This window comes from Streptomyces sp. ICBB 8177, from assembly GCF_003144095.1.
Classification (GTDB): Bacteria; Actinomycetota; Actinomycetes; order Streptomycetales; family Streptomycetaceae; genus Streptantibioticus_D.
In genome coordinates, this window is sequence record NZ_NSKH01000024.1 from 302,828 (window position 1) to 358,443 (window position 55,616).

Sequence of the window (55,616 nt, forward strand, 5' to 3'; positions counted from 1 at the left end):
GCCAACGAGGAGATGCGGCTGACCAACCGCTTCCTCGACCTGCGCCGCCAGCGGATGCACCGCAACATCATGCTGCGCTCGGCCGTGATCGCCTCGATCCGGCGGCGGATGACGGACCTGGGCTTCAACGAGATGGCCACCCCGATCCTGTCGGCCACCTCGCCGGAGGGCGCCCGCGACTTCCTGGTGCCCTCGCGCGTCCACCCGGGCACCTTCTACGCGCTGCCGCAGGCCCCGCAGCAGTTCAAGCAGCTGCTGATGATCGCGGGCTTCGACCGCTACTTCCAGATCGCGCCGTGCTTCCGTGACGAGGACAGCCGCGCGGACCGCTCGCCGGGCGAGTTCTACCAGCTCGACGTCGAGATGTCCTTCGTCGAGCAGGAGGACGTCTTCCAGGTCATCGAGAAGGTGATGACCGACCTGTTCGAGGAGTTCGGCGGCGGGCGGCACGTCACCTCCCCGTTCCCGCGCATCCCGTTCCGCGAGTCGATGCTCAAGTACGGCAACGACAAGCCGGACCTGCGCACCTCGCTTGAGCTGGTCGACGTCTCCGCGGTCTTCGCCGACTCCGGTTTCAAGGCGTTCGCCGGCAAGCACGTGCGGGCGCTGGCGGTGCCGGACACCGCCGGGCAGCCGCGCAAGTTCTTCGACTCCCTCGGTGAGTACGCGGTCTCGCAGGGCGCCAAGGGCCTGGCCTGGGTCCGGGTCGGCGAGGGCGGCGAACTGACCGGCCCGATCGCGAAGTTCCTCACCGAGGACGACGTCAAGAAGCTCACCGACGCCCTCGGCCTCGCGCCCGGGCACGCCGTCTTCTTCGGCGCGGGCGAGTTCGACGAGGTCTCGAAGATCATGGGCGCGGTCCGGGTCGAGGCGGCGAAGCGCGCCGGGCAGTTCGAGGAGAACGTCTTCCGCTTCTGCTGGATCGTCGACTTCCCGATGTTCGAGCGGGACGAGGAGACCGGGAAGATCGAGTTCAGCCACAACCCGTTCTCCATGCCGCAGGGCGGTCTCGAGGCGCTGGAGACCAAGGACCCGCTGGACATCCTCGCCTGGCAGTACGACATCGTGTGCAACGGCGTCGAGCTGTCCTCCGGCGCGATCCGCAACCACGAACCGGACGTGATGTACAAGGCGTTCGAGATCGCGGGCTACTCGCGCGAGACGGTGGAGCAGGAGTTCGGCGGCATGCTGCGCGCCTTCCACTTCGGCGCCCCGCCGCACGGTGGCATCGCCCCGGGCGTCGACCGCATGGTGATGCTGCTGGCCGACGAGCCCAACATCCGCGAGACGATCGCCTTCCCGCTCAACCAGACCGCGCAGGACCTGCTGATGGGCGCGCCCAGCGCGGTCGGCGAGGAGCGCCTGCGGGAGCTGCACCTGAGCCTGCGCAAGCCGCCGGCGAAGGACGAGAAGAAGAAGTAGCCGCCTGGCGCGGCGGGCAGCGGGCCCCGGGATCGTGCTGATCCCGGGGCCCGCTTCTCGCGGGTTCGGGCGTTCGCGTTCGGGCCTGGGGGCGGGGTCACGCGCTCCCCGCCAGGAAGCGGCTCACCACCTCGTCGAGCGCGGCCGGGGCGTGGTGCGGGAGGCTGTGGTGGGTGGCGTCGGGGAGGGTGACCACCTCGGCGTGCGGCAGCGCGCGGGTCACGCCGGCCGCCGCGCGCACCGCCTCCTGGGCCCTGCCCCGCCCGGCCAGCACCACCAGCGTCGGTGCCCCGAACCCTTCCGCCTTCGGGCGCGGGCCGGTCGCCGGGCGGGCGGCCGGGAAGCCCGCCGCCGCCTCCTGGAGCCGCAGCCAGCCGGGGTCGAGCGCGGCGCCGCGCGTCTCCCAGGTCAGGAAGGACCGCACGCGGCGCGGGGTCGGCCGCAGCAGCATCGGCAGGGCGTGGGCGAGGTAGCCGGGGCGGAAGCCCGCGAAGCACTGGGTGGGGTCGATCAGCACCAGCCGCTCCACCCGTTCGCGCGGCGCCCGCAGCGCGTGGTGCAGCGCGATCCAGCCCCCGTAGGAGTGGCCGCCCAGCGTCAGGGACCGCAGGCCGAGCCCTTCGGTGAGGGCGTCCAGCCAGCCGGTGAGGTCGTCGACGCCGCGCACGGGCCGCTCGCCGCGCACGCTGCGGCCCGGGGCGCCCACCAGGTCGGGGGCGAGCACCCGGTGGGTACGGGCCCACACCGGCGCGTTCGCGAACCACGACGCCGAGGTCGCGCCGTTCCCGCCGGGCAGCAGGAGCAGCGGCGGCGCGTCGGGTGCGCCCAGCGCGTTGACCCGGGTCGTCCCGTACGGCGGCGTCGGGACGTCGATCGCCTCCACGCCGTCGCCCCATCCGGCCAGCACCTCGTCGTACGCCGCGAGGAACCGTCGTTGCGCTGCCGCGTCTGCCATGGTCCGCCGCACCCCCTTCGTCGGACTCGTAAGGCGGAAAGCTCGATCAGCGATAATCTCGTTGAACGAGAGAATACGCGGGAACGCGGGCCCATGGGAGGGGCGGACGATGGGTGTGGCGAACGACGGCGGGCATGGCGGCGGGCGGGACGCGGACCTGGAGACCGTTCACCTGCTGCGCCGCGTGACGGTCGAACTGGTGCTGGCGCAGGCGGAGTTCGCGCGGCGCAACGGCATGCACGGCACCGACGTGCGCGCCCTGATCTGCCTGCTCGACGCGGAACGCGCGGGCACGCCCGCGACACCGGGGCGGCTCGGCGCAGAACTCGGCCTCAACTCCGCCGGCACCACCGCCGTCATCGACCGCCTGGAGCGGCTCGGCCACGTCGAGCGGCTACGGGACCAGACCGACCGGCGGCGGGTGCGGTTGCGGGTGAGCCGGGCGGCGGTCGCGCTCGGGGAGTCGTTCTTCGGCCCGTTGATCGGCGGGACGGTGGAGTTGCTGCGCGGCATGGACGACACGGAGGCGGCCGCGGTGCGCCGATTCCTGTCCGGCGTGAGCGAGTTGGCCCGGCGCCCCGCGCCCTGAACGCGTCTCCGAGGGGTCCAGCCCGGGCCCCGGCCGGTGGCTTCAGGTCGGCCGGGACGCCAGAAGACCGGCCGAGGGGTCCGCCTCCCCGCCCCACATCAGCCGCCCGTCCACCTCCAGCCCCACCCCGGCCAGGGCGCCGGCCACCCGCTCGGGCGCGAAGCGGTGGAACTCGTAGGACACCGGCAGCCCGTAGGCTCGCCGGGGGCTGCGCGGGCCGCTCCCGACGCGGAATCCCACGACCACGTGGCCGCCCGGCACGAGCACCCGCCTGAACTCCGCGAAGACGGCAGCCAGTTCCTCCGGTGGCGTGTGGACGAGGGACCACCAGGCCACCACGCCCGCGAGGGACGCGTCACCGGCGTCCAGCGCGGTCATCGAGCCGACCTCGAACCGCAGCCCGGCATGGGCCCGCCGGGCGGTCTCCACCATGCGCGGCGACAGGTCGACGCCGTGGACCGGCAGTCCGAGCCCGGCCAGGTGGGCGGTGACGTGCCCGGGCCCGCACCCCGCGTCGACCACCGGCAGGCCACCGCCGTCGCGCTTCACCAGTTCGGCGAAGCCCGACAGCAGCGCGCGCCCCAGCACGTCCCCCGCGAACCGCTGCGGCACCCGGTCCGCGTACTCCTGGGCGACGGTGTCGTACGACGCCCTGACCGCCGCCTCACGCGCGGACAACCGAGGAAGCTCCGTCATCCCGCAGACCCTACCGAGACCTCCTCCCCGCACGGTCGGCGAATCGTTCAGTCGTCGATCACCTGGTAGAGCGTGGTCCAGAAGTCCTGGATGAGTTGTGCCGGGGCCGGTACGGACAGCCCGACCTGGGTGAGCAGGATGCCGACGAGGTCGTGCCGCGGGTCGGCGTAGGCGGTGGTGCCGGTGCCGCCGTCCCAGCCGAACTGGCCGACGGGCGCGTAGTCGCCGCGATACGTGCGTACCGCCATGCCGTAGCCCCAGCCGCCGTGCTGTCCCTGACCGAAGGAGATGTGGACGTTGTCACGGGCGAGGGCGCTGCGGGCGGCCTGCTGCTCGGCGGTGAGGCAGTTGGTGGTCATCAGTTCCACGGCGGGCCTGGACAGGATGCGTTCGCCTTCGTGTGTCCCATGGTTCAGCAGCATCCGGAAGTAGGCGTGGTAGTCGTCGACGGTGGAGACGAGACCGCCGCCGCCTGACGGGAATGCCGGAGGAGCGCTGTACTGTCCGCCCTCCGCCTCGTCCCAGACGGTGAACTCCCCGGTCCCCGGGTCCGGGGTGTAGCAGGGCGGCAGCCGGTCGATCTTGTCGGCGGGCACGTGGAAACCGGTGTCCCGCATGCCCAGAGGGCCGAAGATCCTCTCGCTCAGGAACGACTCGAAGGACTGCCCGGTGACCCGGGCGACCAGGACACCGAGTACGTCGTTGCTGATCTGGTACTGCCAGTGCTCTCCGGGCTGGTGCATCAGCGGCAGTGTGCCCAGGCGGCGCATCCACTCGTCCGGCGCCGCCAGGTCCGTCGCACTCTGGCTGAAGATGCCCCGCTCGAAGACCGCGTCCATGATCGGCGTGCCCAGCGCCGTCAGATCCATGCCCAGCCCGAAGGTGGACGTCAGCAGGTCCCGCACCGTGATCGGGCGCCGGGCCGGCACGGTCTCCTCCAGCGGGCCGTCGACCCGCTTGAGCACCTGGCGGTCGGCGAGTTCCGGCAGCCACTGCTCCACCAGGTCGTCGAGGCGCAACCTGCACTCGTCCACCAGGACCATCGCCGCTGCCATGGTGACCGGTTTGGAGGTCGAGGCCATACGGAAGACCGTCTCCCGGCGCATCGGCCCGCCGCCGTCGTGGCGCATCGTCCCGAGCGCTTCGACGTGGGTCTGCCCGCCCCGGCCGACCAGCGCGACGAGTCCCGGGATCCGTCCGGACTCGACATACCGTGCCAGGACCTCGCGCACCGCGCGCACGCCCTTCGCGGAAAGCCCGTCGCTGATGTGTTGTTCCATCTCACTCCCCCTGCGGTTGATCGTTCGCCTCACTCTCACCGCCCAACCGCCGTGCGATCAACGTACGATGCGTGCACGTACCGATAACCCGGACGTTATGAGGGGAGGTCCGGCCCCGTGGAACTGCGGGACATCGAGATCTTCCTCACGCTCGCGGAGGAACTGCACTTCGGCCGGACGGCCGACCGTCTGCACGTCTCCCAGGCGCGGGTGAGCCAGGCCGTCGCGACGCAGGAACGGCGGCTCGGCGGAGCGCTGTTCGACCGCTCGAACCGCCGCCAGGTCCGGCTGACCGCTCTGGGACGGCAGTTGGCGGGCGATCTGCGGCCGGCGTACGCGGACCTGCTGGCCGGCCTGGAGCGCGCCCGGCAGGCCGCCCGAGGGGTGACGGCGACGCTGCGGGTCGGCCTGCTGCCCTTCAACGTCTCCGAACTGCACGGCTACTGGCGCGAGTTCCGCTCCCGTCACCCGCAATGGGACTTGCGGATCCTGCGCGCCCCCTTCGTCGATCCGTTCGCCAGCCTGCGCGCCGGTGACCTGGACGTCCTGGTCGTCTGGCTCCCTGTCGAGTACCCCGGTCTCACCGTCGGCCCTGTCCTCCTCACCGACTCCCGTCTCCTCGCTGTCTGCGCCGAGGACCCCCTGGCACTGCGCTCCCGCGTGACCGCGGAGGCGCTCGCCGACCGCCGGCACGCCACGGCCCCCGCGATGCCGGACTACTGGGAAGACCGCTACCTGCCGTTCCAGACCCCGCGCGGTCGCCCCATCGAACGCAGCAGGACCATCACCAACAGCGACGACCTGATCCACCTCGTCGGCACCGGCGAGATCGTCCACGTCTTCCCCTCCCACGTCACCCACCACTGGTCGCCGGCCCATATCCGCTGGCTGCCCGTCGATGACATGCCGCCTCTCGCGTATGCCCTGGTCTGGCGCGCCGAAGAGGAGACCGGCCCGGTCCGCGCCCTCGCCGACACCGTGCGCGACCTCGGGCCGCTCTCCTTCGACCTGGGCTGAGCCGCGAGCACCCCGTCCGGCCGGTTCACCCGCCGGCGGTCGCCGCCATCGCCAGTACGGCCGGAGTCGGCCCGGCACCCTCGGCGAAGCGCTCGAACGTCAGCCCCGCGTCCACGAACGCCTGGAGGAGCGCGGGCAGCGGCCGGTGACTGGCGCCGACCTTGTCCCGCAGGCCCGCGTCCGTCCATGACCGCTTGGTCCAGTGCCCGTCCAGGTAGCCGGGGCGGATGACGACGGCGTCCGGGTCGGCGCGGTCGGCGAACCCGCCGCAGAAGCAGGGGTGCACGCCGATGTGCACGAACCGGCCACCAGGCCGCAGCACGCGGGCCGCCTCCCGGAGCACGGCCGGGTAGTCCGGCATGTCGGTGTGGACCATCACCGCGATCACGGCCGGGACTGAGGCGTCGCGCACGGGAAGCCGCGCGGCGTCGCCCACCGCGACCGGCAGTCGGCCGTCCGCGTACCGCAGCATCCGCGCGGACAGGTCGACGCCCACGGGCGTCCACCCCAACTCCCTTACGGCTCGCGCGTGGACGCCGGTGCCGCAGCCGATCTCCAGGCAGGTGCCGCCGCCCTCGCCCAGCAGCCCGCGCAGCAACGGCCCGAGCCCCAGCGGATGCCCGTCCCCCTCGCCCGAGGGCCCGCGCCCCAGGAAGTCGTTCTCGTACCAGTCCGCGATCCCGTCGTACGCCGCCATGCGCCTCCGTCCACCGCCCTGCCTCCATGCCTGCCCACCGGTGCGCCGGATCCCGCCCGCACCGGATCGCCCTAGGCGGTGGTGAACGCGCCCGCGGCGGCCGCCAGGACGGCCGCCTGCGCGGCTCGTTCCGGCAGGTGCGGGTCCGGATCGGCACGCAGCAGCACCAGTTGGTGGTACAGCGGCGCGGTGGCGGCGATCAGCAGGCTCCGCGCGTCCGTACCCCCTGCCGGGAGTTCACCGCGTTCGGCGGCGCGCTCGACGAGGATCTCGCACTGGGCGTACCGGTCCCGCCACAGCCGCGTCTGGGCCCGCGCGGCCTGTTCGGAGTGGAACGAGGCGGCCATCAGGGCGACGGCGAACGACGGCTGTACGACCAGGGACTCCTGGATCTCCTGGTTGAGGGCGGTCAGATCGCCGCGCAGCGAGCCGGTGTCCGGCGGCTGCCAGTCGATCTCGCCGGCGGCGTCGATGACGTCGACGAGCAGACCGCCGACGTCGCGCCACCGCCGGTAGACCGTGGCGCGGTGCACTCCGGCCCGCGTCGCGACGCCCTCCATCGTGAGTCCTTCGTGCCCGCGTTCGGCGAGTTCGGCGCGCACCGCGTCGAGGACCTGGGCGCGGACGCGGGCGGTGCGACCGCCCGGGCGGCGGTCCGGTGTCGTCTCCAGTGGGTCTGTCATCGGCAATCAGTATCCGGTTGATCAAAGTGGGAAGGCCATGCGAGCATCTTAACGCGACAGTTGTCGCTCTAAGTCCACGGGAGAGGAACCGCCTCCGCAATGCCGCTCGTTCCCGCCGACCCCACCGTGCTCCACCCGATGCCCGAGCACCCGCGCGTGGTGCTGCTCAAGCCGTTGGTGACCTCGCCGCTGATCGAGGTCGGCGACTTCTCCTACTACGACGACCCCGACGACCCGACCGCGTTCGAGACGCGCAACGTCCTGTACCACTACGGTCCCGAGCGGCTCGTCATCGGCAAGTACTGCGCACTGGGGACCGGCACCCGGTTCATCATGAACGGCGCCAACCACCGCATGGACGGCCCTTCCACCTTCCCGTTCCCCACCATGGGCGGCTCCTGGGCCGAGCACTTCGACCTGATCACCGGCCTGCCCGGCCGGGGCGACACGGTCGTCGGCAACGACGTGTGGTTCGGCCACGGCGCGACGGTCATGCCCGGTGTACGCATCGGTCACGGCGCGATCGTCGCCGCCGGGGCCGTGGTCACCGGCGACGTCCCCGACTACGGCGTCGTCGGCGGCAACCCCGCCCGGCTCATCCGCACCCGCTACGACGCCGCGGACGTCGCCCGGCTCCTCGCCGTCGCGTGGTGGGACTGGCCCGTGCGGCACGTCACCAGGCACGTACGGACGATCATGTCCGGCACCATCGCCGACCTGGAGGAGGCCGCCGCGCAGGCCGACCGGGCCTGACGCCGCGTCCTGGCCACCGGGCCTGGCGCCGCGCCCTGGTCACCGGGCCTGGCGCCTGGCACCGCGTCCTGGTCACCGGGCCTGACGCCTGACGCCGCGTCCAGGCCACCGGGCCTGACGCCTGGCACCGCGTCCAGGCCACCGGGCCTGACGCCTGGCACCGCGTCCAGGCCACCACACCGCCCGCACCCGCCCCACGCAGGAAACGAGTGATCGCCCATGTCCCCTCGCCGCGCCCACATCGCCATGGTCGGCATCCCCATCGTCAGCCACGTCCTGCCCAGCCTCGCGCTCATCCGTGAACTGGTGGCCCGCGGGCACCGGGTCACCTACGCCAACGACCCGGTCGTGGCCGACCGGATCGAGTCCGCCGGCGCGGAACTGGTGCCGTGCGCCTCGACGTTGCCCGTCGCGGACAACAACTGGCCCGCGGATCCCATCGCCACGGCGAGCCTCTTCCTCGACGACGCCGTCCAGGCGCTCCCACGACTGCGTGCCGCCTACGACGACGACCCGGCCGACCTGTACCTCTACGACATCGGCGCCTATGCCGCGCGCGCCCTCGCCGAAGCGCAGGGCCGTCCCCTCGTACAGCTGTCCCCGACGTTCGTCGCCTGGGACGGCTTCCAGGAGGAAGTCGCGGCGCCGCTGCGGAAGTTGCCCGGCGCCGACGCGTACCGGGACAGATTCGCGCGGTGGCTCGCCGAGTGCGGGGCCTCCACCACGGACGTGGACGCGTTCTGCGGACCGCCCGCCCGGGCGCTCGCCCTGATCCCGCGAGCGATGCAACCGCACGCCGACCGGGTCGACACCGACACGGTGACCTTCGTCGGCCCCTGCTTCGACACCCGGGCGGACCCGGACGGCTGGACCCGCCCGGCGACCGCGGACCGCGTGCTGCTGGTCTCGCTCGGCTCGGCGTACACACGCCAGCCCGAGTTCTACCGCCAGTGCGTCGCCGCCTTCGGCGGCCTGCCCGGCTGGCACGTCGTCCTCCAGATCGGCAAGTACACCGACCCCGGCGAACTCGGCGCCGTCCCGCCCAACGTCGAGGTCCACTCCTGGGTCCCGCAGCGGGCGATCCTGGAACAGGCCGACGCCTTCGTCACCCACGCCGGCATGGGCGGCTGCGGCGAAGGACTCCTCGCCGGGGTTCCCATGATCGCCGTCCCGCAGGGAGCCGAGCAGTTCATGAACGCCGACCAGCTCGTACGACTCGGCGTCGCCCGACGCGTGGACACCGCCGACGCCACCGCCGAGACCCTCCGCGCCGCGCTGGACGACCTGGTCACGGACTCCGAACGTGCCGACCGCTCCCGGCAGTTGCAGGCCGCCGCCCGGGCGGAGGGTGGCACGCGGCGTGCCGCCGACCTCATCGAGGACATCCTGCCCACGCCCGGGGGCCCCACGCGCTGAACACGGCGGCTTCGCCCGAACCCTTGTCACCGGCAACAACCCACGTTGACGAAATCGTTGCCGGAAGCGAAGAGGAGACAAGTGATTCGGGGGGCACGGTCCGTCGGCACCCAGAGACCGCGCCCGTGCCCAACAGCCTGAGGCTGCGGCCTGAGGTCCCTCCTGGCGGTAGTCCATAAGAGGGAGAAAGCCTGCTCAACTCCCGCCATAGACAGATACGTTACCTAATATTCGATCCATGAAGACTCTGTCCGCCATCGGACAACTCTGCCTGTCGGCCGCGGTGAGTGCCACGCTGGTCGCGATGCCGGCCCCCTCCGCGTCGGCCTCCGTGAAGGCCACCACGGCCGCACCCCCGGACGCCTGTCGCACGGTGAAGAAGTACAGCAAGTACAAGCGGCGGTGGATGAAGGCGGAATCCTGCCTGCGGGTCAAGGACGGCAAGCCCACGATGTACTTCTGGGGCGAGTGCCAGATCCAGGGCAAGAACAGCGCCCATTCGTGGCACTACGAGTCCTGCACGGTCAAAGTGATCTACACGCTGAGCAAGGACGGGAAGGAGCTGACCAAAGGGTCGCTCTCGTACGCGTCCATCCCGGACCGCGCGCACGACGCCTACGAGCCTTACGCCTGCCAGGGCCCCGGCACCTACACCCTGCACGCCGAGCAGAACTCCTACGGCACCAACGCCTTCGGCCAGGACGACCCGGCGTACACCGAGGTCACCGTCTCCGCCAACGGCTGCTGACCCGCACCGGTACGACACCACCGCTGTTGCTGGCGACTTCTCCGCAGTTGTTGCTGCCGCTCCCGACGCCGCGCGTCGACAGATGACTCCGCTGAGTTCGTCCTCGACCCGCACGGCTGCAACCCTCTTCTTCCGAATACGTCGCTTGCTTCTACGACACCTAAGGTCGGCGATGGGGGCGGAACGCGGCGGGGGCGGTGGCTACGGCTCACCACTTGGCCGGATGCGCCGACGGCGCGACCACGCGTGCCGTCAGCCGAGTTCGCCCTGCTTCACCGCCGCAATGAACGACGCCCACCCTGCGGGACGGAACGACAACGCCGGCCCGTCAGGGTCCTTACTGTCCCGCACCGGCACCACACCGGAGGCATTGACGGCGACCTCCACGCAGTTGTCGTTGGTGCCGCCGCTGTAGGTCGACTTGCGCCAACGGACAAGCGGTGGCACGCCATCAGCCATTCTTTCGGTACTCCTTTGCCAGCGTTCGGATGAGGGCAAGCGACTCCTCCGGACACATCGCCGCTGCCCTGGCGAAGTCGAACACCGCCTGGCATCGCCGCACCTGATGCGGGTGGTCCAGCAGCTGCCCGTTGAAAACGCCCTCAGCGTACGCCACCGGCGGCGCGTCATCGAAGGTCATCAGCATGAGCGCACCCGACTGAAGCGCGTGGGCGCGGGCTGAGAAGGGGATGACCTGCACGACGACCTTGCGCGCCTCGATCAGGGCGACGAGGTGGTCGAGCTGTTCCGCCATGTCCAGGTCGGAGCCGACCGGCCTGCGCAGCGCGCTTTCGTCAAGGATCTCCCACAACTCCGGTGGTGTTGGCTGCTCGAAGATCTGCCTCCGGGCCATGCGGTTCTGGACGAACTCATCCTCTTCACGTTCTGACTGGAACGGCTGACACGCCCTGAACAGTCCGCGCGCGTAACCCTCCGTCTGCAACAAGCCCGGGATGAGCTGGGCACCGTACTCGCAGATCGTCGTCGCGAGCCCCTGCAGTTCAGCGACGCCGGTGAAGTAGTTCTCCCACGGCTCCCGGTCGATCAGCCGTTTGCACATGCGCTCGAAGATGCCGCCCGCGCCGAGTTCCGTATCGAACCTTCGCGCCAGGTCCAACTGGGGCTTGCGGATCGCTGCTTCGAACTGGCCGATGTACGAACCTGAGCAGAAGACCCGCTGGCCCAGGTCCTGCTGGGTCAGGCCGGCCGTCTCCCGCAGGCGCTTCAGCTCCTCCCCGAAGAAGTCCCATCCGAACTTCGGCTGTCCGGGGCGCCCGTTGGCGGGCGGGTTCGTGCTCATCGGTGAAGTCGCCTCCTCCACAACCTCGTTGTAACGCTCCGTCACCTTCCGCAGCGTAGCGCCGGACAGTCACGCTTTGCGTACGGACAGTGAAAGTCGCAGCGGATTGGGAGCGCGGTCGTGAACGGACAGGGCGAAGGCGGGTACGCGGTGGGGGCCGTCGTGGTCGACACCGTGCGGGAGCGGGTGGGCGTGGTGGTCGGTGAGGACGGGCCGGGGCTGGTGTGCCTGCGGGCGCCGGGCGGTGGGGCCCGGTGGAAGGCGCGGAGCGCCGACGTGTGCGCGGCCGGGCCGATGGACGAGTCGCGGGCCCGGGTGGCCGAGGTCAACGCGTTCCGGACGTGGCGGCGGTGAAGGGAACGCGGATGACGTTGCGGGTCTACCGGGTGACGCGGGACGGCACGCGGATCGAGGTGTCCTCGCGGAGCGTCCGGGTGAGCGATCCGCCCAGCGGCTTCGACTCCCTCCGCTACCCACCCTGCCGCTGCCCCCTCCACCGCTGAATCGCTTGTCACCCCCTTGCCTCCGGCAACAACCCACGTTGACGCAAACGTTGTCGGAAGCAAGGGGGTGACAACTAATTCGCGGAGGGTCGGCTCCCAGGGAGTCGGCCCGGGCGCAGGGCCGCCCAACAGAGGGAGTCGAACGACGGCCGCCGGCCCAGCAACCGGTGCGTGCCGTCCGAGCGGGTGCGCGCGCCCCCCGGTTCGCGAGGCGATCGGAGTGTCCGCCACGCGGTGGAACCCGGCTACGAGCAGGCGGATCGCCGTCGCCGGTGCCCAGGTTGATCGCGGTCGAGGTGACGTCGCCGGTGAGAATGGCGTCGAAGCGTTCGAGCGCCCGCGACGCGGGCCGCCGCCAGGCCCCAGACGTGAACGTACTCGCGGATGCCGGTGCCGTCCGGCGTCGGGTAGTCGTCCCCGGTGATCAGGAACGGCACGCCCTCCTCGTACGCCTCGATCACCCTGCCCAACGCGTGGGTCGGACGCGGCGGTTGCGGGCCGGTGCGCGTCTTCGGGCGGCGAACATCTCCTCGCGGGCCGCCCTGGCGCTGGCGTACGCGCAGTAGCCGACCGGGTCGGGGACGACGATCAGTGCCGCGCAGCGCACGACCGCCGAGGTCCCGGGGCGTGCGGACCACCTGGCGCGACCCGGCGGCGTACGGAGCGACGCCGCCGGGCGGGCGGGCGATCCGGCTCGCGCGGGTGCGGTCAGGCCGCCGGGGGCTCCTCCGCTCCGCCGAAGCGCTCCCGGTAGGACTCCAGGTCCTCCTCCGTGATCTTGGCGAAGAGCACCGGCGGCACCGTGAACGCCGTGCCCGCCGGGACCGCGTCCAGCGCGCGGGCCTGGTCGGCGGTCACCCAGGTCGCGGTGTCGCCGTCCAGCGCGAACGCCGAGCGCATCGCCTTCGCCGAGGCGGGGATGAACGGCTCGGAGACGACCGCGTACAGGTGGATGAGGTTCATCGCGGTGCGCAGGGTGAGCGCCGCCGCGTCCTGGTCGGTCTTGATCTCCAGCCAGGGCGCCTTCTCCTCCAGGTAGGCGTTGCCCGCGCTCCACAGCGCGCGCAGCGACTGCGCGGCCTTGCGGAACTGGAGGGAGTCCATGTGCTCCTCGTACTCCCCGAGCAGCCGGGCGACCTCGTCGCCGAGGCGGCGCTCGGCGTCGCCCGCCGCGTGGCCGGCCGGGACGTCGTCGCCGAAGCGCTTGCGGGAGAAGGAGAGGACGCGGTTGACGAAGTTGCCGAGGGTGTCGGCGAGGTCCTTGTTGACCGAGGAGGAGAACAACTCCCAGGTGAAGCTGGTGTCGTCGGACTCCGGCGCGTTGGCCATCAGGAAGTAGCGCCAGTAGTCGGCGGGCAGCAGTTCCAGCGCGGCGTCGGTGAAGATGCCGCGGCGCTGCGAGGTGGAGAACTTGCCGCCGTAGTAGTTCAGCCAGTTGAAGGCCTTGACGTAGTCGACCTTCTTCCACGGCGCCCGGGTGCCCAGCTGGGTCGCGGGGAACATCACGGTGTGGAACGGGACGTTGTCCTTGGCCATGAACTCGGTGTAGCGCACGGACTCGTCGGCCTCGTACCACCACGACCGCCAGTCGCGGGAAGCCGGTTCGAGGTCGGCCCACTCCTTGGTGGCGCCGATGTACTCGATGGGCGCGTCGAACCAGACGTAGAACACCTTGCCATCCGCGGCCAGTTCGGGCCACTCGTCGGCCGGGACCGGCACGCCCCACTCCAGGTCGCGGGTGATGGCGCGGTCCTGAAGGCCCTCGGTCAGCCACTTGTGGGCGATGGAGGAGGCGAGCGTCGGCCAGTCCTTGCTGCCGTTGCCCGCCAGCCACGCCTCGACCTCGGGCTGGAGCTTGGACTGGAGCAGGAACAGATGCTTGGTCTCGCGCACTTCCAGGCGGCTGCTGCCGCTGACCGCCGAGCGCGGCTCGATCAGGTCGGTCGGGTCGAGCACCCGGGTGCAGTTCTCGCACTGGTCGCCGCGCGCCTTGTCGTAACCGCAGTGCGGGCAGGTGCCGACGATGTAGCGGTCGGGCAGGAAGCGCTCGTCGTCCAGCGAGTAGACCTGGCGGATCGCGCGCTCCTCGATGAACCCGTTGCGGTTCAGCTCACGGGCGAACTCCTGGGTGATCTCCCGGTTCTGCCGCGAGGAGCTGCGGCCGAAGTAGTCGAAGGAGAGCGCGAAGCCGTCGTAGATCGCCTTCTGCGCCTCGTGCTGCTGGGCGCAGAAGGCGGCGACCGGCAGGCCCGCGTCCTTGGCGGCCAGCTCGGCCGGGGTGCCGTGCTCGTCGGTGGCGCAGATGTAGAGGACTTCTTCGCCGCGCTGCCGCAGGTAGCGTGCGTAGACGTCGGCGGGGAGCATGGACCCGACCATGTTGCCCAGGTGCTTGATGCCATTGATGTACGGCAGGGCGCTGGTGATCAGCTGTCGGGCCATTGCTTGGTGCTCCCAAGTCGCTACTGAGCGTGAGGATTTCGTCTACGGAATGTAGACATGGTATCGGACCAACCGTTGCCGCCCGCCGGGTGTTTCACGGGGCGGACGGCGCGGTGGAACAGCCCTCGCCCGGCCGCGACCAGCACGGCGGGGCGGTCACGGCTCAGCCCAGCAGGCGTTCCAGGACGGCCGCGATGCCGTCCTCCTCGTTCGACGCGGTCACCTCGTCGGCGACCGCCTTGAGCGCCTCGTGCGCGTTGGCCATGGCGACGCCGTGCGCCGCCCAGCCGAGCATCGGGATGTCGTTGGGCATGTCCCCGAACGCGATGGTCCCCGCCGCCGTGACGCCCAGCCTGCGGGCGGCCAGCGACAGTCCGGTCGCCTTCGACAGGCCCAGCGGCAGCAGCTCCACCAGGCCCGCGCCCGCCATGACCACGCCGACCAGGCCGCCGACGGCCGCGGCGGCCGCCTCCGCGAGGGCGTCGTCGTCCAGCCCCGGGCACTGGATGAAGACCTTGCTGATCGGCTCCGCCAGCAGTTCCGCGATGTCGCTCACCTCGACGGCGGGCAGCTCGGGGACGAACCGGTAGCCCGGGCCGACCAGGAACGCCCCGTCGAGCCCGTCGCGCACCGCGGCGACCGCCAACGGCCCGGTCGCCGCCTCGATCTTGGCCAGCGCGGCCGCCGCGGTGCGCCGGTCCAGCGTCACCGAGGTCAGCAGCGTGCGCGAGCCGGCGTCGTAGACCTGGGCTCCTTGCGCGCACACCGCGAGCCCCCGGTAACCGAGGGCCTCGAAGACGTGGGCGGTACGGGAGACCGGGCGGCCGGTGACGATGATGTGCGCGGCGCCCGCCGCGGTGACCGCGGCGAGCGCCCGGCGCGAACGCTCCGAGACCGTGTGGTCGGCCCGCAGCAGCGTGCCGTCCAGATCGGTGGCGACCAGCCGGTACGGGAAGGAGCGCGCGTCGGCCGTCACTTGGTGACCGGCTCCAGGACGTCACGGCCGCCCAGGTAGGGGCGCAGCACCTCGGGCACGAGCACCGAGCCGTCCGCCTGCTGGTGGTTCTCCAGCACCGCGACGATGGTGCGGGCCAGGGCGCACAGGGTGCCGTTGAGGGTGGCGAGCGGGCGGGTGGCCTGCTTGCCGTCGCGCTCCTCGCGCACCCGGACCGAAAGGCGGCGGGCCTGGAACTCGTTGCAGTTCGAGGCCGAGGTCAGCTCGCGGTACTTGCCCTGGGTCGGGATCCACGCCTCGCAGTCGAACTTGCGCGAGGCCGAGGCGCCCAGGTCGCCGGTGGCCACGTCGATCACCTGGAACGGCAGACCGAGCGCGGACAGCCACTGCTTCTCCCAGGCCAGCAGCCGCTGGTGCTCCGCCTCGGCGTCCTCCGGCAGGACGTAGGAGAACATCTCCACCTTCTCGAACTGGTGGACCCGGAAGATGCCGCGGGTGTCCTTGCCGTACGTGCCCGCCTCACGGCGGAAGCAGGAGGAGAACCCGGCGTAGCGCAGCGGGAGTTGGCGGGCGTCGAGGATCTCGTCCATGTGGTACGCGGCGAGCGGGACCTCGGAGGTGCCGACCAGGTACAGGTCGTCCTTCTCCAGGTGGTAGACGTTCTCCGCGGCCTGGCCGAGGAAGCCGGTACCCTCCATCGCGCGCGGCTTGACCAGGGCGGGGGTGAGCACCGGGGTGAAGCCCGCCTCGGTGGCCTGCGCGATCGCCGCGTTGACCAGGGCCAGCTCCAGCAGGGCGCCGACGCCGGTCAGGTAGTAGAAGCGCGAGCCGGAGACCTTCGCGCCGCGCTCCATGTCGATCGCGCCGAGCCCCTGGCCGATCTCCAGGTGGTCCTTGGGCTCGAAGCCCTCGGCGGCGAAGTCGCGCGGGGTGCCGATCGTCTCCAGGACCGTGAAGTCCTCCTCGCCGCCGACGGGGACGTCGGGGTGGACGACGTTGCCGAGCGCGAGCAGCAGGCGCTGGGCCTCGGCGGCCGCCTCGTCCTGCTCGGCGTCGGCCGCCTTGACCTCGGCGGCCAGCTCGGAGGCGCGCTGGAGCAGCTCGGCCTTCTCGTCGCCGGTGGCCTTGGGGATGCGCTTGCCGAGGGTCTTCTGCTCGGCGCGCAGCTGGTCGAAGCGGGTGCCGGAGGACCTGCGCCGCTCGTCGGCGGAGAGCAGGGCGTCGACGAGGCCGACGTCCTCTCCACGGGCACGCTGGGAGGCGCGCACACGGTCGGGGTCCTCACGGAGCAGGCGAAGGTCAATCACGGTGACAGGCTACCGGGCGAGGGGTGAGGCACGCGACAAGTTAAGTCGCCTATGAGGCGTTTTGCCGGTTTTGACAATCGGGTCGGAAAAGGCCGGATCGGCGGGAATGGGCGACGGTCAACCGAATTCCGCCCGTCCCCCTATGGTGTCATCTCCCGTACGGGAGACGGGAGTTGGGGTGGCGGAACGGCGGAGTTATCCACAGGGGCTGGGGATTGTGCATTCGTTGTCCACAGGGTGTGTGTACGGACTGTGGATGTCGGAATCGATCATTCCGCGAAAGGGGAAGTGCGGGACCAATGATTCCCGGCTCCAACGTGCTTGACACTCACTTTCGGGTGAGATGTGTTCCCTCGGTGGGGTGGGGTGAGCGATTTGGGGTGACGGAGGCGGTCTTGCGGACGTGTGGGGTGGGCTGCGCAGATTGGGGCGGTTTGTCGACTGAGCGACCACGAGGCGGCTTGGCGTCATGTCGACTTGTCCCCAGGGTCGGCGTGGCCTGTGGATAACCCGGTGGACAACGGGGCCGGCGCACGAGGTTGACGCGGAGGTTTGAAGGCGGGGGTTTAAGGCGCGAGGTTTGGCGGCGGGGAGCGGGCAAGCTGAAGGCTTCCGTGGGTGGCCGCGATCGGGGGCGCCGCCCCGGGGGTCAGATACGGCCGTCCAGCGCGCGGCTCAGCCAGTCCGCGGCCTCGGTGAACTCCGCGTCCGTCGTCCCCGGACGCACCTGCGGACGGATCTCGTCGGCCCGCGGATAGGAGCCGAGGAACCGCACCTTCGGGCAGATCCGCTTCAGCCCCATCAGCGCCTCGCCGACCCGGCGGTCGGTGATGTGGCCCTCCGCGTCGACGGAGAAGCAGTAACGGCCCAGGCCGCCGCCGGTCGGGCGGGACTCGATGCGCATCAGGTTCACCCCGCGCACGGCGAACTCCTGGAGCAGTTCCAGCAGCGCTCCGGGGTGGTCGTCGCCCAGCCAGACGACCGCCGAGGTCTTGTCGGCCCCGGTGGGCGCTGCGGGCCGCCCGGGCGGACCGACCAGCACGAAGCGGGTCTGGGCGTTCGCGGTGTCGTGGATCTCGGACACCAGCGGCTCCAGGCCGTAGCGCGCGGCGGCGAACTCGCCCGCGAAGGCACCGTCGTAGCGGCCCTCCTGCACCTGCCGGGCGCCGTCCGCGTTGGACGCGGAGGACTCCCACACCGCGTCCGGCAGGTGGGCGGCGAGCCAGTTGCGCACCTGGGGCTGGGCGACGGGGTGACCGGTGACGGTCTTGACGTCGGCCAGCGCGGTTCCCGGCCTGACCAGCAGCGCGAAGGCGATGGGCAGCAGCACCTCGCGGTAGATCATCAGGGGCGCGCCGGTGGCCAGTTCGTCCAGGGTGGCGTTGACCCCGCCCTCGACGGAGTTCTCGATGGCGGCGAACGCGCCGGCGGCCTCGCCGCCCCGCACGGCGTCGAAGGCGGCGGGCACGGAGACCATCGGGACCAGTTCCCGCGTCCCGGACTCGGGCAGAGTCCGCAGGGCGGCCTCCGTGAAGGTCCCCTCGGGGCCGAGGTACGTGTAGCGGGAGGCGGACGAGGGCGTCATACCGCCACCTTACGCATGGCCGGGCGGATGGCGCGGGGTGGTTGCAGCGCACGGGGGATCTTTGACCGTGCCCGCGCCCCCGCCCGCCCCCTCCCGGTACCCGCGCACGCGGTCGGGCCGGTCAGGACTCCAGCAACCGCTGGCCCACGTACTCGCCGGAGGACGGGCCCCCCGGGACCGCGAACAGCGCGCTGGACTCGTGGCGGATGAAGCGGGACAGGCCGTCGCCGCCGTCCAGTTTCGACTGCACCTTGATGAAGCCGTTCGACGGATCCGCCTGCCAGGCGATGAACAGCAGCCCCGCGTCCGGCGTCCCGTCCGCGTCGTAGCCGTCGTGGTACGAGAAGCCGCGCCGCAGCATCGCGGCGCCCCCGTTGGACTGCGCCGCCGCCACCCGGATGTGCGCGTCGCCGGGGACCGCCAGCGAACCGTCCGGGTTGATCTTGTCCAGGTCGACCGGCGTGGTCTCGGTCCCGCCCGACAGCGGGGCGCCCGACGCCTTGCGCCGGCCGATGACCTCCTCCTGCCGCTGCGTGGGCAGCTGGTCCCAGGAGTCCAGCAGCATCCGGATCCGCCGCACCACCGCGTAGGAGCCGCCGTTCATCCACGCGTCGGCGCCCTTCGACCCGGGCACGAAGACCTGCGCGGCGAAGGTCTTGTCGGTGGGCTTGGGGTTGTTGGTGCCGTCGATCTGCCCCATCAGGTTGCGCACCGTCTTCGGTTTCGCGGTGGCGCCCGGGGTGCGGTTGAAGCCGTTCATCTGCCAGCGCAGCCTGGCCGCCGGGGCCGCCTGCCGTTGCAGGACGCGCAGCGCGTGGAAGGCGACCAGCCCGTCGTCGGCGCCGATCTGGATCCACAGGTCGCCGTCGCTGTTCGCCCGGTCGATGGCGTCCTGCGTGAACGACGGCATCGTCACCAGCGCCGAAGGCACCCGGTCGGCCAGTCCCGCCTTGCCGAAGAAGGACCGCCCGAATCCGAAGGTCACCGTCAGGGAGCAGGGCCCGGCGTCCAGCGCGACCTGGTCGTCGTCGTCCGGCGTGCGGCCCGCCGTCATCGCCTCCGCCGCCCGCGACCAGCGCCGCATCAGCGCGACCGCCTCCTTGCGGCCCGCCCCGGCGACCAGGTCGAACGCGGCGAGGTGGCCGAACGCCTGCGCGGGGTCGACGATCCCGGCCTGATGGGTCCCGTGGAACGGGACCGCGCTCGCGCCGACCGAGGTCAGTGCCGCGCCGTCGTCGGCCCGCGCCGCGTAGCCGCCGAAGGCGCCGCCCGCACCGCCGACCACCAGACCGGCCGCCCCCGTCGCACCGGCGGTGCCCAGCAGCCGCCTGCGCGAGATGCCCGGCCTGTCCCCGCCGGTCCGGGGTGACCGCTGCTGCTTCTTCTCGTTCTTCTCGCTCTTCGCGCTCTTCATCAGTCGATCGCCACATTCCTGGTCACGGTGACCTCGTCGATGGCCGAGGTGCGTACGGTCACGGCGAGCTGCCACTGGCCGGGCATCGGCAGCTGGAGCCCCACCGCGGTCCACGCGCCGGTGCCGGTCTGCCGGAGCTTGACCGGCAGCGGCCCGATGCCGCGCGAGGTCAGGGTCAGGGCGAGGTCCACCTCGGGCACGTTCTCCGGATTGCCGACCGGGTCGGTGACGGTGAGGTGGAGTTCGTTGCTGCCGGTGCGGGCCGGTTCGATGTGCACGCCCACGTCGCCCTTGCCCTTCACGCCGCCGGTGTCGAAGGGGAGCTGGGCGAAGACCTGGCCGCCGTTGGACGGCACGGCCCGGCTCGCGCCACCGGCGGCCGCGGCCTGCTCCTCGATCGCCCGGCCGGGCTGGCTGCCGCTCAGCACGGTGCTGACGGCGAGCACGGCCACGGCGACGGACGCCTCCAGCAGGACGGAACGGCGCAGGCCGGCGCGGGCCGGGTCGGCGTCGCGCCGCCTACGGGCCGCGGCCGAGGCCACCGCGGCGTTCTGGCGCGCGAGTTGGGCGGCCCGCACGGGATCGGCGGCGGGGGTCGCGGGCCCGGCGGCGCCCGCGAGCGCCTTCGCGGCCTTCGGCTTCGCGGCCTTCGGCTTCGAGGGCCTCGCGGACGACGACTTCGCGGACGACGCCGACGGCTCGTACGCCTCCGCCGCCTCCGTCTGCGCGCGCGCCGCCAGCCGTCCGGTCCACCGCCGCGAGAAGCCCGCCGCCGCGACCATGACCGCGACCAGCGACACCTTGATGATCAGCCAGTGCCCGTACGACGTGCCGAACAGCGCGTGCCAGGAGCCGACCTGCCGCCAGGACTGGTAGACGCCCGTCGCCACCAGCACGCACACGCACCCGAAGGCGATCCGGGAGAAGCGCCGGACCGCGGCCCTGTCGACCACGGCGCCCCCGGCCCCCGCGCGGTACAGCGCCACGCTCAACGTGACGAGGCCGCCCACCCAGAAGGCCATCGCGATCAGATGGGCGACGTCCAGCGGCATGGCCAGCGCGGGCTGGATGCCCACCGAGGCGTGCTCGACCGCCGACCAGGTGGCCGCGATCCCGACCGCGACCACCGCGCCGCCCGCGCCGAGCCCGAAGGCCAGGTCACGCCGCTCCCGCGGGTCCTGGCGGCGCGCGTACGGCCCGAAGAGCACCGCCAGGAACACCGCAGCCGCGGCCAGCAGGAGCAGCCGGACGACCAGCGCGGCGCCCTCCTTGGTCTCCACCGACGAGCGCAGCGCGCCCAGGTCGAAGATCCCGCCGAGCCCGCCGCCGTTGACGTAGGGGGCGCGCAGCAGTAGCAACGCGATCGTGGCCACCGCGAGCGCCGCCCAGCCGCCGACCGCCAGCCGCTGCATGGCCCGCAGCCCGGCGCCGCGCGGCCAGCACAGCGTCAGGAACGCGCAGGCGCCGACCAGCAGGGCGAAGCCCGCGTACGCCACGTAGCGCGCGATCCCGTACAGCGCGCCGGCCGGGCCGCCGCCCGCCCGCTGTTCCTCGGGGATCGCCGAGGTCTTCGACGGCGCGCCGATGGAGAACGTCCAGGCGCCGCCGACGGGATGGGTGTCCGCCGAGACCGCCTTCCACGCCACGGTGTACGTGCCGTCGCGCAGCCCGGAGCGCAGGGCCACGGTCGCCGTGTCGGGCGCGCTGCCCGCGTGGTGCGCGGTGCCGCGCTGCACCTGCTTGCCGGACGGGTCGTAGACGATCAGCGAGTCGTCGGACAGCAGGACGCCCTCGGAGAAGCCCAGAGTGATGCTCGCCGGGGCGGTCCTGACCACCGAACCCTCGGCCGGGTCGGATCTCAGCAGCGCGGCGTGCGCGGAGGCGGGCACCGCGGCGCCCAGCACCAGCGCGGCCAGGGCGCCCGCCACCAGCAGCAGGCGCCGCAGCGGCGCCCACGCCCGGATACCGGTGAACCCGTTGGCGGCCATCGGCTCAGCCCTTCGGCCGGTACGTCGCGGGCTCCACGGGAACACGCACGGCCATCGGGGCGGACTTGGCGAAGTGCAGCTCGAAGGTGACGGACTGACCCGCGGTCGGCTTGTGCTTGAGGCCCATCAGCATCAGGTGGTTGCCGCCGGTGCTCAGGGTGAGCCTGCCCTTCGCCGGTATCGGCAGGGACGTCACGCCCTGCATCTCGTCGGCGGAGGTGGTCCGCATCAGGGTGACGCTGGAGGCCGCGTCGCTGGTCACGGAGGTGAGCGCGTCGTCGGCGCCGCCGGTGTTGGTCACCGTGAAGTAGCCGGCCGCCATGTCCGCCATCGGCGGCTGGGGAACGTAGCCCCCGCTGACGGCGAGCTTGGGCACGGCGTCGGCGCTCGCGGGGCCGCCGCAGGCGCTCAGCGCGAGGGCGCAGACGGCACTGCCGGCGACGGCGGTGGCGAGCGCGGGCCTCGTGCGGCGGCGGGGGCGCTGTCCCGGCCGGTGCTCGGGCTGCTGCTTCACGACGGCACACCGCCCTTCACCAGCGCCTTGAGGCCCTGCTCGTAGTCGCTGACGCTGACGCCGGAGGTGTAGAGGAAGTGCGCCTTGTCGTCCTTGGGGGAGAAGGCGAAGACCTCCGCGCCGTGCGTGACGGCGTAGCTGCCGTCCTTCTGCCTGACCGGCTTCTCGACCGCCACGCCCAGCCTGCGGGCGGCGGCCTGGACGGTGGTGAAGTCGCCGGTCAGCCCGATGAAGCTCGGGTCCTGCGCGCCGAGCCACGCCTTCAGGCGCTGCGGGGTGTCGCGGGTCGGGTCGGTGCTGACGAAGACCACCTGGACCTGGGCCTGCTCGGCCTTGGGCAGGCTTCGCTTGGCCTCGGCGATGTCGGACATCGTGGTCGGGCAGACGTCGGGGCAGTGGGTGTAGCCGAAGTAGAGCAGGGTCGGCTTGCCCGCGGTCTGCTTGGCGAAGTCGTACGACGTGCCGTCGGAGTCGGTCAGCGTCAGGTTCGGCTTGGCGAAGGGCTGGTCGAGGCTGACGGCCGCCGAGGTGGCGGACGCCGAGACCTGGGCCACCGGCTGGCCGGCGTCGTTCGAACCACCGCACGCGGTCAGCGTGAGCGCGGCGGCGGCCACCAGCGCGGCACCGGCGGCCAGCCGCGGCGCGCGGGCGGTGGAGCGGGCCCTGCGGGAGAGGGGGCGGATGGCGAGGGAGCGAACTTCACGGGAGGTGGAGCGGGTCCCGCGGGAGACGGAGCGAGAAGAGAGCATCAGATGTTTCCCCAGGTGGGAGGCTTCGGGAGGCCGGTCCGCGTGAGCGTCGCACGGCGGGTGTCCCCGCGGGAGGCGAGGCGCTCGCGCGGACCGGATCGGCCGACGGAGGGTCAGGCGGCGCTACCGGCCCGCCTGACCCTCGGCGGCGTCAGGCGGTGGTACCGGCGCCGGAGTCCGGGCCCGCGCCGCCGCGCCGGCGTCCGGCGAGGACCCCGTACCCGACGCCCGCCGCGCCCAGCACGATGCCCACGACGGCCAGCGCGCGGGCGGTGTCGTCGCTGCCGCCGGACCCCGAGTCCTGCTTGGCGGCGCTGCTCTGCGCGGCCGGTGCGGTGGCGGCCGCGTCGGACTGCGCGGCGGTCAGGGTCAGCGTCGGCGCCGGGTGCGCCGGTTCCGCCTGGCCCGCCTGCGGGCGGTCGATCCAGCGCACGACCTGGTCGGTGCCGTAGGTCTGCAACGCCTTGAAGGTGAGCTTGCCGGTGTTCGTCGGCAGCGGCCCGAGGGCGACCGGGAACTGCTGGAACTCGCCCGGCTTGATCGCGCCACCGCTCCAGGTGATCGACGACACCGCCTCGGTGACCTGACCGTCGTCGGTGGTGATCGGCTTGGCCAGCTTGGTCTTGGTGACCGTGGCCGTCCAGCCCGGCACCGGCTGGACCTCCACCGAGGCCAGCGGCTCGTCGGCGGGGAAGAACACCTGGAGCTTGGTGGTGTCGGCGTTGTCCTCCTCGTTCGGGACCTTGAACGCCACGGTGCTGTAGCTGCCCTTGGGCGCGGTCGTCGGCGAGACGGTCACGTGGGCGAACGCGGGCGCGGCGACCAGCAGGACGGTGGCGCCGGTGGCCGCGGCGACGGCGGACAGGCGCTTGAACGCGCGGGTGCGCGGAATGCTCATGGGGAACGGACTCCACGGGTCGTGGGTGACGGGTTTCCTGGATGGCACGAGGGCGCGCGGCGAGTGCGGCGGCCGGTCCCCAGGACGTACGTCGTCACTCGCACCGATCGGGTGGAGTACGGGTCCGCGGGCGGCTGCGCTCAGGCCGCGAGGGCCACGGCGGGCGGTCCGCGCCGGATCACCGTGTGCTGGAGCCCCGCGGAGCGCGCGCGGCGGGGGGCGTCCCCGGTGGCGCGGGCGCGCGTGGCCCGGCGTTCCGCGAACAGGCACGCGAGCAGCACGGCCAGCGCGGCCGCGGCGGCGAACGCGTCGCGCAGCCGGGGCAGCGCGGCCCGCGCCCCGGCGGCACCGGAGGCGGCCAGCCGCACCAGGCGCCACAGCGCGGCCTCACCGCGCCGCAGCACCCAGCCGGCTATGACGGCGGCGGCCAGGTGGCCCAGCAGCATCGACGGCGTCCACATCCCGCACGCGAAGTGCGCGCCCGAACCTCCGGACGCCACCGACATCCACGGCATACCGGGCATGGCCGGGGGCGAGGGGAGCGCGGGCGCCGACGCCGGGTCGATCCCCGCCTGCCGCAGCAGCCGGGCCGCGTCACCGGGCGTGAGCCGCAGCCCCTGCGCGTGGCAGACCAACCGCACGGCCAGCGCCATCACCCGCTGCGACTGGCCCCCGCCCGCGCCGCCCGCGTTCGAGGCGCTCGCGGCGCACCACTGGCCGGCGCTGAAGAGCATGTGCAACGCCAGCTCGCCGACGAGCAGCAGCGCCGCGATCCCGGGCAGCGAGCGTTCCCGTCCGGCCAGCGAGGCGGCCACGGCGAACACCGCGGCCCAGCCGGCGAGCAGGGTCCACAGCGGTATCGGCCCGCCGGAGGCCATCGCGTGCCCGGCCGCGGACAGCGTGACGCAGACCGCGGCGAACACCGCGGCCCTCATCAGTCGCAGATCGGCGGCGGCGCGCGAGGGGGCAGACATGGCGGGCGTCATCATCCCACCCGCCTCCGGTCCCCCTTACGGCAGGGTGCCCGGCTCGCGCGGGTGCGCGTGCGGTGTCCCTTTACTCCCGTACGCCGGGCCCACGCATCCGCCGAATGAGCGGCATCCCGTCAACACCACGCTTACCGGGTGGCCTTCGCGGCAATACGTAACCGTATGTCGAGCCTGGGTCGGGAGGCTGGAGCATGAGCATCTGGTGGTCTCTGCACTTGCGGCGCGAGGCCGCGAGCGTGCCGCTCGCCCGCCGACTGCTGCTGGGCACCATGGAGACCGCGGGCGTCGACCCCGACATCTCCTACGACCTGTGCGTCGCCCTGTCCGAGGCGTGTGCCAACGCCGTGGAGCACGCGGGGACGAGCGGCGGCGACTACCGCGTCACCGCGCACATCGAGGGCGACCGCTGCCGCATCGAGGTGACCGACTCCGGCCCCGGGTTCACCCCCGGCCTGGAGCGGCGTCCGGTGCGGGCGCTGCCCAGCAGGCCCCAGCAGGCCGAGCACGGCCGCGGGATGTTCCTCATCGAGGCGCTCGTGGACCACGTGCAGTTCCAGAACCGGCCGGGGCGCGGGGCGGTCGTGAGCTTCGACAAGGTCCTCAAGTGGCGCGACGGGGCGCTGCTGAAGGCGTCCTGACGCGCGGCGGGCCGGACCGCCCGACGCCCGAAGGCGGAGGTGGCGGTCCGGCCCGGAGGCGGTGCGGGCTCAGGCGCGCAGGTCGCGCATCCAGGCCTCGACGTCGGCGGAGCGGCGGGGCAGGGCGGCGGACAGATTGCGGTTGCCGTCCTCGGTGACCAGGATGTCGTCCTCGATCCGCACGCCGATGCCGCGGTACTCGGCCGGGACGGTCAGGTCGTCGGCCTGGAAGTACAGCCCCGGCTCGACGGTGAGGACCATGCCGGGCTCCAGGGTGCCGTCCACGTACGACTCGGTGCGCGCCTGGGCGCAGTCGTGGACGTCGAGGCCGAGCATGTGGCCGGTGCCGTGCAGGGTCCAGCGGCGCTGGAGGCCGAGTTCCAGGACGCGCTCGACCGGGCCCTCGACCAGGCCCCACTCGACCAGACGGGTGGCGAGCACGCGCTGGGCGGCGTCGTGGAAGTCGCGGTACTTCGCGCCGGGGCGCACGGCGGCGATACCGGCCTCCTGCGCCTCGTACACCGCGTCGTAGATCCTGCGCTGGAGGTCGGTGTACGTACCGGAGACCGGCAGGGTGCGGGTGACGTCGGCGGTGTAGAGGGTGGTGGTCTCCACGCCCGCGTCCAGCAGGAGCAGTTCACCGGAGCGCACCGGGCCGTCGTTGCGCACCCAGTGCAGCGTGGTGGCGTGCGGGCCGGCGGCGCAGATGCTGCCGTAGCCGACGTCGTTGCCCTCGACGCGGGCGCGCAGGAAGAAGGTGCCCTCTATGTAGCGCTCGGAGGTGGCCTCGGCACGGTCCAGGACCTTCACCACGTCCTCGAAGCCGCGGACGGTGGAGTCCACGGCGTTCTGGAGTTCGCCGATCTCCCACTCGTCCTTGACCAGGCGCAGTTCGCTCAGGAAGGCCTTGAACTCCTCGTCGCGCTCGGCGGTGACCTTGTCCGTGAGGGCGGCCTCGATGCCGGCGTCCTGGCCGCGCACGACGCGCACCGGACCGGTGGCGGCGGCGAGCCGCTCCGGGAGGGTGCGCACGTCCTCGCAGGGGATGCCGAGCAGCTGCGCGCCCTCGGCCAGGCTGTGGCGGCGGCCGACCCACAGCTCGCCCTGGCCGTCCAGCCAGAACTCGCCGTTCTCCCGGTCGGAACGCGGCAGCAGGTAGGCGGTCGCCTCGTGGCCGGTCGCGGTCGGCTCCAGCACCAGCACGGCGTCGTGGGTCTGGTCGCCGGTCAGGTGCACGTACTCGGACGAGGCGCGGAACGGGTACTCGGTGTCGTTGGACCGGGTCCGCAGGTTGCCCGCCGGGATCACCAGCCGCTCGCCCGGGAACCGCGCGGACAACGCGGCGCGCCGGCGCGCGGTGTGCGGCGCCTGGGCGATCGGCTCCAGGTCGCGCTGCTCGGTGTCCGCCCAGCCCGACTTCATCGAAGCCGCCAGCTCGTCGGAGACGGCCGGGTACAGGCCGTTCTTGCGCTGCTTGATGGGCTCGTCGCCCTCCGGGGTCTCCGGAGTCTCCTGGGCTCGGTCCTCGGCCACGTCAATGCCTCCTCGCACTAGACGCTCCCATCGTAAGCGCGTACGAGAAGACCCCTGCCGGGCCTGTGGACAACTCTCCGGAAACCGCTTCCCGTCAGGCAGGACGCGGATGCGGGGTGGGAGCGGCGGGCGGGGGGCCGGACCCGCGCGGGCGGACTCAGTCGAACCGGGCCGCCAGCAGCACCACGTCGTCCCCGGCCGTGGCGCCGCCCAGTGGGTCGCGGGCGTCCGCGTCGTCGCGCGGCGGCAGGCAGGCCCGCAGCACGTGGTCGACGAGGAGTTCGGGGTCCTCCAGCGCGGAGCGCGGGGCGTTGGCCGCGGCGGCGTGCAACATCGCGAAGGCCCGGTCGACCGGTTCGCCGGTGCGGTGCAGCAGCCCGTCGGTGTAGAGGAGGACGGTCTCGCCGCGGGCGGCGGTGAACTCGACGCTGGGCGCCTCCCAGCAACTGAGCATGCCCAGCGGCGCGGACAGCGTGGTCTCCACGTACTCCGCCCGGCGCGCGCCGACCACCAGCGGGGGGCAGTGCCCGGCTCCGGCCAGCAGCAGCTTGCGCCCGGCCGGTTCGACGTAGGCGAACAGCGCGGTGGCGCTGCGGGCCGGTTCCGTGACGCGCAGCAGCAGTTCGAGGTCGGACAGCACGGCGACCGGGTCCTCGCCCTCCATCACCGCGTACGCCCGCAGCGAGGCGCGCAGTCGGCCCATCGCGGCGATCGCGCTCGGCCCCGAGCCGGTCACGCTGCCGACCGACAGCCCGAGCGCGGCCTCGGGAAGCGGCAGCGCGTCGTACCAGTCGCCGCCGCCGTGCGCGGACGTGCGGTGCCGCACCGCCATCCGCACACCGGGCACCCGGGGCAGCCTGCTGGGCAGCAGTTCCTCGCGCAGGACGGCGACAGTGGAGTGGGCCCGGGCCAGGTCGAGCTGGCGGGCGATGTGCTCGGCCGCGTACCGCACGTACAGGCCCACGAGGTGGCGTTGGCGGTCGGTGGGGCGGGCGGGCTCGTCGTAGAGCCAGACGACGGCGCCGAGACGTGCGGAGGCGGTGGCCAGCCGCAGTCCGTAGCTGGCGGCGAACCCGAGCTGGGCGGCGACCTCGCGGTGGCGCGCGTCGAGCCCGTGCTCGTCGGCGAGGTCGGGGTGGATCATCTCGTCGCGGGCGTCGTCGGCCGCGCTGTCCAGCAGGTGTCCGTGGACGGCGGAGTCGGACGGCACGGTCTCGATCGTGCCGAGGTCGGAACGGAGCAGGCCGAAACCGAGCGAGGTGCGCGGGCCGAGTCCGTCGGAGGGGTGGAGCACGACGAGGCCGCGGCGGGCGCCCACCAGACCCGCGCCGGTGCGCAGCAGTTCGTGCAGCGCGGCGTCGAGAGTGGTGGTGGCGGTGAGGCGTTCGGTCAGTTCGTGCAGGGTGGTGAGGTCGGAGACCCAGGCCGCCAGCCGGTCCTGGATGACGGCGAGTTGCTCGAACGGCCGGACGATCTCCGCGAAGTCGTCGGGCGCCTGGGCGCTGCCGCCCGGGGCCGGCACGGTGCGGGTGACCAGGACGGTTCCGCTGGCCGTCGCGGCGGAGGGAGGCGGTGCGGGGACGGTGTCGGCCGGGGAACCGGCTTCGTGATCGGGCCGCTGCGCCTTCGCACGCGCGTCAGTGTCTGCGACATCGCTAATGGCCTGATCGATTCCGGCCACTTTCGGAAGGCGGGCCGCGGTCATGAGCGGGGGCTTCCCGGGCGAATCCGCACACCAAGCGAGATGCCCGGATTTCTCCTGTTTTGGCGGCATTTCAAAGCACCGATCGGGGTCGTCGGCGAACTGCCCTTTTCTGTCAATAGCATCGCAAACCCCCATGTCATGCTGCGCCGCTATCAATACCTCCCTTGTACACGCATGGAAGAGGACATGTCCAGGATTGCGCAGGTAGCCACAGGGGTGTCTCGCACACCACGCGCCCCGGCGGCGAACCGGGCGCCAACCGGCGTACGATGACCGAAAACAGCCTCCTCAGACGTCAATTCGCGGTCGACTGAGGGCATTCGACAGCGCGTCATATCCGCGTCGGCGGGTACGTACGAGGTGGGACAGGCAGCGAGGCCACCCGACCGGTCCGGTCTGTTTTCCGGCACCCCGGTCGGCCCTCCCGGCCGTACCGGCGGGAATCCGAGCCGGTCCGGGACGGGCTCGCGTCGCGGAACCGAAGCGGCGCCAAGTGGCAGGAACCCGTTGCCCGGCCCGCGCGTCCTACACGAAGACGGCCGGTTCACTGGCGGCGAGGCGGGGCCCGCTACACCTGCGGAACCATGGACGATCCAGCGCCACTGAGAGTCAAGAGCCATGTGAGCGCCACCCCCCGCCACGTTCCACGCTCGGGCCACGGCGTGATGCGCTGCCTTGCACGGCGGTGTGCTGCCCTCATGGGGGAGTCGCGGTACTGGTTGGTCGCGGTACTGGTTAGCGGTAACGGGCAGATCCAAGCGTTCACGGAAAGGAACGAGCGCTGATGCGCGAGATCCTCGGAAGGCGACGCAGGTGGTTCATGGGGTCCAGGCGGCAGAAGGGGACGCAGCCATGGGAGGCGGCGCTGCTGTGCGCCACGCGGTGGCGGTGGCCGGTGCTGCCGGGGGTGGGGCTCGACCGGCGCGCGGAGGCGCTCGGCGCGCGCGGCGCGGAGCGCGAGCGCACGGCCGCCTATCCGCCCGGCGAGGACGGCACGCCGCACGCGCCCGGCGACGGCCCGCCCGCGCGGGTCTGCGCCTGCCCGCACCCGGACTGCGCTGTTCCCGGCGCCCACCCGCACGACCCGGGGCTGCTGGCGGCCACCACCGACGCCCGGATGGTCGAGTGGTGGTGGACCCGGCGGCCTGACGCGCCCGTACTGCTCGCCACCGGTGGGCCGGTCTCGGCGGTCAGCCTGCCCGCCACCGCCGGCGTCCGCGCGCTGCGCACCCTGGAACGCATGGGGGTGCGGCTCGGCCCGGTCGTCGCCACGCCCACCCGCTGCGCGCTGCTCGTCGCGCCTTACGAGTTCGAGCAGTTGGGCGAGTTGCTCGCCCGGCACGAGTGGGTGCCGTCCTCGCTGCGGTACCACGGACGCGGCGGCTACCTGGTGCTGCCGCCGTCGCGGATCGCCTCCGGCGGCGTCGGCTGGGAGCGCGCCCCGCAGCCCGGCCCCGGCGGATCGGCGCCATGGCTGCCGAGGATCGAGGTCATCGTGGACAGCCTGGTGGCGGCGGGCACTCGGGAGCCGGACGAGAACCGCCTCGCGTACTGAGCGCTTCGGTGCGCGCGCCACCGCGCGCCCCCCGCGCTTCGGCGCGCGCCACTCCACGCTTCGGCGCGCGCACGTCACTTGGCGCCCGCGTGCGCGTCACCCTGCCCTCGGTGCGCGTCACCCTGCGCTTCTGTGCGCGCCGCGTCGCAAACCTTCCCTCGGTGATTCACTCGTACGAGTGCGAGAGTGGGTGCGGCGCGGGGCGGCGGCGTGATGATCGGCAGAACGGCGGGGCCTTCCGGTTATGTTCTGATCACCAAGCTCCCCCCGAGGTCGGGCAGGTGGTCCCCGTGGAACAGGCGCCGCATCTGCGCATGACCGCCCTCGCGAGCGTCGTGGCACTGGCCGCGATGCTCCCGCTCGGCGCCGCCACGCACAGCCGCGAGGCACCGCACGCTCACCGCGCGCCCACCGGGGGGACGGCCTGTGCGGATGCGGTGAACCCGGGTTCCGGAACCGGCGCGACCCCTGGTACGGTCCAACGCGCCCGGACATGGAAAGGCCCAGTCGCTGGCGACGGGGGATGCACCAGCGACCGGGCTCCAATCAACGGTAACAAGAGATGGGCCGTTCGCAAATTCGTCGACGGTCCCAAAGACCGTATTCGACGGGGAAATTGACGCCCTGTGACGGGAATCACGTCGTGGTGGGCGTGACGCGCCCGCCGGTCAGCTCAGGGTGATCTGCCGGTTCGCCAGACCGCTGCGGGCCCGCCGCTCCCCTGCGGTCAGCGCGGCGGACGAGGCCAGCGCCTCGCCGAGCCGTTCCTGGAAGGCGGCGGCGGGCTTCTCGATCTCGTCCGCGCGGGTGCTCACCGGCAGGTCCCACACCGGCACCATCAGGCCGTGCGCCCGGAACGACCCGACCAGCCGGGTGTCGTCGCCCAGCGAGGACGCACCGGCCGCGTGCAGCCGCGCCAGCGCGTCGAGCAGCTGTTCCTCGGGGTGCGGCATGACCCAGCGCAGGTGGTTCTTCTCCGGCGTCGCGCACCAGTACGCGGCGTCAACCCCGGTCAGCCGTACGGTCGGCAGCGCGGCCTCGTTCGCCCGCTCCAGGGAGGCGGCCACCTCGCCGGTCGCGTTCGCGGCCTCCTCCGGGCCGCCGATCCAGAACTCGAACCCGGTGTGCACCTGCGGCGTGAACGGCACGGAGGTGTCCAGCAGGTCCTGCAGCCGGGGCGAGGCGGGATCGGGCCGGCCGGCCTCCACGGGGTGGCCGGGTTCGGCGGTCAGCGCGCGGCGCAGCGTGCCGCCGAGGTCGCGGCTGAGGTCGCCGGAGGCGGTGTCGTTCTGCAACCCGAGCAGCACCTCGCCGGTGTCGCGGCGCAGCGCGGGCCACGCCATCGGCAGCACGGTCGCCAGCGTCACCGACGGCACGCCCTCGGGCAGCGGCTCCTTCAGCGTCAGCTCGGCCGTGGCGGCCGGGACCAGCTCGCGCAGCGCCACCCAGTCGCACTCCCCCGGCAGCCCCTCGAAGGGGCGGCGGACCAGCTCGGTGACGGCCTGCGCGGCCTCGCGGCCGTGGCAGGCCTTGTAGCGGCGGCCGGAACCGCAGGGGCAGGGCTCACGCGCCCCGACGACCGGAATCCGGCCGTCACCGCGCTGTGCTGCCGGACTGCGGTCCTTGGTGTGGGTGCGCTTCTTGGCCATGACTGGGTGTCTCCCGCGTGAGCGTTACGTGTCGGCGTGAGCCTAGTGCTCCGCGGGGCCCGGCCGACGCAGACGCGGTCCGGTGGCCGTCTCAGCCCAGGTCGTCGAGGAACCCGCCGAAGCGCGGCAGCGTGTCGCCGACCGCCGTGCCGAACAGTTCCGCGTCGGTGAAGCCGTCCGCCTTCAGCGGCGCCTCCGCCGGGACCGCGCCCAGCAACGACGACACCCCGCGCGGGGCGACGCCTTCGCGCCGCGCGTGCCGCCCGCGCACCGGAAGCACCGCCCAGACCGTCACCTCACCCGGTTCGTCCTTGACGCCCCAGTCCAGCGAGAGGGTGCCGACGATGCCGAGACCGCGGCCGCCGCGCGCGGTCAGCGAGGGAGAGGACGGCAGGGGGCGGGTCGGACCGCCGCCGTCGGTCACCTCCAGGGTGAGCAGGCCGTCGCCGTCGAACCGCCACGCGGCCCGTATCCCCGGCTCCCGATCGCCGTCGTCGATCGGTCTGCCGTGCCGGCACGCGTTGCTGAGCAGTTCGGAAATGATCAGAACCGCGTCGTCCACGACCGTGTCCGGCGCGCCACGACGGCACAGCTCCTCGCGCAGTCGTCGTCGCGCGTGCCCCACGCCCACCGGACCATGGGGCAGAGCCATGGTCGAGGACGTCGGCACCTCTTCGGCTACCACGAACGCCACCCCCGCTACCTCCTTCACCCCACGCCACGAATTGGATGCCCCGGGGAACTCGACCGGAAACAGGCCATTCACATTCCGTTGGCGCACTTTCACGGGGCGGACACGGCCGAACGCGCCGGAGTGCTCCTGCGGAGGGAACCGAAGTGCTCCCGCGGAGGGAAGCGGAGGGAAAAGGAGTGGCCACGGGGAGGGAAAGCGGAATCGGCGGAAGGCAAGGCCGAGGCCGCGGGCGGCGGACGGCAGACGGCGGACGGCGGGCGGCGAGGCCGGCGCGGGAAGCGGCCGGCAGCCGGCGGCGGCGAGTCCCGGGTGACAGAGGGCAGATGGCAGACGGCAGAAATGCCGTGGCACGAATGGCGGCCAACAGGCGGCAGACGGAAGACAGCAGGCGGAAGACGGCCGACTCAGACCGTGCGGCCGAGTTGGGCCAACACCTGCTTCGGGCGGTTGGTGATGATCGCGTCGACGCCGAGCCGTACGCACAACTCCACGTCACGCGGCTCGTCCACGGTCCACACGTGCACCCGGTGCCCGGCCCTGCGCAGTCGTGCCACGTAGCCGGGGCTGGCGCGCAGTACACGGACGCCGAGACCGGCGATGCCGACACCGACCGGAAGCCGCCCGTCCCGGTAACGCGGCAGTACGTAACTCATCAGGTAGACGGTCGGCAGCGTGGGCGCCGCCATGCGGACGCGGCGCAGGGAGCGCGGCGAGAAGCTCATCACCCGCACCTCGGGCCGGTCCCCGGGGCCGCCGCCCGGGCGGTCGAGGCCGAAGCGCCGCAACGTCTCCAGCAGGCGTTCCTCCACCTGCCCGGCCCAGCGCGTCGGGTGCTTGGTCTCGACGGCGAGGTCGACCCGGCGGCCGGAGTCGACGACGAGTTCCAGCAGGCGTTCCAGGGTCAGGACGGAGCTGCGTTCCGCCGGATCGGGTGTCCAGCGTTCCCAGTCGGGCGATTCGGCGGCGTCGTCGTCCGTCAGGCCGCCCGGCACTCCGTCCGGCGCGTCCGGGCCTCCCTTCCAGGAACCGAAGTCCAGGGCGGCGAGTTCGGACAGCTCCAGCGCGGAGACCGCGCCGCGGCCGTTGGACGTGCGGTTGACGCGGCGGTCGTGCACGCACACCAGGTGGCCGTCCGCGGTCAGCCGCACGTCGCACTCCAGCGCGTCGGCGCCGTCCTCGATCGCCTTGCGGTAGGCGGCCAGGGTGTGTTCCGGCTCCTCCTGGGACGCGCCGCGGTGCGCGACGACCTGAATGGCGGCGGCGGGCAGGGCCTCCCCGGCTGCGTACGCATAGCTCACCGGGCTATGGTGCCACCGCCGGACGGTCCCGGGCGGAGGCCGATCACGCGCGACTTGCCCGTAACGGCCGGTATGCCCGAACTGCCTGACCTAAACGGACCGGGCCGAGGGCGCGCGCCCTGCTTACGGTGGTCCGACACCCCGTGGGAAAAGCTGTCCACGGTTGTCTTTCCCCCCGGGCCGGTGTGCCCCGCGCACCGACCCGGGCCGTCCCAACTCACCGACCGATCGCGCATCTTCGAGGAGACACAGCTGTGAGCACCGAGAACGAGGGCGGCCTCCCGGCCTCCGGTCAGGACGGCACGTCCCGTCCCGCGGAGGGCGAGCCGGGCGTCTCGGAGCAGCCTCGCGAGACCGCTCAGATGCCCACCGTCCCCGCCGGGCAGCCGGCACCCCCCGCCGCCGGCACCCCCGAGGGCGGTCCGTACGCGGGCGCCCCGCAGGACCCGGCCGGGGCGCCGACGGCGCAGACGCCGCCCGTGCGGCCGTCCGCCTTCTCCGCGCCCCCTGCCCCCGGCGTCGCCCCGGCGGGCCCCTACGACGGCGGTCCGCAGGGCCCCCAGGCCCCGTACGGCGCCTACGCGCTCAGCCCCTCGCCCGAGCCGAAGCCCCGGCGCGGCGCGGCGGGGCTGGTGGCCGCGGTCATCGTGGCCGCGCTGGTCGCGGGCGGCGTCGGCGGCGGCATCGGCTACTGGGCGGCGAACCGCAGCGGCGACACGACGGTGTCGGCCAGCGCCAACCCCAAGGACCTGAACCGCGCGCCCACGTCGGTCGCCGGAATAGCGAACCGCGCGCTGCCCAGCGTCGTCACGATCAACGCCAGCGGCAGCCAGGAGAGCGGCACGGGCACCGGGTTCGTCTACGACACCCAGGGCCACATCCTCACCAACAACCACGTGGTCGCCCCGGCGGCGGACGGCGGCAAGCTCACCGTCACGTTCTCCGACGGCAAGACGTACAACGCCGAGGTCGTCGGGCGTGCCCAGGGCTACGACGTCGCGGTGATCAAGCTGAAGAACGCGGCCGGCGCAAAGCTGACGCCGCTGCCGCTCGGCGACTCCAACAAGGTCGCGGTGGGCGACGCCACGATCGCGATCGGCGCGCCCTTCGGCCTGTCCGGCACGGTCACCACGGGCATCGTCAGCGCCAAGAACCGCCCCGTCGCCTCCAGCGACGGCCAGGGGTCGCCCTCGTCGTACATGAGCGCGTTGCAGACGGACGCGTCGATCAACCCGGGCAACTCCGGCGGCCCGCTGCTGGACGCCAGCGGCGACGTGATCGGCATCAACTCCGCGATCCAGTCGACCAACAGCGGCGGCGGCGACCCGTTCGGCGGCGGCACGACGGCCCAGTCCGGCAGCATCGGCCTGGGCTTCGCCATCCCGATCGACGAGGCCCGTTACGTGGCCGACACGCTGATCAAGACCGGCACGCCGGTGTACGCGATCATGGGCATGTCGGTGAACATGAACTACGACGGCCAGGGCGCGCAGATCTCCACCAGCGGTGCGAACGGCGGCTCCGCGGTCACCGCGGGCGGCCCGGCGGACAAGGCGGGCCTGAAGCCGGGCGACGTCATCACGAAGTTCGGTGACACGCTCATCGACAGCGGCCCGACCCTGATCGGCGCGATCTGGCAGCACCGCCCCGGCGACCAGGTCCAGGTCACGTACGAGCGCGGCGGCAAGACCAGCACGACCACGGTCACCCTCGGCGAGCGCAAGGGCGACAGCGACTGACCCCGCCCGAACCGGCTAGGCTGTTCCCCGTCCCGGCGGCGCCCCGCGCCCCGGACGGGGAGGGTTGCCCGAGCGGCCTAAGGGAACAGTCTTGAAAACTGTCGTGGCGGCAACGCCACCGTGGGTTCAAATCCCACACCCTCCGCGCAGGTAGACGTTTTGCCAGGTGGGCGGGGGTCCCGGAGCAATCCGGGACCCCCGCCCACCTGTTCGTTGTCTCAGCTCGTACCGCCCATATCCCGGCGTCGACCAGCCCGTGTGGACCAGACGTGGACCAGGATCAGGCCCCTTCGCCCTCCTGCTCAGCGGCGCTCATGGCCTGGTCGATCAGGGCGTTCGCGTGCTCGCGGCGACCGTCGAGCACCTTCGCGTAGAACTTGTAGAGCACTGCCACGCTGTGGCCGGCGCGCCGGGCCGCCTCGGTCGGGTCCATCCCGCAGGCAAGCCAGAACGAGATCCCCGCCTTGCGCAGGCAGTACGGCACTCCGGCGAACGGCGTGGCGAGCTGCTTCTTGGTCAACGCAGCCTTCCGGACCTCCTTCCACACGCCCGTGTACTCGTTGCTGAGCACGATCCCGCCCTCGGCCGCTCGGAACAGCCGCCCGTCCGGGCCGACGCCGTACCGGGCGATGTGCGCGCGCAGCATCCGCACCAGCACCGGGGGAATCGGCACCTCGCGCACTGAGGACCGCGCCCGCTTCTTGAGCGCGCGTTCCTCGTACGACTTCCCGTCGTCCGTCCAGGCCGCGCCCACGCGGGAGGAACTGCCGGACAACAGCACGGTGCCCCAACCGATCTCCGGCAGAGTGCAGTCGGCGTCCTTGAGGTTCATCGCCTCGGCCGGGCGAGTGACGGCGTGGTAGATGCACCCGTAGAACGCCTGTAGGTGCTCACCGCGGGGCCCGACCGTTGCAGCGGCGTCGATGAGCGCGGTCGCCTGGCGAGGATTCGGGACGTAGCGCCAGTCGATTTCGTCGTCGGTGGGCGGCGGCGACCAGTCGACCGATGGCAGCGGGTTCTCCGTCAGCAGCTTGCGCGAAACGGCGTACCGCAAGGCATTGTTGAAGACGGTGCGGCGATTCGTGACCGTGCTGGGCGCGGTCGGCTTGCCGTTGAGCCGCGTGCTCATGGCCGTGAGCGCCAGTCTGAGGAGTTCGGGGTCGTCCTCCAATTCCGACACGGGCAGCGCCTTGGCCTCCAGCCAGGCCAGAGCGGCAGACAAGTCCGCGGACGCGGGCGGGCGGTGCTCGGAAAAGTTGAACGCGTAGCCGCTCAGTGCGCGCCGGAGGATCGTGGGCGGGGGCGTGCCCTTCGTGTCCTTCACCAGTGCGGCCGTGACGGACGCCAGGGCGTCGGCCCGCGTGGCGCGGCCTTTGGCGGAAGCGGCCACCCGCCACTTCATCTCGGCGTAAACCTTGGCGTGCTCGAACCACGTCGGTTGGGGTTTCTGGGTCTGGGCGTCCATTTCCGACTTCGGCAAGCCGGTTTCCACGTCGAAGAGTTCGCCGCGCTGTCGCGCGGACAGCAACTGGGCGCGGCGGCCGTCAGCTTGGGTCTTCGTGGCGTAGCTCTTGCTGTGCGACTGGGGCCCGACTTTCCAGCGGACCATGTAGGGAGAGGGGCGTTCCGGCCGGTGCCGGAGGGCGTGAATCTTCACGTCGAGGGTGAGCACGGTGGTGTTCTCCGGGCGAAGAAGCGGGGCCCGGATCGCTCCGGGCCCCGCGACGATCGGGCGGTCAGACAGCGGTCTGCTCACAGGCGGCGAGCCACAGGTCCAAGTCCGCCTGGCGGAACCGGATCTGGCCGTTGGGGAGCTTGACCATGCGGGGCGCCTTGCCGCGGGCGCGGAGGCGGTAGAACGCGGCGCGGGACATGTCGAGTTCGGCGAGGACTTCGGGGAGGCGGAGCATCTTGGGCTGGCGGGCGGCGGGCACCGGTACTCCTTCGTCGGATCGTCGGCGCTGGCGGGCTTTCGGGCGCTCTGGAGAATCCGCCACGTCCGCCACGCCGCCACACCGCAGGTCAGAGGGTGTGATCGCGTGGCGGATACGTGGCGTGTGGCGGATTGGTGCCGCTACGCGGCGGGGCCGGTGGTGGCGGTTCCCTCGGGGGCGTGGCGGATCTCGGAGGGGCTTTCCGCCACGGATTCACCCCCGCTGACCTGCGGTGTGGCGGACGTGGCGGACGTGGCGGATTTCTGAGGGGGTGGGGGGCAGTAACGGGCCCAGGCGTCGGCGAGGTCTTCGGCGTAGTAGCCCTTGGGGAACCCGGAGGTGGTCCGGATGCCGCGGGGCTTGATGGGCTTGCCCGCCTCGGTGACGTAGCTGCTGAGCATCTTCGACAGGGCCCTGGGGGTGAGGGGCTTGCCGTTGAAGTCGCACCAGGGCGCGTCGTCCATACCGTTGAGGACTTCGAGGACGACGACGGTGGGAATGCGTTCGGCTCCGCAGAACACCAGGTCACGCAGGTCGGTCAACAGGCGGATACCGAGGGAGGCTTCGTCGTCCACGGTCGCGGCGGCGACCAGTTCGACGCAGGCGGCGCGGGCGCGCTGAGGCCAGGTTCCACCTGCGGCATCGGCGATGGCGAGCAGGGGTTCCCACACGTCGGCGGGCCGGTCGGTCACGCCCTCGGGCATGGTCGGCCAAGTGCCTTCCACGGTCGCGCGGGCAGTCTCGGCCCAGCGGCCGAGGCGGTCGCGCAGGGCGTGGCCTTCCTTCTCGTGGACGCGCTGCCGGTAGGGCTCCACGCTCTCGTTCGGCGCCCGGCGGCGCATGCGGACGATGACCGAGCGGGTCAGGATCGTGTCGGGCAGCGAGCCGAGTCCGGCCATGGCGACCGCGCAGTACGAGGGAAACGCCTGCACGCTCTGAGAACTCCCGTCGCCGACGCACCGGTACGTGACACCGGAGCGGCGGTGCCCGGCGTTGAGGAACCCGCGCAGTTCCTCGTTCTCCCCCGCCTTCGGGCCGAATACGGTGTCGATCTCGTCAAACAGGATGGTCGGGCGTCCGTCCATGCCGGATACCGCGCGAAAGAGCGCGGCCGGGGAGGCGTTGACCGCCACCATCGGCTGCGGCACGAGCGTTTCCACGATCTCCAGCGCCCGCGACTTGCCGGACCCGGGCTCCGGGGAGAGGAAGGCCAGGCGCGGGGTGGAGTCGAAAGCGTCGAGCATGTGGGCGTGCGCGTCCCACAGCGCCACGGCGACGTACGCGGCCGGGCCAGGAAAGACGTTGAAGCGGCGGTGGAACGCCTCGATCTCGTCAAGCAGCGCGGCGCCGTCCTCGGGCGTGGTGCTCACAGTCGGGCCTCCCTTCGGTGCTGGTCGTGCTGGCAGTGCGCAGCGGGCAGGCGGTGCGGTGGTCGGCGTGGGCGGCGATGAGGGCTTGGACCTGGCGGACACCGACCGCGGTTTCGTCCCGGCCGCAGGCGCACCAGGAGTGGGCCGTGGGCTGGTCGGTGCGGTAGCGCGGGGCGATCACGTGCAGCCACGCCACCGGGGCCCGAACGATGGTGACTTGGCGCGGGTCAGGGCGAAGTGCAGAGCGGACGCCCTGACGGGCGACGACCTTCGGCCCGCCCACGCCCGCCCGGACCCCGGCCAGTTCGGCGGGGCGCGGCTGGTCCGGGGTGGCGGTGATGCTTTTCAGGCGGGGGGCGGTCATGCGGTCCGCCTCGGACGTGCGGTGCGCAGGGACCAGTCGAGGGCGCTTCGGATGGTGGCGCGGCACTCGGACGCCGGCAGTCCGGCCGACTCGCCCGCCGCCTGAAAAGCCTCCTCGACGGTGGCGCGGTCGAGGTCTCCCCACGCCACGAAGCGACCCAACGCCCTCACAGCACGCAGGAGTTCGGCGTTCCGCCCACCCTCGGTGGTCGCGGCCACGGTGGCGGCCTCGCGGTCGAGGACCACGTTCGCCAGGCGCCCGGCGTCCCGCGCGGGGGCAGGCCGGAGCGGCAGCACGGCAGGCTGCTGCGGAGTGGTGAGGGCGGTGTGGAGCCAGGCGGGGAGTTCGGCGACCGGCTGGTCGTCGTCCAGGACCGTGTACGGGCCGGTGGGCGTGATGCTGCCGGGCGCGGCGACCTGTCCGCCCCACGCGCGGGTGTCGACCTTCGGGGCGAGGGTGCCGGCGGTGTTGTGCAGCCGGGTGCCGGGTGGGGTGGTGAAGTACAGGTGGCGTCCGCCGCTCGCGGTCCGGATCGTGCGGGTGGTGGGCACGGGCTGTCCGGCGCGCTCGCAGAGCGCCAGGAAGTTCGCCACGCCGTCAGGCGTGCCCTTCTCGTCGTTGGGCTTGAGCGTGTCGAGATCCACCACGACCAGCCCGGCGGGGCCGGTGGCGATGCCGACGTTGAACGGGCCCGCCGTCCAGCAGCGTTGGATGCGCTCGGGGTCGAGGGTGGCGCGCTGCTCGAACGTACGGTGCCCGCCCGCGCAGTCACCGGTTCCGGGACAGCGGCGCGCGCCGTGCAGGGCGGGGGCCTTCCCGCCAGGGCGGAGGGGGATGACGGGCCAGCCGCGTTCGGCGGCGGTCAGGGCGGCGTTGAGAAGAGCATTCACGCTGCGACCGCCTTGGTGTCGAGGCGGGCGAGCGCTTGTTGGCCGATCCAGTGGGCGTAGCCGGGTGGGATGGCCTCGCAGACGCCCTTGATGGTGGTGATCCAGGGGGTGCCCATGGCGTGTGCGGCGGCGCGTTGCCATGCGCGGGAGTGGCGGCCGCCGGTGATGGTCATGAACGGCTTCGCCTCGGTGGGGAGGTAGCCGTTGCGGGTGCACAGGGCCCTGTGCTCGGGGTGGACTGGCGCGGAGAGCGGGAACGAGGTCTCGAACAGCCGGTGCCGGTACATCCGGAGGCCGAACATCGGCCCGCACAGCATCACCGGGTCGAGCAATTCGGGGCGCGCGGCTTCCACGTTCTCGATGACGTACGGACGGCCGATGGCTCGCATGGCCTGTCGGGTGGGGGCGATGAGGTCCGGATAGGCCTTGTGGTTGTAGGCGTTCAGCGGCGTGTAGAGCTGGCAGGGCGGTGAGGCGTGGATCAGGTCGAACTCGCCGCCGTGGGCGTGCAGGTAATCGATCGCGTCCGCGTGGACGAAGGTGAACGGGTACTCGGTGGAGCACTCGGCATCGACATCGACGCCGACGACGTCGAACCCGGCGAGGTGGTAGCCCATGGCCATACCGCCTCGGTGACAGAACAGGTCCAGGACGCGTGGCCGATCGGCGCGTGGTCGCGGGATCGGGATGGGATGGGTCATGCTGAAGACCTCCATCAGGTTGGGTGGAGAAGGGCGGGCCGTCGCTTGTGGAGAGGGGCGGCCTGCCCGGCCGTTAGCGCCATCGCCGGATCCGTACCGGGTGGTGAGGCGCCTGGTAATGGGTGCCGGCCGCGCGTACGGCGGCCGGGGCGAAGGTTATTCGTGTGGGTGTTGTCAGTGGTGCCCGATACGTTGATCTAGGGCGCCCGGGAGAATCCCGGCGTGTGGCTTCGTCGTGCCTGTTGGGAGGACTCATGGCGGCGTGGTTGGTGCTGGCGAAGGCCGGGAGTAAGCGGATCAGCGAGGGCTACGACGACAACCCGGAGACGCACTACAGCTGGGACGACACCGTGCCCAATCACGGGGCACTCCAGGTTGGTGACGTGATCGCGTTGTGGGACGCCACCACGCTGCTGGGGTTGTCTGTGATCGAACAGATCGAGGTAGGCGAGGGGGAGAAGGAGACCCCGTACTGCCTGGCGTGTGGCAAGGCGGACGTGGCCGAGCGCAAGCAGAAGTTGCCGCGGTTCGTGTGCTGGAACCAGGCGTGCAAGCACGAGGCCGACGAGGCCGGCTGGAAGCACAAGAAGGTGGTCACCTACCGCAGCCGGCACGAGGCGGGGTGGATCGCGGCACGTGGTGCGCTGACCGCCGCCCAGCTGCGGGCGTTGTGTGTGAAGCCCGCCTCGCAGAACTCACTGCGGGAGCTGCGGTGGGACGACTTCCGCCACGCGTTGACGCACGGCGGGGCCCCGCTGCCGTTGCGGATCATCGACACCACACAGAAGGTCATCGCCGGCGGGCACGGCACCGCCACGATCCGAGTGCGCAAGGGTCAGCCGGCTTTCCGCAAGGGGCTGTTGAGCGAGTTCGGCGAGGTGTGCGCGTTCACCGGATCGGCGCCGGCGGAGGCGTTGGACGCCGCCCACCTGTACAGCTACGCGGGCAACGGCAAGCACCACAAGGGCGGCGGACTGCTTCTACGCAGCGACCTGCACCGGCTGTTCGACCTGGGCCTGATCGCCGTCAACCCGCAGGACAAGACGCTCCACCTGGCCGACAGGCTCAAGGCATACCCGGACTACGCCAAGCTCCATGGTGCCCCGCTCAGCGTGACCATCACCAGCCATCACGTCGCCTGGCTGGCCAAGCACTGGGACATGCACCGCCCGAACACGCCGCCCACCGGCATCCCCCAGCAGACCATCCCCACGCAGACCGCGCTCGCCTAACCCGGACACCCGCCAGCCCAGAGGCAGTCGAACGGGTCGACACGCCTGGGCCAACGGAGCGGGGACGGCCACCTCGCCTGGAAGCGCGGCCGTCCTGTCCGAGGTCAACGGCTGGTGCCGAATTGACGCTTCAGCTGTTCGCCCAGTCGGTCGTGGGCGGCAAGGAGGGCCCAGTCGAAGGTGTCCTCGGGGTCCTCGGTGAAGCGGTGCAGAGCAACGGCGGCGGCCACGATCACGTCGCACAGCTCAACCGCCACGTCGGATGGCGTGTGGGTGACGCCCTTACGCGGGTTCTGGCCGCTTGCGCCGATGTACGCCTGGAACGCTTCACCGGCTTCCTCGCCGATCTTGAGCAGCCGCAGGGCGGTCTCCTGCGCGTCGTCCGGGTTGCGCGAGTCAAGCCAAGCGTTGACGCGGCGAGCGTGCTGCCAGAGGCTGATGGCCGAGGATCGGACGGGTGTCGGGTCGGTGGGTACCTCGGGCATGAGGCGAGTCCTCCTGTCAGGTAGTGGGGTTGGTGCACGGCCAGCAGGTGCCGAGGCTGCGCGAGATGACGTAGCCGCGGTCATGACCACAGGCCGGGCAGGTGCGGCGCGCGGTCATGGCAGCGGCGAGCGCCTGCCACCGGCCCGCCGTCATCGGTCGGACAGGCAGGGCGCGAGTGGTGTCGTAGAGGAGAGCGAAGCGCTGTCCGCGGCGCCAACGGATCTCCGCGACCGGATCGGCGCCACCAGGCCGCAGTCCGGCGGCGCGCAACTGGCGGCGGGTGGCGAGTCCGTCAGGCGCGCATCGGTAGCGGTAGACGGGGAGGGCGGCCACGGCAGCTCCTTCCGGATCGTGGCCGTGACGGGGCAAGGGCGTGTGCTCACCGTTCCAGCAAGTGGAAGGGGAAGGGCTCGCGTTCCATGCGCACGCCCCAGTCGCGGATCCAGTACCAGTGGAACGGGAACGAGTCGGAGCCCAGCTCCATCAGGGCGATGGCCCGGTGGTGGCCGTCGGCGACGTAGATGTCGAAGTGGCGGTCATCGACGCCGAGGGTGATCGGGACGCGCAGGCCCTTCTTCGGGATCGACTGCACCAGCTCATCGACGCGCGCTCGGTGCTTGGGGCGGGTGGCGAAGTGGCGCTGCGCGTGGGCCCACTTGCGGTACTCGATGGGGCGGATCTGCTGGTCGTTGAGGAACGAGGTCTTCATCTGCCCGCGGTACAACACGACTTCTCCATCGTCACTGTGTGTGCAAGGAAGGGAGGGCAGGGGGCGGCCCGACAGCGGTCTCAGGGGGCCGAAGGCCATGGGGCACGGTGGCCTCCCCTGCCTCCCCTGGCACTGATCTGCGCTGATCAGCGCGGGGAGACGGAGTTGGGGAGGCCCACGGGGAGAACTCCCCGCCTCCCCACCCGACTCCCCTTACGAAGCGTCACCACCGGTGGGGTTGCTGTCGCGCTCCTGGATGCCGTCGAGGACGCGGGCGCGGCGGACGGTCATGATGCCGCCGACCTTGCGCGGCTCTGCTCCGACCGCTTCGAGGACGGCGGTGAGGTTGGAGAACGTCCAGCCGCGGTACTCGCGCGGGTTGAGTGCCATCAGCCCGGACAGGACTTCGGTGGAGCGCATCTTGTCCTGCTCGCCGATGACGGTGGCGATGTCGGCGAGGTGGTCGACCGGCACGGCCGGATCGATCGACGAGGCGGTCGTGACGCCCTCGCGCAGCGCCTTGGCCCGCGCCGCGATCTCCTTCGCCTGGTCCTCATCGATGAAGTGCGTGCGGATGGTGACCGACGACTGCCCCGGCGCGAGTTTCACACCGTCGCCCGCGACGACGACCGTGCCCTTGTCCAGGCCCTGGCGCAGCTTGTGCGGGGCGGCGCCGCCGTCGACGGCCTTGGCGCCGAGTGCCATCTTGGCCTGCTCCTCGGTGCCCAGGACCAGCGAGGCGCGGATGTGGGCGCCTTCGCGGATGAGCTTGGGCAGGTTCTCGTTCGTGGGGTCCTGGGTGCCTTCCCACATCACCACGTCGACGGCGCGACCCTGGTTGTGGATCTTACGGACGGCGTTGAAGTACCGGCTGGTGGCCTTCGTTCCGCCGTAGGGCCGCTTGTCGTCGCCGACCGCGGGGCACATGAACGCGACCTGCGCTTCGTCCACGATGAGGATCAGCGGCGGGAAGGTGGTGCCGGGCGGGGCCTGGATGCGGCGTTCCATCTCGGCAACGCCCTCTTCGACCATCTCCGTCACGTCGATGACGTGCTCATCGGTCGGGCCCTCGATCAGCACCGTCGCGACGCCGTCGAACATCCGCCAGTCACCGATGCCCTTCAGGTCACCGATGCGCAGCTCAACGCGCTTGTCCAGCGCCAGCCACAGCGCCAGCGAACGCAGGGATGCGGTCTTGCCCTGGTTCGACAGGCCGGTGATGAGCAGGTGGCGCTGGAACAGGCTGATGGCTGCGGCGTCCCCGCGCAGGTCCTGACCCCAGGGGGCGCGGCCCTTGGCGTAGTCGCCGGTCAGCGTGGTGTCGATGGTGAGCGGGGAGGGGCCGATCGGCTCGTCGAGGGCGCCGGAGTCCGCGATCCACAGCCGCACCGTGCGGGCGGCCTGCGGGATCGTGACGAACACCTCGTGCTCGTGGCGGCCCAGGTTCTCCGCGAGCTTGCGCCGCCTGTTTTGCACCTCGACGGTCGAGACGCCGGAGGGGAGGGTGACGTCGACCTCGACGCCGCACCCGGCGATGGTGATCGGGCCGAGCATGCCGGCGCCCGCGTCCTCCATCTCCTGGATGGACTTGCGCAACGCGGCGATGCCCAGGTCACGCAGGGACTTGACCACGATCGAGGGGGTGATGGGCTCGCCGTCCGTGCTGCGGGCGGACTCCGGCAGGGCCCACGCCGGGGCGGCCTGCCGGGAGCGGCCGATCTGCCACAGGCCCAGCAGCATCAGCCACGGGCCGACCGCGACCAGCGGCCCCCACACCACGGAGGCGATGAACACCGTCCACCGGATCAGGGTGATGGTGGTCATCAACGGCACGACGGTCTCACGGGCGTTGTGTTCGGCGATGGCAAGGACGATCCCGAGGCCGAGCAGTCCGCCCGCGGTGGCGGCGGTGCCGACCAGCGCGGACTTCGCAACCTGCTGCGGGGCCGTGAGCAGGTCCATGCGCCGCTGGTGGCGGGCGGCGCGGAACGCGGCGGCGCGCTGTTCCCACTCCATCGCCACCTCGTGCTGGCCCGCGGCTTCGGCGGTGCGCATCATCCGCTCGTACCGTGCGGTCGTGCGGCCGTCCCACAGCCGCTTCGCGGCGATCACACCACCAGCGGCGACGTACGAACCGTGCCGGACGGCGAGCGTCGCGGCGGTGCGGGTGCGGTCGTGGGTGACGACCACGCGCACCGCCCGCGCACCACGCGCCCACGCCGGCACAGCGGGGCCCGGGTCGCTGCCGGAGGGGATGACGACGCCCTCGATCACACGGGGCGCCGGGGCATCGTCCGGTGGGGTGGGCCGGGGCTTGAGGAGGGTCAGCCGCGGTGGCGCATTGGTGGCGGTCTCCTGCGGCGGGGTGACCGTGTCGGACATGATGGGGCTCTCCTGTCGTCTTCAGGGGCGTGCAGGGGCCCGGGACGGCCGGACTGCTTGGCGGTTGGACGGCCGTCCCGGGGCGGATTCAGCGGTACTTGCGGGTGGCGCGTTCCACGGCGCGGCGGGTCTTGGCGTCCGCGACCGCGAAACGCTTGGCGTCGGCGGTGGCCTGTTTCATCGCGGCCTTCTCCTCCTCGCGCTGCGCGGCCCGGTCAAGGATCTGCTCGACGCGCCGTTCCAGGCGGCCGGTGGACTTGCCCCGGGCCTCGCGCAGCGCGATCCGCGCGGCCAGCGCGGTCACGCGGACGGCCTCGTTGTGGTTCACGTCGTCGCGGTCGTTGATGCGCATCGCTCAGTGCTCCTTCCGGATTCCGGCGACGACGCGTACGACCGCCCACCCGGCGACCGCGGCGAACAGCGCCAGCATCGCCAGGTCGAACGCGATCGCGGTGAGCGCGCCGACGAGCAGCGGGCCGAAGTAGACCCCGGCCGCGACCGCGCCGCTGCCGACACCGGCCCCGAGGGCGAGACGCTGGGCGGTGCGGTCCGGCGGGGCGGTGTGCACGTGCTGCACCACGACCGGGACCCCGGCCGGGCCGTCGAACGGGCTCAGCGGCTGAGGCTGGTAGGTGTCGGGGGTGCGGGGGTTGGGGATGGCGGGCAGGGGGTTGTCGAACCGGTACGGGTCACGGCGCGGAGCCATCGGGACGGGTCCTTTCAGACGTTCGCGGACACCTGCGGGCGGCGGGCGGTCTCAGCCGCCGCAGCGCGCGCCGCGCGGTGGTACTTGGGGGTGTCGCCCTTGCGACGACGCGGCGGCGACGGCCGCTTGCCCGACCCCTTCGCCGACGCCTCGCCGGGGGTGGGCATTTGGGAAGTGACCTGCGGCTTTTCGCCCCGCAGCGGGATCACGTTGCCCAGCTCCGGCAGCAGCAAGCCGCGCTGCGTGGCGGGGGTGGCGAGGGCCGCGTGCAGACGGCGGGCGATCTCCTCACCCGCGGGCACCCGCGACTCGGCGAGCCGGGTGCGGGCGGCGACCGCGGCGCGGTGCAGGCGCGGGGTCATGCCGGGGGTGTCGGTGCCGTGCACGACCGCCCACGCCTGTGCCCACGCCTCCTCCGCCCCGAGCGTGCCGAACGGCGCGGCGGAGACGAGACGGCGCGCGATGCGGGACACGTCACGGTGGTCGCGGCGGCGACGGCGGGCGTGACGGCGACGGTCGCGTTCGGCCGGGTCTCGGACGGCGCAGGTCGCCACCCACTGCCGGATCTCGAACACCAACGGCCCGAGCAACGTCACCGCCGCAAGCCCGAGCCCCGCGGTCGACGCGTCCGCGGCCGACAGGCCATGGGGGTGGTGGAGGGACAAGCCGTAGCCATAGTTGATGGACGCGGCGAACCCGGCGCACACCGCGACCAGGGCCCGCAGCAGCCAGCGCACCCACACCGGGGCCCGGCGCGCGTCGGCGAAGGCGACACCGGCCGCCATCACCCACGCCGCACCCTCCAGCCCCAACGGGACGGGCAGCAGCATCAACGAGATCCCGGCGAAGTGCAGAACCTGCGCCGGAAGCGACGCCAACCCGGACGCGACCACCAGGGCAAGCGTCCCGTTGCGGTAGACGCGCTCCGGCGTCAGCGCCTGGGCCCGCCGCTCAGCGCGTTCCTGACGGTGCGTCGTACGCTCCGTCCGCGCCGCCTGCCGGTCCGCTCGCGCCTGCTCCCGCAGGCGGGCAGCACGCTCATCGGCCAGCCGCTGACGCTCCGCCCGCTGGTGCTCGGTGGCCATCCGGTCGGCCCGGGCCTGCTCCGCCGCTGCGGCCTGATCGGCCCGGCGCTCCTGGCGGTAGGTGCTCATCGGGTCCGCCCCTTCGTGGCCTTGCGGGCCTCCTGGCGGCGCTTGCCGGCCGACGAACGACGCTCCCGACCGGTCGGGTTGAGCCCCACCATGTCCCGCGGGTCACGCGCCACCGGCTCCTGCTGGGCCTGGTTCTGCTCGTCGTGTCCGGGGTCCGGGGTGTGCGGACGGAACCTCATGCCGCGACCCCCTTCACCACGCGCCGCCGGACAGGCGGAACCCTGACCGGCGTCGGGGCGGCCACGGGCGGGGCGAGGCGCAGCAGGTCCGGCATGGTGGCGCCGATGCTCTCGACCGCGAGGCGGGTGGTGCGGTCCACGATGGCGGGGTCGTCGGCGAGGATGTCGGCCGCCGCGTCCAGCCGCGCCGCCCGCTCCTCCTCGCTCTCGCCGTCCTCGCCCAGCCACAGCGCCAGCGGCGTGCCGATGGCGAGTTCGAGGAAGTCGTCAGTGGTCTCGGCCCGATGCGGGCCCACGTAGGTGTGCACGGTGTTCTCCTGTCGGAACCCGCACTCCACACAACGCACCCCGGGCAGGGCCACGTCCCGTGAAGCGCGAGGAAAGTGGGAAGCGGCCCTGCCGGGCCTGGGAAACGAGCGAGGTCAGTGACGGCGGCGCAGCTGGAGCTTGTAGCTCGGCCGCCGCAGGTGCAGCACCGGCTCGTTGGGGAAGTCGGACGCCGCCGCGGTGACGATGGCCTGCGCGATCTCCTGATCCGTCATCGGCCGGTCCACCGTCACGTTGCTGCGCATCTCCAGGGGACGCACCTTGCGCTGCGGGTCGGACACGACGATCGCGAAGGCGTACACGCCCGGCTGGTAGGTAGCCACGAAAGCTCTCCCGAGTAGGTCGAAGGCGCACTCCGGCCAGGTCCGCCCGGCCGGAGCACGAAAGGGCGGAAGGTGGAGTGCGCGCCTAGACGGCGACGATGAGCAGCGCGGCGACCAGCAGCCACAGGTGATGCCACGACTGGTCCAGGGCGTAGGCGCCGGTCCCCAGCGTCGGCGCGTAACCGCCCTCGGCGGTCGCGGGGGCCTTCGGGTGAGCGGGCGTGCCCAGTTCGTAGAACTCGCTGTTGCGGGTGACCTTGGCCAGCCAGGCGAGCGTGCTACGGCGGTCGGCCCACCAGTGCGAGGCCGCGTCGACCGCGAACCCCATCACCAGCCCGATCACGCGCAGGTGCAGCCCGAGCACGCCGGTAACCAGCGCCAGCAACACGGCCTTCGTGAGCGTCAGCGTCGCAACGTGGCGGGCATCGGCGAGACGACCCGGCCAGCCCGGACGGCCCTTGTCCGCCGCCTGACGCGAGGTCTGCACCCAGTGGTCACCCACGCTGTGGGCGACGAACAACGCCGCGAAGACCGTGGCGAACACGGCGGGCGTGCCCATCACCGGCCACCTCGTACGGTGGCGTCGTTCTCGCTGCGGCGGTTGGCCTCCTTGACCTTCTCCGACAGTTCCTTGCGGTCCTGCTCGGTCATACTGAGCAACACAGGTCCTCCTCATCAGGTCCTGTACAGCGGCGCCCAGGGCTTAGGCCCCCTGGGCGCCGCGCTTCGTTTGGATGAAGCAGGGCCTGACGCGCTGCCAGGCCCTGGCGCCCTGGCCGGGAGTCGAACCCGGCCTGCGACCATCAGGGCTGTAGAAACACGGCTTCACCGGCGCATCCGTTGCCACGGGCGCCGATCCCGAGCCGGTCAGTCGGGCGCGTCATCGTCACTGCTCTGACGCCAGCAGGGCGGCCCGCACCGCGCGAGTTCCACATCTGCGTGGAGTCGGTGCGTGTGGCATGTGATGCCGCCGACGACATCACCCGGTCGTCGCGGGGGCGGTCTTCTCATCCCGCCACATGCGTTGGGGCCTGCGCTGTATCTCCCCACGCCCGGTTCGGGCGACGCCTGCCAAGCGCGTAGGGGGAGAGCGGTGTTCATCCCGGCGGTTTGCCCCCAGACCCTCGCCCTGGGCACCTGCCACGACCGCCGCTCTCGCGTCAGCCCCGCATGATCACTGTTCAGTTCTCAAGAAGCACTGCTCATGGCCCATCGGTGAGGCACCGACCAAAGGCCGGAGGGAGTCACGGAGAGATCCCCGCCGGTAGCTCCGGGTTGCCTCGGCATTGATACTGGACCGGTGGACCGGTCCAGTCAACCCAAGAAGGTCGAGCTGGGCCGCCGTGAAGCCAAATATGTGCAGCTCAAGCGCCGTTTTGAGGAAATAAAAAAGCTGGACCGGCGGACCGGTCCAGCTCGTGTCGCGGACTCTACATCGCGTAGGTGTCCACCTGCTCGAAGAGAGCAGCGGGTGTCACACCCTCCTCGCACACAAGAGGACGGCCAGCCTGGTCAAGAGCCGTATGCAGGAGCACGGCCACGGGCGCTTCCTCGGCCAGAGCCAGGTGGTGGGCTTCGGTCTCCGTGGCGAGGCGGACCGTGGTCACGTCTACGCCCTCTACCGGGTAGCGGTCGGTCTGCCGCCGCACGTAGCGGGTAGTCCCCTCGGCGATCGGCGCGGCTTGCGCAAGCCGCGGTGACGCCTCGGCCACGTCAGGCGGGAACCACGCTTCCACGTAGCTGTGAGGACTACCGTCCGGGAGCTGGAGTACGCGAGCGCGTCGCAGCGCAGGAACCCCGGCGTCCATGCGTAGCGCAGCGGCCACGCGCGGCGGGGGCTCCGCCCAGTCCGGGACGCCGATGCGAAGGAAGGGCATGCCGCCGGTCACGCGTGCCGATCCCGCTCGACGCGAACCCGCCGGCCGGGCCACGGGGGTCTCGGTCACAATGAAGCCGGTCCCCTGCCTGGCCACGACCACGCCGTCGCTGCGGAGCACGTCCATCGCCTTGATGGCGGTCGCCCGTGAGACCGACCACTGCTCGGCCAGGTCTCGGCCAGAAGGCACTACTTCGCCGGGCCCGAACTCGCCAGCGGCGATGCGAGCACGCAGCGACTCCGCGATCTCCTCGTACTTCAGCAGGGCCATCGGTTTCCCTCTCTCCACACTGGACTGGTCCACCGGTACACAGGATACTGCCACCATGGTGAAACCCGACTTGGCTCCATCAGTGGCCCGGTTCTACGGCGAGACTGTGGACGAGGGCACCCGGCTGCGTAGCTCGGCAGACGGCCGCCTTGAGCTGGAGCGCACGAAGGAACTCCTCCGTCGCTTCCTCCCGCCGGCGCCAGCGCGCGTGCTGGACGTAGGTGGCGCGACTGGCATCCACGCGGAGTGGCTGGTCGAGGACGGCTACGAAGTAGACCTCGTGGACCCGATCCCCCGCCACGTAGAGCAGGCGTCCGCCATCTGCCGAGCGACGGTGGGTGATGCCCGAGCGCTGGACGCCGCCGACGACACCTACGACGCCGTGCTGCTCCTCGGCCCGCTGTACCACCTGCCCGAGGCTAGTGACCGCCTCCAGGCGCTGGCAGAGGCCCGCCGAACGGTAAAGCCGGGTGGGTTGATCGCCGCGGCGGCGATCAACCGGTATGCCTCACTCTTCGAGCACGTCACCTACGCCCATCTCCACAAGGAGCGCATCCAAGCATCGATCGCCAAAATCCTCAGCACGGCGGTTCACCAGGGGCCCGGCTTTACGTTGGCGTACTTCCACCGAGCGGATGAGCTTGCCGGAGAACTCCGCGAATCGGGACTCAGGGATGTTCAGGTTCTCGGGATCGAGGGCCCGGCGTGGTCCCTCCTAAAGGCTGTCGAGCAACAGCCTGGAGACAGTCCCACCGTTGACCTGGTCGATTCGGTAGCTACCGCTGCCAGGATGGCCGAGCCATACCCTGAACTGCTGGCGGCTAGCTCTCATCTGCTCGCAGTCGGAAAGGTCGCATCCTGAACAATCCGAACAGGCCGATGTAGATACGTGACACACACCACGGGCCGGAATGCTAAAATCTGAAGTTCTCGCGGGCGGGACCCGCCGACCAGACTTAGCGCTACTTCCTGTAGCCCTTCTTTGGCATCTGGACGCGACGCACCGGCATCTCCGACCTTTCTGCAGCAGGAGGCGGCGTGTGAGCCAGGTCATCATCAGGCAGCCATGCCGTTTTAGGCTCAGGCTCCCTGAAAAGGATTGACCGAGCCAGACCGCTAAGAACGGCTCTACCCGCACTATCGCGCAGCAAGTCAATTCTGACGCCACTGCCATAGGGGACGTTAAGCCATTCCCTTACACCTCTAGGTTCAAGAACGTCCACCAAAGCTTCAATAAATGCGTGCGCCTCGAACAAATTAAGCGTCGTAGCGTCATAGGGAACCATTCCCTTCAGCCAGTTGTAATAGGAGCGACGGTAACCGCCAGCCAAATCAGCAGCTTTAGCCGCTGTCACTCCAAGCCAACTCGACATTTCTTCGATAGCTACCAGAGCTTTGTTTTGACGCTCAACGGGGGCTGGCTCGTCAGCTTGGTGCTCAAATGGATCGAGCCGCCGTCGAAGCTCCCTTCGCACTAGCTCGAATGCTTCTGCAGTACCGAAGGTCCAGAGAGGCAACATTTGCCTACCGCCAGACTGGAACGGAGTCAGGTGGGCCGCAATGTCAGCCAGCAGAGAGGGAGCTTCAGACCGACTTTCTTGCATGCTGATGCCAGGTGTCACAGGCCCTTCAAGAGAGCAAGAAAAGCTGTCTTGGACACCTACATATAGGGTGTCTACGTCCAGGATTCCGACGTGCTGGGTTCGCTGGACGGTGATCACGGGGGTCGCGTCGATGGACCAATCCCGTGCATAATTCTCCAGAATATCGGAAACCGTACTCACTCACCCTCCTCACCCAAGTGCTTGCGAAGTTCTAGCGTAGTCCCCATCTCGAATGCGCGCAGAGATAGTTTGTGGAGCGAGTCAACATTTCCCAGCAAGGAGGCTACGTTGAACTCTCGCGAACCAACTTGAGAGCAGTCACTATCGAGAACATACGTCATTTCACTACCGTGACTCGGGTATTTAAAACCGTGACGCACGACGATAGTGTTTCCTTCTGGAGCTGCAACTTCGATTACCTGCATTGCCGCCCGAAGCGTGTCACCCAGACCGCTATATAGACTGCTCTGGTATATATCTTTTCCGATGTAAGCTTCCCAGTCCTGCGGATTTACAACGTCTGGGTGAGTGATTTGATTAACGAAGCGTAGACCGACGCGATGCCGCAAGGTCGGGGAAATCTGCTCGCCGATGGCACGAATCAATGCTTCCAGGCGTTGCCGGAAGCTCACCCACCCCGCGTACAAAGTGGTCTCAATAGCGAAATGGTCTGGTTGGATGTTAACAATCCAGCCGCTATCAGGGGAGCGAAGTTGCCACCCTCGCACAGCGGGCGCCTGAGACGTGGTCATGCCGAACCCTTGCCCAAGGGCGACATTTACGCCTTGCGTCACACTTTCACTCAGCTCTGTAGGCCAACCGAGCGCTTCCTTGATTCTTAGCGCACGACTCGCCTCGCTAGCCGCATACTCAGTCTCGTGACGCACCTGGCACACCACCAAGGCGAGTGGAGGATTCCTCAGCCGACGGTCCCGGGGTTCGTCTGTCAACCAGCTCATACCCACCTCGGTTGCGTAGCGCTCACTTGACCCTACTCAGGAGTAACTTTCACAGACTTACACACCTTGACTGTGGCCTGCGCTACGCCCGTTGTCAACCAAACTGACCTGAAGGGTCGTTACAGTCCGCTGTCGAGGCGATTACTCGTTGCTGAACTTGCCATGTGGGCTGTCCAGAGGCGTGAGCTTGCGGTACTCACTCACCGGCAGTTCGTCTAGGCGCTCGAAGCGAGGACCAATGATCGTCATGCCTCCACCGGAGGCGGAGGCACCCTCGCGAAGATGTTCTACCGTCTCTCTCCACCACTGCTGGACCGGATCACTCGGCATGCAGTCTTGCGAGAGCAGGACAATCGCCACCCGCCTGGGATCCAAGCGGCTGTCAACCTCGACTGCCCACTCGGGGATCTCCTGATCGAGCCTGTCGGCGAGGGCCCTCTGCCTTTTGCGGAGTTCGCCCAGCCTCTTCCGTGTCGGCAGAAGAACGTGCTCGATGAACCGCCGCCCCATCGCTGGGCGCTGCCTCTGCCTGGCCACAGCCAGGCCAACGATCTCTTGCTCGCGTTCGGTCGCCCAGCCCCGCAGTCTCTCCTGCCCGGCCAGCCAGGTCTTCTCAACTGGGTACTCGATACGTAGATCAGCCGCCCAGAGGCCTGGCCTAGCATCCGACAGCAGGGGCACGTGTAGTAGATATCCGAACTTATTTCCCTTAAGCAGCTTTTGATCGCCTGGATCCAGGTCAGACAGGTCGACAATGGGAGCAACCTGCACAAACGGCTTTTTGGGTACAGGAGCATCCTGCTCCGCCAGGTCGCACGTCCCCGAAGTTACGAGAGCCCAGGGCGGAAGGTCTTCAGGGTTCACCATCACGGCCATCGCCACGTCGGAGTCTCCCGCGTAGCTGGTACTTGTGCGGGTGATGGGGGCGTACGGGGCACCATGGAAGACGAAGTCGGGGCATCCTACGACGTCACCTTGGACGAACGGATCCAAAGCCGCCAGGACCCCGTGGGGCCAGTCTTCGCGTGAAGCTGGCAACCCATCGTCAACGAAGCTGCCCAAGGTGTCTCCCCTTGCCTCCCGCCGGTGTTGCCAGCTTCGTCGACAAGTGCTAGGTCGACAAGGCTTGGTAAGTAACGATAGATCAGATGATGCGCCATGTTGAGCGGACCAGATGGGTTAGGTTCGCCTGAGCCGCGTAGCCCAGGACACCAGTGACGAGTGCATTCCGCGGGGCGCAGCTCGCTGTACAGATCCTGTCTCCCCGGAGGGGGTCCACTTCATGGACCAGGCGTGGCCCAACACAGTCGGCAGACTGGCCAACCGTAAGTTCACCGCAGGTCAGGCGCCCCTAGCTCCAGACGTGAGCACTCCCTTGAAAACTGTCGTGGCGGCAACGCCACCGTGGGTTCAAATCCCACACCCTCCGCAGGTGAACGGCCCCTGACCAGCAGTCTGGTCGGGGGCCGTCGGCGTGCTGTGGCTCCGGCGTGATCCCAGTCCCCGGTGGTTGCCGGTCGATCGGGCACGCTGGGAGCACGCCTTCGTTCTCGGCGTCACAGCACCAGAAGGCCGATCGTGATCAAGGCCAGGCCGAAGAGCGGCCCGCACCGGAAGAGCCACGTCGGGAGGGGTCTGTAGGCAACCCCTAGCGGTCCGGTCTTGAGGCGCGACTCCAGTCGGGAGTTGATCCTGCCTACGTCCAGGACGAGGACCAGGCAAAGGGTGACGGCCAGCCCATAAAAGATCAGCGGGGCGTAGTCGCCGGTCCGCACAGCCTGCAGCATGTGTCCCCCTCAGAAGTGTTCCGAGGGGATCTTCCTCCAGGGGTAAACCACCGGCAAGGGGGGCAGTTCGAGCCTCCGGCAGGAACCACAGCCGCCCCCTGCGGCCATCCCGGCTACCGAGGTCACCGGGGCCGTGCGCCGCATCAGCCTGAGCAGGACATCAGGCGCACGGGACAGCGCGGCCCCCGTGTCGGCCGGGACCGCGCACGGGTGGTGAGTTGTTCCTTCCCGCACCGTGACATCGCGTGCCCGGCTCTGGCGGAGCGGCGGCCAGCCGAGCGCGTCAGTCCCTCGCGCGGTGGGCCAGGACGTAGCAGCGCTGGGTCTCGGCCTCCTGAGGGGCCGGGGCGCGTTGCATCGTGGCGGTGACCGTGAAGCCCGCCTCGCGCAGCGGGGCGAGGACCGCCTCCGGCTGGTGGAAGTGAAAGTCCACGTCCACCTCGTGGCCCCACCATTCGGTCAGGTGGCGGATCTCGGTGCCGACGTGGAACGCGAGCAGCAGCGGTGCGCCGGGACGCAGCACGCGGCGGAACTCCGCGAAGGCGGTGGGCAGTTCGGCAGGTTCGAGGTGGATGACGGAGTACAGCGCGACGGCCGCCCCGAACTCGCCTTCCCGCGCGGGCAGTTCCAGCAGGTCGCCCTCGCGGAACTCGC

At 71.2% G+C, this 55,616-nt stretch carries 57 protein-coding genes and 1 tRNA gene (2 of these 58 running past the window's edge); 13 read left to right on the forward strand and 45 right to left on the reverse strand.

Annotated features, from left to right (window positions below; genetic code table 11):
- Positions 1-1,422 carry the 3' portion of an aspartate--tRNA ligase gene (gene aspS, locus CK485_RS27645; protein WP_109454647.1) on the forward strand. Its footprint begins 357 nt before the window's first position, so the window shows 1,422 of its 1,779 coding nt (coding positions 358-1,779); its start codon lies beyond the left edge, outside the window; its stop codon occupies positions 1,420-1,422.
- Between the two features lie 97 nt (positions 1,423-1,519).
- Here aspS and CK485_RS27650 read toward each other — a convergent pair whose 3' ends face one another.
- Positions 1,520-2,377: an alpha/beta hydrolase gene (locus CK485_RS27650; RefSeq protein WP_109454648.1), complete on the reverse strand. Its 858-nt coding sequence runs from the start codon at positions 2,375-2,377 to the stop codon at positions 1,520-1,522.
- Between the two features lie 109 nt (positions 2,378-2,486).
- On the opposite strand from CK485_RS27650, the gene CK485_RS27655 reads away from it, so the two are divergent.
- Positions 2,487-2,966: a helix-turn-helix domain-containing protein gene (locus tag CK485_RS27655; RefSeq protein ID WP_109454649.1), complete on the forward strand. Its 480-nt coding sequence runs from the start codon at positions 2,487-2,489 to the stop codon at positions 2,964-2,966.
- Positions 2,967-3,008: 42 nt separating this feature from the next.
- On the opposite strand, the gene CK485_RS27660 is transcribed toward CK485_RS27655, so the two are convergent.
- Both CK485_RS27660 and CK485_RS27665 read right to left on the reverse strand, forming a co-directional pair.
- The gene (locus CK485_RS27660; RefSeq protein WP_109454650.1) at positions 3,009-3,662 is read right to left on the reverse strand and encodes a class I SAM-dependent methyltransferase; all 654 of its coding nucleotides are present in this window, start codon (positions 3,660-3,662) and stop codon (positions 3,009-3,011) included.
- A gap of 47 nt (positions 3,663-3,709) precedes the next feature.
- On the reverse strand, positions 3,710-4,942 hold the full coding sequence (locus CK485_RS27665) for a serine hydrolase domain-containing protein (protein ID WP_109454651.1): 1,233 nt from the start codon (positions 4,940-4,942) through the stop codon (positions 3,710-3,712).
- Positions 4,943-5,059: 117 nt separating this feature from the next.
- Here CK485_RS27665 and CK485_RS27670 point away from each other — a divergent pair, with 117 nt between their 5' ends.
- Positions 5,060-5,959, forward strand: a complete 900-nt coding sequence (locus CK485_RS27670; protein WP_109454652.1) for a LysR family transcriptional regulator — start codon at positions 5,060-5,062, stop codon at positions 5,957-5,959.
- A 25-nt stretch (positions 5,960-5,984) separates the two neighbouring features.
- On the opposite strand, the gene CK485_RS27675 is transcribed toward CK485_RS27670, so the two are convergent.
- The gene (locus CK485_RS27675) at positions 5,985-6,656 is read right to left on the reverse strand and encodes a class I SAM-dependent methyltransferase (protein WP_109454653.1); all 672 of its coding nucleotides are present in this window, start codon (positions 6,654-6,656) and stop codon (positions 5,985-5,987) included.
- Positions 6,657-6,727: 71 nt separating this feature from the next.
- On the reverse strand, positions 6,728-7,339 hold the full coding sequence (locus CK485_RS27680) for a TetR/AcrR family transcriptional regulator (RefSeq protein WP_109454654.1): 612 nt from the start codon (positions 7,337-7,339) through the stop codon (positions 6,728-6,730).
- Between the two features lie 99 nt (positions 7,340-7,438).
- Here CK485_RS27680 and CK485_RS27685 point away from each other — a divergent pair, with 99 nt between their 5' ends.
- From CK485_RS27685 to CK485_RS27695, 3 genes are all read left to right on the forward strand, one after another.
- Positions 7,439-8,092 (forward strand): CatB-related O-acetyltransferase, encoded by a 654-nt coding sequence (locus tag CK485_RS27685; RefSeq protein WP_109454655.1) that lies wholly within the window; start codon positions 7,439-7,441, stop codon positions 8,090-8,092.
- Between the two features lie 219 nt (positions 8,093-8,311).
- Positions 8,312-9,508, forward strand: coding sequence for a macrolide family glycosyltransferase (locus CK485_RS27690; protein WP_241968646.1), 1,197 nt, complete (start codon positions 8,312-8,314; stop codon positions 9,506-9,508).
- A gap of 238 nt (positions 9,509-9,746) precedes the next feature.
- Positions 9,747-10,256, forward strand: coding sequence for a hypothetical protein (locus CK485_RS27695; RefSeq protein WP_109454656.1), 510 nt, complete (start codon positions 9,747-9,749; stop codon positions 10,254-10,256).
- Between the two features lie 252 nt (positions 10,257-10,508).
- Here CK485_RS27695 and CK485_RS27700 read toward each other — a convergent pair whose 3' ends face one another.
- Together CK485_RS27700 and CK485_RS27705 are read right to left on the reverse strand one after the other, a co-directional pair.
- Positions 10,509-10,715, reverse strand: a complete 207-nt coding sequence (locus tag CK485_RS27700) for a DUF397 domain-containing protein (RefSeq protein WP_109454657.1) — start codon at positions 10,713-10,715, stop codon at positions 10,509-10,511.
- Positions 10,708-11,601 (reverse strand): helix-turn-helix transcriptional regulator, encoded by an 894-nt coding sequence (locus CK485_RS27705; protein WP_241968647.1) that lies wholly within the window; start codon positions 11,599-11,601, stop codon positions 10,708-10,710. The genes CK485_RS27700 and CK485_RS27705 overlap by 8 nt, the downstream gene beginning before the upstream one ends.
- Before the next feature lie 75 nt (positions 11,602-11,676).
- Between CK485_RS27705 and CK485_RS27710 the strand changes: the two genes are divergently transcribed.
- Positions 11,677-11,910 (forward strand): hypothetical protein, encoded by a 234-nt coding sequence (locus CK485_RS27710; RefSeq protein ID WP_109454659.1) that lies wholly within the window; start codon positions 11,677-11,679, stop codon positions 11,908-11,910.
- 857 nt (positions 11,911-12,767) lie between these two features.
- Here CK485_RS27710 and metG read toward each other — a convergent pair.
- From metG to CK485_RS27760, 10 genes are all read right to left on the reverse strand, one after another.
- A complete protein-coding gene (metG, locus tag CK485_RS27715; protein ID WP_109454660.1) occupies positions 12,768-14,498 on the reverse strand; it encodes a methionine--tRNA ligase in 1,731 nt (576 codons plus the stop codon).
- Positions 14,499-14,661: 163 nt separating this feature from the next.
- Entirely contained in the window at positions 14,662-15,474 is an 813-nt protein-coding gene (locus CK485_RS27720; RefSeq protein WP_109454661.1) for a Cof-type HAD-IIB family hydrolase, read from the reverse strand.
- Positions 15,471-16,760, reverse strand: a complete 1,290-nt coding sequence (gene serS / locus CK485_RS27725) for a serine--tRNA ligase (protein ID WP_109454662.1) — start codon at positions 16,758-16,760, stop codon at positions 15,471-15,473. Before serS ends, CK485_RS27720 begins: the two co-directional genes overlap by 4 nt.
- A 649-nt stretch (positions 16,761-17,409) precedes the next feature.
- Positions 17,410-18,345, reverse strand: a complete 936-nt coding sequence (gene pheA, locus CK485_RS27730; RefSeq protein ID WP_109454663.1) for a prephenate dehydratase — start codon at positions 18,343-18,345, stop codon at positions 17,410-17,412.
- 121 nt (positions 18,346-18,466) lie between these two features.
- Entirely contained in the window at positions 18,467-19,759 is a 1,293-nt protein-coding gene (efeB, locus tag CK485_RS27735) for an iron uptake transporter deferrochelatase/peroxidase subunit (protein ID WP_109454664.1), read from the reverse strand.
- Complete coding sequence (locus CK485_RS27740) at positions 19,759-21,747, reverse strand: copper resistance protein CopC (RefSeq protein WP_109454665.1); 1,989 nt, start codon at positions 21,745-21,747, stop codon at positions 19,759-19,761. The genes efeB and CK485_RS27740 overlap by 1 nt, the downstream gene beginning before the upstream one ends.
- Before the next feature lie 4 nt (positions 21,748-21,751).
- The gene (locus CK485_RS27745; RefSeq protein ID WP_109454666.1) at positions 21,752-22,261 is read right to left on the reverse strand and encodes a copper chaperone PCu(A)C; all 510 of its coding nucleotides are present in this window, start codon (positions 22,259-22,261) and stop codon (positions 21,752-21,754) included.
- Entirely contained in the window at positions 22,258-23,010 is a 753-nt protein-coding gene (locus tag CK485_RS27750; RefSeq protein ID WP_109454667.1) for an SCO family protein, read from the reverse strand. Before CK485_RS27750 ends, CK485_RS27745 begins: the two co-directional genes overlap by 4 nt.
- 151 nt (positions 23,011-23,161) lie before the next feature.
- Positions 23,162-23,908 (reverse strand): YcnI family protein, encoded by a 747-nt coding sequence (locus CK485_RS27755; protein ID WP_109454668.1) that lies wholly within the window; start codon positions 23,906-23,908, stop codon positions 23,162-23,164.
- 140 nt (positions 23,909-24,048) lie between these two features.
- Positions 24,049-24,882 carry a hypothetical protein gene (locus CK485_RS27760; RefSeq protein ID WP_241968648.1) on the reverse strand — a complete coding sequence of 278 codons (834 nt, stop codon included), beginning with the start codon at positions 24,880-24,882 and terminating at the stop codon, positions 24,049-24,051.
- Between the two features lie 206 nt (positions 24,883-25,088).
- Between CK485_RS27760 and CK485_RS27765 the strand changes: the two genes are divergently transcribed.
- Positions 25,089-25,535 carry an ATP-binding protein gene (locus CK485_RS27765; protein ID WP_109454670.1) on the forward strand — a complete coding sequence of 149 codons (447 nt, stop codon included), beginning with the start codon at positions 25,089-25,091 and terminating at the stop codon, positions 25,533-25,535.
- Positions 25,536-25,604: 69 nt separating this feature from the next.
- On the opposite strand, the gene CK485_RS27770 is transcribed toward CK485_RS27765, so the two are convergent.
- A complete protein-coding gene (locus CK485_RS27770) occupies positions 25,605-27,068 on the reverse strand; it encodes an aminopeptidase P family protein (protein WP_199239548.1) in 1,464 nt (487 codons plus the stop codon).
- Positions 27,069-27,225: 157 nt separating this feature from the next.
- Positions 27,226-28,773 carry a PP2C family protein-serine/threonine phosphatase gene (locus tag CK485_RS27775; protein ID WP_109454671.1) on the reverse strand — a complete coding sequence of 516 codons (1,548 nt, stop codon included), beginning with the start codon at positions 28,771-28,773 and terminating at the stop codon, positions 27,226-27,228.
- A 784-nt stretch (positions 28,774-29,557) separates the two neighbouring features.
- Here CK485_RS27775 and CK485_RS27780 point away from each other — a divergent pair.
- Entirely contained in the window at positions 29,558-30,328 is a 771-nt protein-coding gene (locus tag CK485_RS27780) for a bifunctional DNA primase/polymerase (protein WP_109454672.1), read from the forward strand.
- Between the two features lie 668 nt (positions 30,329-30,996).
- Here CK485_RS27780 and CK485_RS27785 read toward each other — a convergent pair.
- From CK485_RS27785 to CK485_RS27795, 3 genes are all read right to left on the reverse strand, one after another.
- A complete protein-coding gene (locus CK485_RS27785) occupies positions 30,997-31,977 on the reverse strand; it encodes a DUF5926 family protein (protein ID WP_109454673.1) in 981 nt (326 codons plus the stop codon).
- 91 nt (positions 31,978-32,068) lie between these two features.
- Entirely contained in the window at positions 32,069-32,671 is a 603-nt protein-coding gene (locus tag CK485_RS27790; RefSeq protein ID WP_199239549.1) for an ATP-binding protein, read from the reverse strand.
- 404 nt (positions 32,672-33,075) lie between these two features.
- Positions 33,076-33,969: a glycerophosphodiester phosphodiesterase gene (locus CK485_RS27795; RefSeq protein WP_109454674.1), complete on the reverse strand. Its 894-nt coding sequence runs from the start codon at positions 33,967-33,969 to the stop codon at positions 33,076-33,078.
- Positions 33,970-34,223: 254 nt separating this feature from the next.
- Between CK485_RS27795 and CK485_RS27800 the strand changes: the two genes are divergently transcribed.
- Entirely contained in the window at positions 34,224-35,708 is a 1,485-nt protein-coding gene (locus CK485_RS27800; RefSeq protein ID WP_109454675.1) for a trypsin-like peptidase domain-containing protein, read from the forward strand.
- Positions 35,709-35,766: 58 nt separating this feature from the next.
- Positions 35,767-35,853, forward strand: a tRNA-Ser gene (locus tag CK485_RS27805).
- Positions 35,854-35,988: 135 nt separating this feature from the next.
- Here the strand turns inward: CK485_RS27805 and CK485_RS27810 are convergent.
- The 6 genes from CK485_RS27810 to CK485_RS27835 form a co-directional block, all read right to left on the reverse strand.
- Positions 35,989-37,380 (reverse strand): site-specific integrase, encoded by a 1,392-nt coding sequence (locus tag CK485_RS27810; RefSeq protein WP_109454676.1) that lies wholly within the window; start codon positions 37,378-37,380, stop codon positions 35,989-35,991.
- Between the two features lie 64 nt (positions 37,381-37,444).
- Entirely contained in the window at positions 37,445-37,618 is a 174-nt protein-coding gene (locus tag CK485_RS27815) for a helix-turn-helix domain-containing protein (protein WP_109454801.1), read from the reverse strand.
- 164 nt (positions 37,619-37,782) lie between these two features.
- Complete coding sequence (locus CK485_RS27820; protein WP_109454677.1) at positions 37,783-39,012, reverse strand: DUF3631 domain-containing protein; 1,230 nt, start codon at positions 39,010-39,012, stop codon at positions 37,783-37,785.
- The gene (locus tag CK485_RS29935) at positions 38,975-39,376 is read right to left on the reverse strand and encodes a hypothetical protein (RefSeq protein ID WP_241968649.1); all 402 of its coding nucleotides are present in this window, start codon (positions 39,374-39,376) and stop codon (positions 38,975-38,977) included. The genes CK485_RS27820 and CK485_RS29935 overlap by 38 nt, the downstream gene beginning before the upstream one ends.
- Complete coding sequence (locus CK485_RS27830) at positions 39,373-40,266, reverse strand: bifunctional DNA primase/polymerase (RefSeq protein ID WP_109454678.1); 894 nt, start codon at positions 40,264-40,266, stop codon at positions 39,373-39,375. The genes CK485_RS29935 and CK485_RS27830 overlap by 4 nt, the downstream gene beginning before the upstream one ends.
- The gene (locus CK485_RS27835) at positions 40,263-40,967 is read right to left on the reverse strand and encodes a DNA cytosine methyltransferase (RefSeq protein WP_109454803.1); all 705 of its coding nucleotides are present in this window, start codon (positions 40,965-40,967) and stop codon (positions 40,263-40,265) included. Before CK485_RS27835 ends, CK485_RS27830 begins: the two co-directional genes overlap by 4 nt.
- A gap of 254 nt (positions 40,968-41,221) precedes the next feature.
- Between CK485_RS27835 and CK485_RS27840 the strand changes: the two genes are divergently transcribed.
- Entirely contained in the window at positions 41,222-42,199 is a 978-nt protein-coding gene (locus CK485_RS27840; protein ID WP_241968650.1) for an HNH endonuclease signature motif containing protein, read from the forward strand.
- A gap of 104 nt (positions 42,200-42,303) precedes the next feature.
- On the opposite strand, the gene CK485_RS27845 is transcribed toward CK485_RS27840, so the two are convergent.
- The 12 genes from CK485_RS27845 to CK485_RS27900 all read right to left on the reverse strand — a co-directional run bounded on the left by CK485_RS27845 (position 42,304) and on the right by CK485_RS27900 (position 50,612).
- Entirely contained in the window at positions 42,304-42,684 is a 381-nt protein-coding gene (locus CK485_RS27845) for a MazG-like family protein (RefSeq protein WP_199239550.1), read from the reverse strand.
- A 16-nt stretch (positions 42,685-42,700) separates the two neighbouring features.
- Positions 42,701-43,018, reverse strand: a complete 318-nt coding sequence (locus CK485_RS27850) for an RRQRL motif-containing zinc-binding protein (protein WP_109454679.1) — start codon at positions 43,016-43,018, stop codon at positions 42,701-42,703.
- A gap of 46 nt (positions 43,019-43,064) precedes the next feature.
- The gene (locus CK485_RS27855) at positions 43,065-43,394 is read right to left on the reverse strand and encodes a ParB N-terminal domain-containing protein (RefSeq protein WP_158288258.1); all 330 of its coding nucleotides are present in this window, start codon (positions 43,392-43,394) and stop codon (positions 43,065-43,067) included.
- 213 nt (positions 43,395-43,607) lie between these two features.
- Entirely contained in the window at positions 43,608-45,776 is a 2,169-nt protein-coding gene (locus CK485_RS27860) for an ATP-binding protein (RefSeq protein ID WP_241968651.1), read from the reverse strand.
- An 88-nt stretch (positions 45,777-45,864) separates the two neighbouring features.
- Positions 45,865-46,128: a hypothetical protein gene (locus CK485_RS27865; RefSeq protein ID WP_109454681.1), complete on the reverse strand. Its 264-nt coding sequence runs from the start codon at positions 46,126-46,128 to the stop codon at positions 45,865-45,867.
- A 3-nt stretch (positions 46,129-46,131) separates the two neighbouring features.
- Entirely contained in the window at positions 46,132-46,482 is a 351-nt protein-coding gene (locus tag CK485_RS27870) for a DUF6251 family protein (protein ID WP_109454682.1), read from the reverse strand.
- Between the two features lie 14 nt (positions 46,483-46,496).
- Positions 46,497-47,636, reverse strand: coding sequence for a hypothetical protein (locus CK485_RS27875; protein WP_109454683.1), 1,140 nt, complete (start codon positions 47,634-47,636; stop codon positions 46,497-46,499).
- On the reverse strand, positions 47,633-47,815 hold the full coding sequence (locus CK485_RS27880; RefSeq protein WP_109454684.1) for a hypothetical protein: 183 nt from the start codon (positions 47,813-47,815) through the stop codon (positions 47,633-47,635). Before CK485_RS27880 ends, CK485_RS27875 begins: the two co-directional genes overlap by 4 nt.
- Positions 47,812-48,123 (reverse strand): hypothetical protein, encoded by a 312-nt coding sequence (locus CK485_RS27885; protein WP_109454685.1) that lies wholly within the window; start codon positions 48,121-48,123, stop codon positions 47,812-47,814. The genes CK485_RS27880 and CK485_RS27885 overlap by 4 nt, the downstream gene beginning before the upstream one ends.
- Before the next feature lie 114 nt (positions 48,124-48,237).
- Entirely contained in the window at positions 48,238-48,465 is a 228-nt protein-coding gene (locus CK485_RS27890; protein ID WP_109454686.1) for a hypothetical protein, read from the reverse strand.
- 85 nt (positions 48,466-48,550) lie between these two features.
- Positions 48,551-49,024, reverse strand: coding sequence for a DUF3307 domain-containing protein (locus tag CK485_RS27895; protein ID WP_109454687.1), 474 nt, complete (start codon positions 49,022-49,024; stop codon positions 48,551-48,553).
- A gap of 871 nt (positions 49,025-49,895) precedes the next feature.
- The gene (locus tag CK485_RS27900; protein ID WP_109454688.1) at positions 49,896-50,612 is read right to left on the reverse strand and encodes a GntR family transcriptional regulator; all 717 of its coding nucleotides are present in this window, start codon (positions 50,610-50,612) and stop codon (positions 49,896-49,898) included.
- Between the two features lie 55 nt (positions 50,613-50,667).
- Between CK485_RS27900 and CK485_RS27905 the strand changes: the two genes are divergently transcribed.
- The gene (locus tag CK485_RS27905) at positions 50,668-51,474 is read left to right on the forward strand and encodes a class I SAM-dependent methyltransferase (protein ID WP_109454689.1); all 807 of its coding nucleotides are present in this window, start codon (positions 50,668-50,670) and stop codon (positions 51,472-51,474) included.
- 100 nt (positions 51,475-51,574) lie between these two features.
- Here the strand turns inward: CK485_RS27905 and CK485_RS28590 are convergent, their stop codons facing one another.
- The 5 genes from CK485_RS28590 to CK485_RS27925 form a co-directional block, all read right to left on the reverse strand.
- Positions 51,575-52,396, reverse strand: a complete 822-nt coding sequence (locus CK485_RS28590) for a hypothetical protein (protein ID WP_146214593.1) — start codon at positions 52,394-52,396, stop codon at positions 51,575-51,577.
- On the reverse strand, positions 52,393-53,175 hold the full coding sequence (locus CK485_RS27910; RefSeq protein WP_109454690.1) for a TIGR04255 family protein: 783 nt from the start codon (positions 53,173-53,175) through the stop codon (positions 52,393-52,395). Before CK485_RS27910 ends, CK485_RS28590 begins: the two co-directional genes overlap by 4 nt.
- Positions 53,176-53,316: 141 nt before the next feature.
- Positions 53,317-54,057: a hypothetical protein gene (locus CK485_RS27915; RefSeq protein WP_146214594.1), complete on the reverse strand. Its 741-nt coding sequence runs from the start codon at positions 54,055-54,057 to the stop codon at positions 53,317-53,319.
- A gap of 674 nt (positions 54,058-54,731) precedes the next feature.
- The gene (locus CK485_RS27920; RefSeq protein ID WP_109454692.1) at positions 54,732-54,962 is read right to left on the reverse strand and encodes a hypothetical protein; all 231 of its coding nucleotides are present in this window, start codon (positions 54,960-54,962) and stop codon (positions 54,732-54,734) included.
- 283 nt (positions 54,963-55,245) lie between these two features.
- Positions 55,246-55,616 carry the 3' portion of a class I SAM-dependent methyltransferase gene (locus tag CK485_RS27925; protein WP_241968652.1) on the reverse strand. 229 nt of this gene lie beyond the right edge of the window, so only the last 371 of its 600 coding nucleotides appear in the window; its start codon lies off the right edge, out of view — the gene reads right to left on this strand; its stop codon occupies positions 55,246-55,248.

Coding starts and splice junctions, on each gene's coding strand:
- CK485_RS27910 (WP_109454690.1), bottom strand. CDS start 53,175: ATGAGCTGGTTGACAGACGAACCCCGGGACCGTCGGCTGAGGAATCCT.
- CK485_RS27860 (WP_241968651.1), bottom strand. CDS start 45,776: ATGTCCGACACGGTCACCCCGCCGCAGGAGACCGCCACCAATGCGCCA.
- CK485_RS27740 (WP_109454665.1), bottom strand. CDS start 21,747: ATGGCCGCCAACGGGTTCACCGGTATCCGGGCGTGGGCGCCGCTGCGG.
- CK485_RS27875 (WP_109454683.1), bottom strand. CDS start 47,636: ATGAGCACCTACCGCCAGGAGCGCCGGGCCGATCAGGCCGCAGCGGCG.
- CK485_RS27835 (WP_109454803.1), bottom strand. CDS start 40,967: ATGACCCATCCCATCCCGATCCCGCGACCACGCGCCGATCGGCCACGC.
- CK485_RS27900 (WP_109454688.1), bottom strand. CDS start 50,612: ATGGCCCTGCTGAAGTACGAGGAGATCGCGGAGTCGCTGCGTGCTCGC.
- CK485_RS27920 (WP_109454692.1), bottom strand. CDS start 54,962: ATGCTGCAGGCTGTGCGGACCGGCGACTACGCCCCGCTGATCTTTTAT.
- CK485_RS27655 (WP_109454649.1), top strand. CDS start 2,487: ATGGGTGTGGCGAACGACGGCGGGCATGGCGGCGGGCGGGACGCGGAC.
- CK485_RS27785 (WP_109454673.1), bottom strand. CDS start 31,977: ATGGCCAAGAAGCGCACCCACACCAAGGACCGCAGTCCGGCAGCACAG.
- CK485_RS27870 (WP_109454682.1), bottom strand. CDS start 46,482: ATGGCTCCGCGCCGTGACCCGTACCGGTTCGACAACCCCCTGCCCGCC.
- pheA (WP_109454663.1), bottom strand. CDS start 18,345: ATGACGCCCTCGTCCGCCTCCCGCTACACGTACCTCGGCCCCGAGGGG.
- CK485_RS27675 (WP_109454653.1), bottom strand. CDS start 6,656: ATGGCGGCGTACGACGGGATCGCGGACTGGTACGAGAACGACTTCCTG.
- CK485_RS27760 (WP_241968648.1), bottom strand. CDS start 24,882: ATGTCTGCCCCCTCGCGCGCCGCCGCCGATCTGCGACTGATGAGGGCC.
- CK485_RS27895 (WP_109454687.1), bottom strand. CDS start 49,024: ATGGGCACGCCCGCCGTGTTCGCCACGGTCTTCGCGGCGTTGTTCGTC.
- CK485_RS29935 (WP_241968649.1), bottom strand. CDS start 39,376: ATGACCGCCCCCCGCCTGAAAAGCATCACCGCCACCCCGGACCAGCCG.
- CK485_RS27845 (WP_199239550.1), bottom strand. CDS start 42,684: ATGCCCGAGGTACCCACCGACCCGACACCCGTCCGATCCTCGGCCATC.
- CK485_RS27880 (WP_109454684.1), bottom strand. CDS start 47,815: ATGAGGTTCCGTCCGCACACCCCGGACCCCGGACACGACGAGCAGAAC.
- CK485_RS27905 (WP_109454689.1), top strand. CDS start 50,668: ATGGTGAAACCCGACTTGGCTCCATCAGTGGCCCGGTTCTACGGCGAG.
- CK485_RS27775 (WP_109454671.1), bottom strand. CDS start 28,773: ATGACCGCGGCCCGCCTTCCGAAAGTGGCCGGAATCGATCAGGCCATT.
- CK485_RS27695 (WP_109454656.1), top strand. CDS start 9,747: ATGAAGACTCTGTCCGCCATCGGACAACTCTGCCTGTCGGCCGCGGTG.
- CK485_RS27690 (WP_241968646.1), top strand. CDS start 8,312: ATGTCCCCTCGCCGCGCCCACATCGCCATGGTCGGCATCCCCATCGTC.
- CK485_RS27680 (WP_109454654.1), bottom strand. CDS start 7,339: ATGACAGACCCACTGGAGACGACACCGGACCGCCGCCCGGGCGGTCGC.
- efeB (WP_109454664.1), bottom strand. CDS start 19,759: ATGAAGAGCGCGAAGAGCGAGAAGAACGAGAAGAAGCAGCAGCGGTCA.
- CK485_RS27685 (WP_109454655.1), top strand. CDS start 7,439: ATGCCGCTCGTTCCCGCCGACCCCACCGTGCTCCACCCGATGCCCGAG.
- CK485_RS27840 (WP_241968650.1), top strand. CDS start 41,222: ATGGCGGCGTGGTTGGTGCTGGCGAAGGCCGGGAGTAAGCGGATCAGC.
- CK485_RS27765 (WP_109454670.1), top strand. CDS start 25,089: ATGAGCATCTGGTGGTCTCTGCACTTGCGGCGCGAGGCCGCGAGCGTG.
- CK485_RS27815 (WP_109454801.1), bottom strand. CDS start 37,618: ATGCTCCGCCTCCCCGAAGTCCTCGCCGAACTCGACATGTCCCGCGCC.
- CK485_RS27780 (WP_109454672.1), top strand. CDS start 29,558: ATGCGCGAGATCCTCGGAAGGCGACGCAGGTGGTTCATGGGGTCCAGG.
- CK485_RS27865 (WP_109454681.1), bottom strand. CDS start 46,128: ATGCGCATCAACGACCGCGACGACGTGAACCACAACGAGGCCGTCCGC.
- CK485_RS27665 (WP_109454651.1), bottom strand. CDS start 4,942: ATGGAACAACACATCAGCGACGGGCTTTCCGCGAAGGGCGTGCGCGCG.
- CK485_RS27755 (WP_109454668.1), bottom strand. CDS start 23,908: ATGAGCATTCCGCGCACCCGCGCGTTCAAGCGCCTGTCCGCCGTCGCC.
- CK485_RS27650 (WP_109454648.1), bottom strand. CDS start 2,377: ATGGCAGACGCGGCAGCGCAACGACGGTTCCTCGCGGCGTACGACGAG.
- CK485_RS27750 (WP_109454667.1), bottom strand. CDS start 23,010: ATGCTCTCTTCTCGCTCCGTCTCCCGCGGGACCCGCTCCACCTCCCGT.
- CK485_RS27855 (WP_158288258.1), bottom strand. CDS start 43,394: ATGAAGACCTCGTTCCTCAACGACCAGCAGATCCGCCCCATCGAGTAC.
- CK485_RS27660 (WP_109454650.1), bottom strand. CDS start 3,662: ATGACGGAGCTTCCTCGGTTGTCCGCGCGTGAGGCGGCGGTCAGGGCG.
- CK485_RS27700 (WP_109454657.1), bottom strand. CDS start 10,715: ATGGCTGATGGCGTGCCACCGCTTGTCCGTTGGCGCAAGTCGACCTAC.
- metG (WP_109454660.1), bottom strand. CDS start 14,498: ATGGCCCGACAGCTGATCACCAGCGCCCTGCCGTACATCAATGGCATC.